Origin of the sequence: Pseudomonas sp. TWR2-1-1 (assembly GCF_049897045.1) — a bacterium.
Lineage (GTDB): Bacteria > Pseudomonadota > Gammaproteobacteria > Pseudomonadales > Pseudomonadaceae > Aquipseudomonas > Aquipseudomonas versuta.
The window spans coordinates 531,926-589,596 of record NZ_JAFCVM010000003.1; the positions used below are offsets into that span (position 1 = coordinate 531,926).

45 protein-coding genes, 1 pseudogene and 1 riboswitch (2 of these 47 running past the window's edge) are annotated in these 57,671 nt (G+C 60.0%); of the genes and pseudogenes, 23 read left to right on the forward strand and 23 right to left on the reverse strand.

The genetic code is table 11. The annotated features are described in order from the left end of the window. Nucleotides 1-2: riboswitch (cobalamin riboswitch) on the reverse strand; it reaches 196 nt to the left of the window's first position. A 184-nt stretch (nucleotides 3-186) separates the two neighbouring features. Then, complete coding sequence (locus ACP7BO_RS10575; protein WP_426210152.1) at nucleotides 187-1,479, forward strand: glycosyltransferase; 1,293 nt, start codon at nucleotides 187-189, stop codon at nucleotides 1,477-1,479. Between the two features lie 254 nt (nucleotides 1,480-1,733). Here ACP7BO_RS10575 and cobF read toward each other — a convergent pair whose 3' ends face one another. Then, on the reverse strand, nucleotides 1,734-2,492 hold the full coding sequence (cobF, locus tag ACP7BO_RS10580; RefSeq protein WP_426210154.1) for a precorrin-6A synthase (deacetylating): 759 nt from the start codon (nucleotides 2,490-2,492) through the stop codon (nucleotides 1,734-1,736). A 103-nt stretch (nucleotides 2,493-2,595) separates the two neighbouring features. Between cobF and ACP7BO_RS10585 the strand changes: the two genes are divergently transcribed. The 8 genes from ACP7BO_RS10585 to ACP7BO_RS10620 all read left to right on the forward strand — a co-directional run bounded on the left by ACP7BO_RS10585 (nucleotide 2,596) and on the right by ACP7BO_RS10620 (nucleotide 12,127). Beyond that, nucleotides 2,596-3,531 carry an AraC family transcriptional regulator gene (locus ACP7BO_RS10585; RefSeq protein WP_397456725.1) on the forward strand — a complete coding sequence of 312 codons (936 nt, stop codon included), beginning with the start codon at nucleotides 2,596-2,598 and terminating at the stop codon, nucleotides 3,529-3,531. Between the two features lie 140 nt (nucleotides 3,532-3,671). Beyond that, nucleotides 3,672-4,982, forward strand: coding sequence for an ABC transporter substrate-binding protein (locus ACP7BO_RS10590; protein WP_426210156.1), 1,311 nt, complete (start codon nucleotides 3,672-3,674; stop codon nucleotides 4,980-4,982). Nucleotides 4,983-5,113: 131 nt separating this feature from the next. Then, the gene (locus ACP7BO_RS10595) at nucleotides 5,114-6,040 is read left to right on the forward strand and encodes a carbohydrate ABC transporter permease (RefSeq protein WP_060692370.1); all 927 of its coding nucleotides are present in this window, start codon (nucleotides 5,114-5,116) and stop codon (nucleotides 6,038-6,040) included. Between the two features lie 7 nt (nucleotides 6,041-6,047). Then, a complete protein-coding gene (locus ACP7BO_RS10600; RefSeq protein ID WP_060692369.1) occupies nucleotides 6,048-6,881 on the forward strand; it encodes a carbohydrate ABC transporter permease in 834 nt (277 codons plus the stop codon). A gap of 22 nt (nucleotides 6,882-6,903) precedes the next feature. Beyond that, nucleotides 6,904-8,007 carry an ABC transporter ATP-binding protein gene (locus ACP7BO_RS10605; RefSeq protein ID WP_060692366.1) on the forward strand — a complete coding sequence of 368 codons (1,104 nt, stop codon included), beginning with the start codon at nucleotides 6,904-6,906 and terminating at the stop codon, nucleotides 8,005-8,007. Between the two features lie 20 nt (nucleotides 8,008-8,027). Further along, entirely contained in the window at nucleotides 8,028-9,503 is a 1,476-nt protein-coding gene (locus tag ACP7BO_RS10610; protein ID WP_426210160.1) for a mannitol dehydrogenase family protein, read from the forward strand. Between the two features lie 197 nt (nucleotides 9,504-9,700). Next, complete coding sequence (xylB, locus tag ACP7BO_RS10615; RefSeq protein ID WP_426210162.1) at nucleotides 9,701-11,182, forward strand: xylulokinase; 1,482 nt, start codon at nucleotides 9,701-9,703, stop codon at nucleotides 11,180-11,182. Between the two features lie 6 nt (nucleotides 11,183-11,188). Further along, on the forward strand, nucleotides 11,189-12,127 hold the full coding sequence (locus ACP7BO_RS10620; RefSeq protein ID WP_426210164.1) for a carbohydrate kinase family protein: 939 nt from the start codon (nucleotides 11,189-11,191) through the stop codon (nucleotides 12,125-12,127). 103 nt (nucleotides 12,128-12,230) lie between these two features. On the opposite strand, the gene ACP7BO_RS10625 is transcribed toward ACP7BO_RS10620, so the two are convergent. Continuing rightward, entirely contained in the window at nucleotides 12,231-13,532 is a 1,302-nt protein-coding gene (locus ACP7BO_RS10625) for an OprD family porin (protein WP_426210166.1), read from the reverse strand. Between the two features lie 242 nt (nucleotides 13,533-13,774). Here ACP7BO_RS10625 and ACP7BO_RS10630 point away from each other — a divergent pair. Further along, a pseudogene (locus ACP7BO_RS10630) lies at nucleotides 13,775-15,073 on the forward strand (ATP-binding protein); the annotation flags it as partial. A gap of 69 nt (nucleotides 15,074-15,142) precedes the next feature. Next, a complete protein-coding gene (locus tag ACP7BO_RS10635; protein WP_426210168.1) occupies nucleotides 15,143-15,418 on the forward strand; it encodes a peptidylprolyl isomerase in 276 nt (91 codons plus the stop codon). Nucleotides 15,419-15,521: 103 nt separating this feature from the next. On the opposite strand, the gene ACP7BO_RS10640 is transcribed toward ACP7BO_RS10635, so the two are convergent. The 5 genes from ACP7BO_RS10640 to ACP7BO_RS10660 all read right to left on the reverse strand — a co-directional run bounded on the left by ACP7BO_RS10640 (nucleotide 15,522) and on the right by ACP7BO_RS10660 (nucleotide 23,092). Then, nucleotides 15,522-16,733 (reverse strand): amino acid deaminase, encoded by a 1,212-nt coding sequence (locus ACP7BO_RS10640; protein WP_426210170.1) that lies wholly within the window; start codon nucleotides 16,731-16,733, stop codon nucleotides 15,522-15,524. A 50-nt stretch (nucleotides 16,734-16,783) separates the two neighbouring features. Next, nucleotides 16,784-17,173, reverse strand: coding sequence for a RidA family protein (locus ACP7BO_RS10645; RefSeq protein ID WP_060692348.1), 390 nt, complete (start codon nucleotides 17,171-17,173; stop codon nucleotides 16,784-16,786). A gap of 72 nt (nucleotides 17,174-17,245) precedes the next feature. Continuing rightward, a complete protein-coding gene (locus tag ACP7BO_RS10650; protein WP_426210172.1) occupies nucleotides 17,246-19,498 on the reverse strand; it encodes an ATP-dependent DNA helicase in 2,253 nt (750 codons plus the stop codon). After that, on the reverse strand, nucleotides 19,495-21,144 hold the full coding sequence (locus tag ACP7BO_RS10655; protein WP_426210174.1) for a VRR-NUC domain-containing protein: 1,650 nt from the start codon (nucleotides 21,142-21,144) through the stop codon (nucleotides 19,495-19,497). The genes ACP7BO_RS10650 and ACP7BO_RS10655 overlap by 4 nt, the downstream gene beginning before the upstream one ends. Nucleotides 21,145-22,069: 925 nt before the next feature. After that, the gene (locus ACP7BO_RS10660) at nucleotides 22,070-23,092 is read right to left on the reverse strand and encodes a zinc-dependent alcohol dehydrogenase family protein (RefSeq protein ID WP_426210176.1); all 1,023 of its coding nucleotides are present in this window, start codon (nucleotides 23,090-23,092) and stop codon (nucleotides 22,070-22,072) included. Nucleotides 23,093-23,334: 242 nt separating this feature from the next. Between ACP7BO_RS10660 and ACP7BO_RS10665 the strand changes: the two genes are divergently transcribed. The 3 genes from ACP7BO_RS10665 to ACP7BO_RS10675 all read left to right on the forward strand — a co-directional run bounded on the left by ACP7BO_RS10665 (nucleotide 23,335) and on the right by ACP7BO_RS10675 (nucleotide 27,281). Beyond that, nucleotides 23,335-24,249, forward strand: coding sequence for a LysR family transcriptional regulator (locus tag ACP7BO_RS10665; RefSeq protein ID WP_003445313.1), 915 nt, complete (start codon nucleotides 23,335-23,337; stop codon nucleotides 24,247-24,249). A gap of 440 nt (nucleotides 24,250-24,689) precedes the next feature. Continuing rightward, the gene (locus ACP7BO_RS10670) at nucleotides 24,690-25,628 is read left to right on the forward strand and encodes a LysR family transcriptional regulator (protein ID WP_426210179.1); all 939 of its coding nucleotides are present in this window, start codon (nucleotides 24,690-24,692) and stop codon (nucleotides 25,626-25,628) included. A gap of 459 nt (nucleotides 25,629-26,087) precedes the next feature. Next, nucleotides 26,088-27,281 carry an MFS transporter gene (locus tag ACP7BO_RS10675; protein WP_426210181.1) on the forward strand — a complete coding sequence of 398 codons (1,194 nt, stop codon included), beginning with the start codon at nucleotides 26,088-26,090 and terminating at the stop codon, nucleotides 27,279-27,281. 170 nt (nucleotides 27,282-27,451) lie between these two features. On the opposite strand, the gene ACP7BO_RS10680 is transcribed toward ACP7BO_RS10675, so the two are convergent. Continuing rightward, nucleotides 27,452-27,640, reverse strand: coding sequence for a hypothetical protein (locus ACP7BO_RS10680; protein ID WP_426210183.1), 189 nt, complete (start codon nucleotides 27,638-27,640; stop codon nucleotides 27,452-27,454). A gap of 32 nt (nucleotides 27,641-27,672) precedes the next feature. Between ACP7BO_RS10680 and ACP7BO_RS10685 the strand changes: the two genes are divergently transcribed. Beyond that, nucleotides 27,673-28,971: a TonB-dependent receptor gene (locus ACP7BO_RS10685; RefSeq protein WP_426210185.1), complete on the forward strand. Its 1,299-nt coding sequence runs from the start codon at nucleotides 27,673-27,675 to the stop codon at nucleotides 28,969-28,971. A 139-nt stretch (nucleotides 28,972-29,110) separates the two neighbouring features. Here ACP7BO_RS10685 and ACP7BO_RS10690 read toward each other — a convergent pair whose 3' ends face one another. Then, nucleotides 29,111-30,058 (reverse strand): helix-turn-helix domain-containing protein, encoded by a 948-nt coding sequence (locus ACP7BO_RS10690; RefSeq protein ID WP_426210187.1) that lies wholly within the window; start codon nucleotides 30,056-30,058, stop codon nucleotides 29,111-29,113. A 303-nt stretch (nucleotides 30,059-30,361) separates the two neighbouring features. Here ACP7BO_RS10690 and ACP7BO_RS10695 point away from each other — a divergent pair, with 303 nt between their 5' ends. Beyond that, nucleotides 30,362-31,639 (forward strand): MFS transporter, encoded by a 1,278-nt coding sequence (locus ACP7BO_RS10695; RefSeq protein WP_426210189.1) that lies wholly within the window; start codon nucleotides 30,362-30,364, stop codon nucleotides 31,637-31,639. A gap of 105 nt (nucleotides 31,640-31,744) precedes the next feature. On the opposite strand, the gene ACP7BO_RS10700 is transcribed toward ACP7BO_RS10695, so the two are convergent. From ACP7BO_RS10700 to ACP7BO_RS10755, 12 genes are all read right to left on the reverse strand, one after another. Next, nucleotides 31,745-32,959: an MFS transporter gene (locus ACP7BO_RS10700; protein WP_426210191.1), complete on the reverse strand. Its 1,215-nt coding sequence runs from the start codon at nucleotides 32,957-32,959 to the stop codon at nucleotides 31,745-31,747. Nucleotides 32,960-33,077: 118 nt separating this feature from the next. Beyond that, a complete protein-coding gene (locus tag ACP7BO_RS10705) occupies nucleotides 33,078-34,115 on the reverse strand; it encodes a methyltransferase (protein ID WP_426210193.1) in 1,038 nt (345 codons plus the stop codon). A 17-nt stretch (nucleotides 34,116-34,132) separates the two neighbouring features. Further along, on the reverse strand, nucleotides 34,133-36,142 hold the full coding sequence (locus ACP7BO_RS10710) for a TonB-dependent receptor (RefSeq protein WP_426210195.1): 2,010 nt from the start codon (nucleotides 36,140-36,142) through the stop codon (nucleotides 34,133-34,135). A 430-nt stretch (nucleotides 36,143-36,572) separates the two neighbouring features. Further along, nucleotides 36,573-37,991: an aldehyde dehydrogenase family protein gene (locus tag ACP7BO_RS10715; protein WP_426210197.1), complete on the reverse strand. Its 1,419-nt coding sequence runs from the start codon at nucleotides 37,989-37,991 to the stop codon at nucleotides 36,573-36,575. Between the two features lie 14 nt (nucleotides 37,992-38,005). Beyond that, nucleotides 38,006-39,331, reverse strand: a complete 1,326-nt coding sequence (locus tag ACP7BO_RS10720) for an aminotransferase class III-fold pyridoxal phosphate-dependent enzyme (protein ID WP_426210198.1) — start codon at nucleotides 39,329-39,331, stop codon at nucleotides 38,006-38,008. Next, a complete protein-coding gene (locus ACP7BO_RS10725; RefSeq protein ID WP_426210200.1) occupies nucleotides 39,328-40,845 on the reverse strand; it encodes a serine hydrolase domain-containing protein in 1,518 nt (505 codons plus the stop codon). The genes ACP7BO_RS10720 and ACP7BO_RS10725 overlap by 4 nt, the downstream gene beginning before the upstream one ends. 66 nt (nucleotides 40,846-40,911) lie before the next feature. After that, nucleotides 40,912-42,192 carry an OprD family porin gene (locus ACP7BO_RS10730; protein ID WP_426210202.1) on the reverse strand — a complete coding sequence of 427 codons (1,281 nt, stop codon included), beginning with the start codon at nucleotides 42,190-42,192 and terminating at the stop codon, nucleotides 40,912-40,914. Between the two features lie 130 nt (nucleotides 42,193-42,322). After that, nucleotides 42,323-43,954 (reverse strand): ABC transporter ATP-binding protein, encoded by a 1,632-nt coding sequence (locus ACP7BO_RS10735; RefSeq protein ID WP_426210204.1) that lies wholly within the window; start codon nucleotides 43,952-43,954, stop codon nucleotides 42,323-42,325. Nucleotides 43,955-43,956: 2 nt separating this feature from the next. After that, nucleotides 43,957-44,826, reverse strand: a complete 870-nt coding sequence (locus ACP7BO_RS10740; RefSeq protein WP_426210206.1) for an ABC transporter permease — start codon at nucleotides 44,824-44,826, stop codon at nucleotides 43,957-43,959. Then, the gene (locus ACP7BO_RS10745) at nucleotides 44,823-45,764 is read right to left on the reverse strand and encodes an ABC transporter permease (RefSeq protein ID WP_060692326.1); all 942 of its coding nucleotides are present in this window, start codon (nucleotides 45,762-45,764) and stop codon (nucleotides 44,823-44,825) included. The genes ACP7BO_RS10740 and ACP7BO_RS10745 overlap by 4 nt, the downstream gene beginning before the upstream one ends. An 11-nt stretch (nucleotides 45,765-45,775) precedes the next feature. Beyond that, nucleotides 45,776-47,344, reverse strand: coding sequence for an ABC transporter substrate-binding protein (locus ACP7BO_RS10750; RefSeq protein WP_426210209.1), 1,569 nt, complete (start codon nucleotides 47,342-47,344; stop codon nucleotides 45,776-45,778). A 126-nt stretch (nucleotides 47,345-47,470) separates the two neighbouring features. After that, the gene (locus tag ACP7BO_RS10755; RefSeq protein WP_397456702.1) at nucleotides 47,471-48,337 is read right to left on the reverse strand and encodes an alpha/beta hydrolase; all 867 of its coding nucleotides are present in this window, start codon (nucleotides 48,335-48,337) and stop codon (nucleotides 47,471-47,473) included. 130 nt (nucleotides 48,338-48,467) lie between these two features. On the opposite strand from ACP7BO_RS10755, the gene ACP7BO_RS10760 reads away from it, so the two are divergent. Continuing rightward, the gene (locus ACP7BO_RS10760; RefSeq protein WP_397456701.1) at nucleotides 48,468-49,346 is read left to right on the forward strand and encodes a LysR family transcriptional regulator; all 879 of its coding nucleotides are present in this window, start codon (nucleotides 48,468-48,470) and stop codon (nucleotides 49,344-49,346) included. Between the two features lie 142 nt (nucleotides 49,347-49,488). On the opposite strand, the gene ACP7BO_RS10765 is transcribed toward ACP7BO_RS10760, so the two are convergent. Both ACP7BO_RS10765 and ACP7BO_RS10770 read right to left on the reverse strand, forming a co-directional pair. Further along, entirely contained in the window at nucleotides 49,489-50,922 is a 1,434-nt protein-coding gene (locus ACP7BO_RS10765; RefSeq protein WP_426210211.1) for an amino acid permease, read from the reverse strand. Nucleotides 50,923-51,266: 344 nt separating this feature from the next. Beyond that, nucleotides 51,267-51,710 (reverse strand): Lrp/AsnC family transcriptional regulator, encoded by a 444-nt coding sequence (locus ACP7BO_RS10770; RefSeq protein ID WP_426210213.1) that lies wholly within the window; start codon nucleotides 51,708-51,710, stop codon nucleotides 51,267-51,269. A 491-nt stretch (nucleotides 51,711-52,201) separates the two neighbouring features. On the opposite strand from ACP7BO_RS10770, the gene ctlX reads away from it, so the two are divergent. The 6 genes from ctlX to ACP7BO_RS10800 all read left to right on the forward strand — a co-directional run. Beyond that, nucleotides 52,202-53,095 (forward strand): citrulline utilization hydrolase CtlX, encoded by an 894-nt coding sequence (ctlX, locus tag ACP7BO_RS10775; RefSeq protein WP_426210215.1) that lies wholly within the window; start codon nucleotides 52,202-52,204, stop codon nucleotides 53,093-53,095. A 202-nt stretch (nucleotides 53,096-53,297) separates the two neighbouring features. Next, nucleotides 53,298-54,536, forward strand: coding sequence for an alanine racemase (gene alr / locus ACP7BO_RS10780; protein ID WP_426210217.1), 1,239 nt, complete (start codon nucleotides 53,298-53,300; stop codon nucleotides 54,534-54,536). A 196-nt stretch (nucleotides 54,537-54,732) separates the two neighbouring features. After that, nucleotides 54,733-55,779: an ornithine cyclodeaminase gene (locus ACP7BO_RS10785; protein ID WP_426210219.1), complete on the forward strand. Its 1,047-nt coding sequence runs from the start codon at nucleotides 54,733-54,735 to the stop codon at nucleotides 55,777-55,779. Between the two features lie 226 nt (nucleotides 55,780-56,005). Next, nucleotides 56,006-56,785, forward strand: coding sequence for an ABC transporter substrate-binding protein (locus tag ACP7BO_RS10790; RefSeq protein ID WP_426210221.1), 780 nt, complete (start codon nucleotides 56,006-56,008; stop codon nucleotides 56,783-56,785). Nucleotides 56,786-56,857: 72 nt separating this feature from the next. Then, complete coding sequence (locus ACP7BO_RS10795) at nucleotides 56,858-57,583, forward strand: ABC transporter permease (protein WP_426210223.1); 726 nt, start codon at nucleotides 56,858-56,860, stop codon at nucleotides 57,581-57,583. Further along, a protein-coding gene (locus ACP7BO_RS10800) for an ABC transporter permease (RefSeq protein WP_426210225.1) crosses the window boundary here: on the forward strand, nucleotides 57,580-57,671 show its 5' end (the start). It continues 622 nt past the right edge of the window; the window shows 92 of its 714 coding nt (coding positions 1-92); the start codon lies at nucleotides 57,580-57,582; the stop codon falls past the right edge of the window. The genes ACP7BO_RS10795 and ACP7BO_RS10800 overlap by 4 nt, the downstream gene beginning before the upstream one ends.

Sequence of the window (57,671 nt, forward strand, 5' to 3'; positions counted from 1 at the left end):
ACGCAGTGCTTTGTAACAGGTCAATGTCATCCTGTGGGCGCTGGCATGTCAGCGCTAGATTCAACCCGGCGTGCAGGACCAATCATGGCGACCTGATCGCAGGCAAGCCCGCTCCCGCACAGGATCAACGCAGTGCAGTGTTGTGTTCTAATTGCCGCCTTTTTTCAGCCTCAGACGGAACCGTCCATGTCGTCCCCTCGCCCAACCCACGTCCTGATCATTGGCTACGTGTGGCCCGAGCCTCGCTCTTCTGCGGCAGGCGGGCACATGATGCAGATCATCGAGAGTTTTTTGCAGCAAGGCTGGCAGATCACCTTCAGCAGCCCGGCCGGGGTTGGCGAGCACAAGGCCGACCTGGCGGTGCTGGGCATCAATGAAGTCGCGATAGAACTCAATAACAGCAGCTTCGACACCTTCATCAGTGAGCTGGCCCCGGACATCGTGCTGTTCGACCGCTTCATGATGGAGGAACAGTTCGGCTGGCGTGTCGAGAAACATTGCCCGAATGCCTTGCGCGTCCTGGAAACCTCCGATTTGCAAAGCCTGCGTGACGCCCGTCATCTGCAACTGAAGGCACGGCTCAAGCAAGACCCGGAGCAGGATGACTTCAGCAGTCTGTTCGCCCCGGCGCAGCGTGCCACCTTTGAGCACATGGCCGATGCCGATCTGGCCCAACGGGAAATCGCCGCGATCTATCGCAGCGACCTGAACCTGATGATTTCCGAGTACGAAATCGATCTGCTGGTGGAGCAGTTCCACGTTCCCGAGTCGCTGCTGCACTGGTGCCCGCTGATGGTTGACAGCGTCCCTGAGCAATGGGTGCCTTATGAGCAGCGCCAGCACTTTTTAAGCATCGGCAACTTCCGCCATGCTCCGAACTGGGATGCCGTGCTATGGATGAAGACCCATATCTGGCCCTTGATCCGCCAGCAACTGCCGGCTGCCCAGTTGCATGTTTACGGTGCTTACACACCGCCCAAGGCCACGGCACTGCATAACCCGGCCCAGGGTTTTCATGTACTCAACTGGGCCGAGGATGCCCTGGCCGTGATGAGCAGCGCACGCATCTGCCTGGCGCCTTTACGCTTTGGCGCCGGAATCAAAGGCAAGATCGCCGATGCCATGCTCTGCGGCACGCCCAACGTCACCACGCCGGTGGGTGCTGAAGGCATGCACGGCGACTTGCCGTGGGCCGGTGCCGTAGAACAGAGTGCCAGCGCCATTGCGCAGGCGGCCGTCGAGCTGTACCGCAACCCCCAGGCGTGGCAGCAAGCGCAACAGAACGGCCGGGCACTGGTGCAGGCGCGGTACCTGAAAAGCAGCCATGGCCCGGCACTGGTGCAACGCATCGAAGCCTGCCGCGCGGAGCTTGAACAGCACCGGCGCAACAACTTCACCGGAGCAATGTTGCGTCATCACCAGCACAAAAGTACCCAGTACATGTCGCAGTGGATCGAAGCAAAGAACCGCACACACTAACTGCCGCCCCGCCCCCTGTAGGAGCGAGCTTGCCTCGCGATGGCTGCAACCTGACTAACCCGGTCGCCTGCATCGCTGGCAAGCCAGCTCCCACAGATCACCCGGCCTCCACCTCGCCCCCCTGTAGGAGCGAGCTTGCTCGCGATGGCTGCAACCTGACTAACCCGCTCGCCTGCATCGCTGGCAAGCCAGCTCCCACAGATCACCCGGCCTCCACCCGCCCCCCTGTAGGAGCGAGCTTGCTCGCGATGGCATCAGTGCGGTTTCGCTGACCGGCGCAGCAAATACGTATCCATGATCCAGCCCTTGCGCAACCTGGCGGCTTCACGGGTGTGCCTGATCTGTTCGCAGACATCCGCCAGCTTGCCGGCAATCAGGATCTCGTCCGCAGTACCGATATAGGCGCCCCAGTAAATATCCAGGTCCTCATGGACAAACGCCTGGAACGCGCAATGGGCATCGAGCATCACCACTACATTGTCCAGGTCCTCGGCCACCAGTCGCCGCCCCGTTGTGATACGGATCGGCTGACCAATGTCATTGAGCGCCACTCGATGGCGGGCCACCAGCGCCTGCACGCTGCTGATACCGGGAATCACCTCATAGTCGAACGCGGTGCAGCCATTGGCCCGCACCCGGTCCAGAATGCGCAAGGTGCTGTCATACAAAGCCGGCTCGCCCCACAGCAGAAATGCCCCGCACTCACCCTGCGCCAGCTCGTCTTCGATCAGTCGCGCAAACACCTCGGCCCGCTGCTCATGCCAGTCTTCAACGCCTTGGGTATAGGGTGCAGTGGCACTGTCGCGCTTAGGGTCAGTGACCTGAACCACCCGATAACCCGGCTCACGGATATAACGCTCGCAAATCTCAAGGCGCAGCCGCACCAGGTCGTCAGTGGTTTTACCCTTGTCCAGCACAAAGAACACCGAGGTTCGGTTCAGGGCCTGAATCGCCTGTACGGTGATCTGCTGCGGATCACCGGAGCCCATGCCGATCAATAACAGTGTTTTCATCGTGTCTTATCCTTGAACAGGCAGGAAATAGAGCCGCGGCTGGCAGGAATATTCAAAAGGCAGCATGATCAGCCCCATAACAAGACTACCAGCGGCCAAACCCATGACACGTCCCGCCAGAGCCACAGACCCTTCATACGAATTGATGGACGACCACAATGGCCTGTCGATTATCTACCGCCAGCATGGTTTCCCCTGCCCGCTGGTGCGCTGGCATTTCCACAAGGAGTACGAACTGCACCTGATTGTGGCCAGCAGCGGCAAAGTATTTGTAGGCGACTATATCGGCAACTTCTACCCCGAGACGCTGTTCCTCACCGGCCCCAACCTGCCCCACAACTGGATCAGCCAGGTGGCCGAAGATGAAGTGGTGCCGACCCGCGACATGCTGGTCAACTTTACCGATGAGCTGCTGGGCAGCGCCGCCTCAGTCTTTACCGAGCTCAAGGGCCTCACGCCGATGCTGGAGCGGGCACAGTACGGCATTGAATTTCACTGCAAAGCCACCATCCGCACCGCCATGGCGCTGATGCAGACCATCGCCAACGCCACCGGCGTGACCCGCCTCGGGCATTTTTTGATTCTGATGCAGCTGCTGGCGGACTGTGACGACTATCAACTGTTGTCCGGCGTCACCTCAGGCAATCTGGCCGACGAACACACCATTGACCGTACCAACCGCGCCGTGGATTACATCTTCAGCCACTATGCCCGGGAGCTGACCCTTGAAGAAGTCGCTGACTACATGGGCATGAAACCCACCTACTTTTCCCGGGTATTCAAGCAAGCCACGGGGCGCTGTTTTATCGAGTTCGTCAATCGCCTGCGTATCAGCAAGTCCTGCGAACTACTGGCCGATGGGCGAAAAGCGGTGACTGACGTGTGTTTTGAGTCCGGTTTCAGCAATATTTCCAACTTCAACCGTCGCTTTCAGCAACTTAAAGGCATGACCCCGTCACACTACCGCCGCCTGGCCGTGCAGCGTTTAACCGAGCAAAACCTGCCGGTGCTGAGCGAACGCCTGCGCAGTGCAAAATAGTATCGGTACGAGTGCTACCAGTGATTTGTCACGCCGGTGATTGAGGGCTGTAATCCGCCCTATGCGCTCGCTTGAGCGGGCAGCCATAAAAACAATAACCGTCCTTCACGGCCGCCTTGGCCGATGAAGTGGAGTGCTCAATGAATATTCCTGTCAAAGCGTTATGTGTGGCCATGTGCATGACCCTCAGCGGTATCAGCCTGGGCGCGCAAACCCTGACCATTGCAACGGTCAACAACAGCGACATGATCCGCATGCAAAAGCTGTCGAAAGCCTTCGAGAGCGAACACCCGGATATCAAGCTCAACTGGGTGGTGCTGGAAGAAAACGTGCTGCGCCAACGCCTCACCACAGACATCGCCACCCAGGGCGGCCAGTTCGATGTGCTGACCATCGGCATGTACGAAGCCGCACTCTGGGGTGCCAAGGGCTGGCTGGAGCCGATGAACGATCTGCCAGCGTCCTACGCCATTGAAGATGTATTTCCCTCAGTACGCGATGGCCTGTCAGTCAAGGGCACGCTCTACGCCCTGCCGTTTTATGCCGAAAGCTCGATGACCTACTACCGCACCGACCTGTTCAAGGAAGCCGGGCTGACCATGCCCGAGCACCCGACCTGGGAACAGATTGCAGAATTCGCCAAAACCCTGAACAAACCCGAAAAAGAGCAATACGGTATTTGCCTGCGTGGCAAAGCGGGCTGGGGTGAAAACATGGCGCTGATCAGCACCATCGCCAATGCCTACGGCGCGCGCTGGTTCGATGAGAAGTGGCAGCCCGAGTTCACTGGCCCGGAGTGGAAGAACGCCCTCAACTTTTACGTCAACACCATGAAAGCCGCAGGCCCCCCGGGCGCCACCAGCAACGGCTTCAACGAGAACCTGGCCCTGTTCAACAGCGGCAAATGTGCGATCTGGGTCGACGCCAGCGTTGCCGGTTCATTCGTCACCGACCCGACCCAAAGCAAGGTGGCCGACCATGTCGGCTTTACCTTCGCCCCCCATGCAGTGACCGACAAAGGCAGCGCCTGGCTGTACTCCTGGGCGCTGGCCATCCCCACCACCTCCAAAGCCAAGGACGCCGCCAGGACCTTCAGCACCTGGGCCACATCCAAAGAGTACGGGGCCCTGGTGGCCGAGAAAGACGGCATTGCCAATGTGCCGCCGGGCACTCGTGCCTCGACCTACAGCGACGCCTATCTCAAGGCTGCACCCTTTGCCAAAGTGACCCTGGAATCGCTCAAGGCCGCCAAGCCCAATGACCCTACGCTCAAGCCTGTGCCTTACGTGGGCATACAACTGGTCACCATTCCGGAGTTCCAGGCCGTGGGCACCCAGGTCGGCAAGTTGTTCTCTGCCGCGCTGATTGGCCAGATGACGGTTGATCAGGCCCTGGCCGCGGCACAACAGACCACCGAGCGCGAAATGAAACGCGCGGGTTACCCAAAATAAAAACGGGATAGCCTCCCCAATTTGTGGGAGCTGGCTTGCCAGCGATGCTAACAACCCGATCTGACTTTCAGATTGAGTAGATGCCATCGCAGGCAAGCCAGCTCCTACAGAATTTCCAGGTGCCATTCACCATGACGACTTCGACTGTTACGACAGCGATTGACGCCCCGTTACCGGTGCGTAAATCACGGCTGTTCAACCCCGGCTGGTTTCTGGTCACGCCTTCAGTGGCGTTATTGCTGCTGTGGATGATCGTGCCTCTGGGCATGACCCTGTACTTCTCGCTGATTCGCTACAACCTGCTGTATCCCGGTGAAAACCAGTTTGTGGGGCTGGAAAACTTCACCTACTTCCTGACCGACTCGGGGTTCTTGCCCGGGGCGACCAATACCCTGCTGCTGGTGGGCAGTGTATTGCTAATCAGTGTGGTGCTCGGGGTGTTGATCAGTGCCCTGCTGGAGGCCAGTGAATTCATGGGCCGCGGCATTGTGCGGGTGCTGCTGATTTCACCGTTTTTCATCATGCCCACCGTAGGTGCGCTGATCTGGAAAAACCTGATTTTCCATCCGGTGTCCGGGGTGCTCGCCGCGGTCTGGAAACTGTTTGGCGCCCAGCCGATTGACTGGCTGGCGCACTACCCGCTGTTGTCGATCATCATCATTGTGTCGTGGCAATGGCTGCCTTTCGCGATCCTGATCCTGATGACCGCCATGCAGTCCCTCGACCAGGACCAGAAAGAAGCCGCACGCCTGGATGGCGCCGGCCCCATCGCGATTTTCTGGCACCTGACGCTGCCGCACCTGGCGCGCCCGATCGCCGTGGTGGTGATGATCGAAACCATCTTCCTGCTCTCGGTATTTGCCGAAATCTTCACCACCACCAATGGCGGCCCGGGCTACGCGTCGACCAACCTGGCCTACCTGATCTACAACCAGGCGCTGGTGCAGTTCGATGTGGGCATGGCCTCGGCCGGCGGGCTGATTGCCGTCGTGATCGCCAATATCGCAGCCATCATCCTGGTGCGCATGCTGGGCAAAAACCTGACTGACAAGCCGTGAGGGCCAAGTGATGACACTCCAACAATCGCGGCGCCTGCAAAGCCTGTTGCTCGGCACCCTGGCCTGGGCCATCGCCATCCTGATTTTCTTCCCGATCTTCTGGATGGTGCTGACCAGCTTCAAAACCGAGCTCGACGCGTTTGCCACGCCGCCGCAGTTCATTTTCACCCCGACCCTGGAAAACTACCTGCACATTGAAGAGCGCAGCGGGTATTTCCACTTTGCCTGGAACTCGGTGGTGATCTCGTTCACCGCAACCGCCCTGTGCATGCTGATCGCCATCCCGGCCGCGTACTCCATGGCCTTTTACGAGACCAAACGCACCAAGGGCACGCTGTTGTGGATGCTCTCCACCAAGATGCTGCCGCCGGTGGGGGTGCTGATGCCGATTTACCTGCTGGCCAAATCCTTTGGCCTGCTGGACACCCGTACCGCGCTGATCATCATCTACACCCTGATCAACCTGCCGATCGTGGTCTGGATGATTTACACCTACTTCAAGGACATCCCCAAGGACATCCTTGAAGCCGCCCGCCTGGACGGGGCCACCCTATGGCAGGAGATGGTTCGCGTGCTGCTGCCCATCAGCAAGGGCGGGCTGGCCTCGACCCTGTTGCTGTCGCTGATTCTGTGCTGGAACGAGGCCTTCTGGTCGCTGAACCTGACCTCATCCAGCGCAGCACCACTGACCGCACTGATCGCTTCGTACTCCAGCCCCGAAGGTTTGTTCTGGGCCAAATTGTCTGCCGTCTCGACCCTGGCCTGTGCCCCGATCCTGATTTTTGGCTGGATCAGCCAGAAACAGCTGGTACGCGGCTTGTCCTTCGGCGCAGTTAAATAAAAATCACGATTGGAGGCCCGTCATGGCCAACCTGAAAATCAAGAATTTGCAAAAAGGCTTTGAAGGTTTCTCGATCATCAAGGGCATTGATCTTGAAGTGAACGACCGTGAATTCGTGGTCTTTGTCGGCCCGTCGGGGTGCGGCAAGTCCACCTTGTTGCGCCTGATTGCCGGGCTCGAAGAAGTGACTGACGGCACCATCGAGCTGGACGGCCGCGACATCACCGAAGTCAGCCCGGCCAAGCGCGACCTGGCCATGGTGTTCCAGACCTACGCCCTGTACCCGCACATGACCGTGCGCAAGAACATGTCATTTGCCCTCGACCTGGCAGGCGTGCCCAAAGCCGAGGTCGAGAAAAAGGTCAACGAAGCGGCGCGCATTCTCGAGCTTGCGCCGTTGCTCGAACGCAAGCCCAAGCACTTGTCCGGCGGGCAACGCCAGCGCGTGGCGATTGGCCGGGCAATCGTGCGCAACCCGAAGATATTCCTGTTTGACGAGCCCCTGTCCAACCTCGATGCGGCCCTGCGGGTACAAATGCGTCTGGAACTGGCGCGCCTGCATCAGGAGCTGCAAGCAACCATGATTTACGTGACCCACGACCAGGTCGAAGCCATGACCCTGGCCGACAAGGTGGTGGTACTCAATGCCGGGAAAGTCGAGCAGGTCGGCTCACCGCTGGATTTGTATCACCAGCCGGTCAACCTGTTCGTCGCCGGTTTTCTGGGCACCCCGAAAATGGGCTTCCTCAAAGGCAAGGTCAGCCGGGTTGAGGCCCAAAGTTGCGAAGTTGAACTGGACGCCGGCACCCGCATCCAATTGCCACTGAGCGGCGCATCACTGAGCGTGGGCGGTGAGGTCACACTGGGGATCCGCCCGGAACACCTGAATCTGGCCAAGCCCGGCGACTGCACCCTGACCGTTACCGCCGATGTCGGCGAGCGACTGGGCAGCGACACCTATTGCCATGTGATTACCGCCTGCGGCGAGCCCCTGACCATGCGCATTCGCGGAGACATGGCGAGCCAGTATGGCGAGCAGCTGCACTTGCACCTGGACAGTGAACACTGCCACCTCTTCGACGCACAGGGGCTGGCCATCACCCGCCCGCTGCGCGCTGCTGCCTAACGTTTTTTGAGATCGCATCCATGAAACTCAATCGCCGAAACCTCGATAACCTGACCCATAAAGTTGAAAAGCCGACCTATCTTGCGAGCGACACACGGCACGGCATAGCCCATATCGGGGTCGGTGGATTTCACCGCGCACACCAGGCCTTTTATACCGATGCGCTGATGAACCAGGGTCGCGACCTGGACTGGGGCATTTGCGGCATCGGCCTGCGGGCAGAGGACCGCAAAATGCGCGATGACCTGGCCGGTCAGGACTATCTCTACACCCTGTTCGAACTGGGCGACAGCGACGATACCCAAAGTCGCATCATCGGCTCGATCAGTGACATGCTGCTGGCCCAGGACAGTATCGAGGCGGTACTCGACAAGCTCGCCAGCCCGGATATCCGCATCGTCTCGCTGACCATCACCGAAGGCGGTTATTGCATCGACGACAGCAGCGGCGAGTTCATGGCCACCCTGCCCCAGATCCAGCAGGATCTGGCTCACCCGAAAAAACCGCGGACCGTATTCGGCGTGTTGTTTGCCGCCCTCGCCCGGCGCCGGGCAGCGGGCACCGCGGCCTTTACCGTGATGTCCTGCGATAACCTGCCGCACAACGGTGGTGTGGCGCGCAAAGCCCTGCTGGCCTATGCCGCCCTGAGCGATGCCGACCTGCATGACTGGATCGCCACCCATGTCAGCTTTCCCAACGCCATGGTTGACCGCATTACCCCCATGACCAGCAACGCCCATCGTCTGCAACTGCATGATCAATTGGGTATCGACGATGACTGGCCGGTAGTTTGCGAGCCGTTCATCCAGTGGGTGCTGGAAGACAAGTTCAGCGACGGCCGCCCGGCCTGGGAAACCGTCGGCGTGCAAATGACCGATGACGTCACGCCCTACGAAGAGATGAAAATCAAGCTGCTTAACGGCAGTCACCTGGCGCTGACCTACCTGGGGTTTCTCAAGGGCTATCGTTTCGTCCACGAGACCATGAATGACCCGCTGTTCGTGGCCTACATGCGCGCCTACATGGACCTGGACGTGACCCCGCAACTGGCACCGGTGTCCGGCATTGACCTCACGGCGTACAAAGACACCCTGGTCGAGCGGTTCTCCAATCAGGCCATCGCCGACCAACTGGAGCGCGTGTGCTCCGATGGCTCGTCAAAATTCCCCAAGTTCACGGTACCGACCATCAACCGCTTGATTGCCGATGGCCGCGAGCTGAAACGTGCGGCGCTGGTCGTAGCGGCATGGGCGCTGTATCTCAAGGGCGTTGACGAGAATGGCCAGACCTATGCAATACCGGACCCCAGGGCTGAATTTTGCCAGGCGCTGGTCAAAGATGACGCACTGATCGTGCAGCGGTTGCTGGGTGTGGAGGAGATATTTGGCGGTGCCATTGCCCAGTCTGCCGAGTTTGTTGCGGCATTTGAGTGGTGCCTCAACAGTTTGCGTGACGTCGGGGTAACCGCCACCCTGGAACACCTGGTACAGCACTGAACTGTTCTGCCGCAATCCCGTTCTGCCCTCCTGTAGGAGCGAGCTTGTCTCGCGATGATTGTTATCGATAACGCGTTTTTACAAGTTGAACACGACGCTCTCGAGGCCATCGCGAGACAAGCTCGCTCCTACAATTGAGATAGCAGTGGTTTTAGGGGTTGCGGCCTTCTTCCGGATTCTGATTAGGTTAACGCCCCATGAATCACTTATTTCTCGGCATCGATTGCGGCACCCAGGGGACCAAGGCGCTGATCCTCGACAGCCAGTCCGGCCAGGTACTGGGCCAGGGTTCGGCACCGCACACGCTGATTCAGGGTGAGCACGGTCGCCGCGAGCAGGACGCCGCCCAATGGTTGCAGGCCCTGACGACCGCCACACAACAGGCGCTGGCCGCAGCCGGAGTCAGCGGTCAGCAAATCTGCGGGATCGGGGTCAGCGGCCAGCAACACGGGCTGGTACTGCTGGATGCCCAGGGTCAAGTACTGCGCCCGGCCAAACTCTGGTGCGACACTGAGTCTGCCCCCGAAAACCGCCAACTGCTGGAATGGATGGGCGGTGAAACCGGTTCACTGCAACGCCTGGGGCTGGTCATCGTTCCGGGTTATACGGTGTCCAAGCTACTCTGGACCCGCCATCACCATCGCCAGGTCTTTGAACGCATCGCGCATATCCTGCTGCCCCATGACTATCTCAACTACTGGCTCACGGGCCGATTGTGCAGTGAATATGGCGATGCCTCCGGTACCGGCTATTTCAACGTGCGAACCCGCCAGTGGGACCTCGAAATACTGCGTTATATCGACCCCGAGGGGCGGCTGGAACGCGCGTTGCCCGAACTGATCGACTCCCGCGCGCCCGCAGGCAAGCTGCGGCCTGAAATTGCCCGGTTGCTGGGCCTCAATCCCGAGGCGGTGGTCTCCAGCGGCGGCGGTGACAATATGCTCGGCGCCATTGGCACCGGCAATATCGAACCCGGCATCATCACCATGAGCCTCGGTTCTTCTGGCACCGTCTATGCCTTTGACCCGCAGCCACAGGCCCGCCCGGACGCTGCGGTTGCCAACTTTTGTTCGTCCAGCGGCGGCTGGCTGCCGTTGATTTGCACCCTCAACCTGACCAATGTCACCGGCGCCATACGCGAGCTGCTGGGTCTGTCCCTGGATGATTTCAATCAATTAGCCCGCCAGGCGCCGATTGGCGCTGAAGGCATCAGCATGCTGCCGTTTCTCAACGGCGAACGGGTGCCCGCCCTGCCCGGCGCCACCGGCAGTATTCAAGGCCTGACCCTGACCAATTTTAACCAGGCCAACCTGTGCCGGGCGGCCATTGAAGGCACCACCTTCGGTTTGCGTTATGGTCTGGACCTGCTGCGCCGCGACGGCCTGCAAAGCCACACCATCCTATTGGTGGGGGGAGGCTCAAAAAGTTCGCTGTGGCGCCAGATCGTGGCCGATATCATGGACACCAGGGTCATCTGCGCCGAACAAAGCGAGGCCGCTGCACTGGGCGCGGCCATTCAGGCAGCATGGTGTACAGGTGCAGGTACCCTTGAGCAACTGTGTCAACGTTGCGTGCGCCTTGATCACGCCAGCGAAACCCGGCCCGATGCCAACAACGTTGCGGCCTACGAACAATCCTATGTGCGCTACCGTCTACAGGTCGCGGCCTTATCCGAGTAAATGTTTATGTATCTGGTGTGTGGTGAAGCGTTATTTGATTTTTTTGCCCGGTCGGACAGCGGTGAGCAGGCAGGCAAAGTGGACTTCAAGGCGATTGCCGGAGGGTCACCGTTCAACGTTGCCGTAGGCCTGCGTCGCCTGGGCATCGAAGCCGGCATGTTTGCCGGGATTTCGACCGATTATCTGGGGCGACGGTTAAAACAGGTCTTGACCGAAGAAGGCGTCAGCCATGAGTTTATACTGGATATGGACGCTCCCACCACGCTGGCCATGGTCGCACTGGACGCCAATGGATCGCCCGCCTACAGCTTTCGCGGCGAAGGCTGTGCCGACCGGCAACTGCATCTCCACCACCTGCCGCAATTGGGACCGCAGGTACGCGGTGTCCATGTCGGGTCGTTTTCCCTGGTGGTACAACCGATTGCCGACACCCTGCTGGCCCTGGTAAAGCGTGAAAGCGGACGACGCCTGATCAGCCTCGACCCGAATGTGCGGCTCAATCCTGAGCCGGATATTGAAGTGTGGCGCCAACGGATCAAGCAACTGATCCCCTATGCCGACCTGATCAAAGTCAGCGATGAAGATCTTGAACTGCTGTACCCGGGGCAAGACCCGCAACACATTGCCCAATCATGGCTGGGGCAACGCTGCCAGCTGGTGTTTTTGACCCGCGGGGCCGAAGGCGCCAGCGTGTTCAGTCGCGAGCACGGTCAACACAGCGTCACTGCCAGTACGGTAAAAGTTGCCGACACCGTGGGTGCCGGCGATACCTTTCAGGCGGCGGTGATTGCCTGGCTGACCGAACATGAACTGGACTCGATCGAAGGCTTGCAACAACTGAGCAAACCCCAGATCGGCGCCCTGCTCGACTTCGCCAGCCGCGCGGCGGCGCTAACCTGCAGCAAAACCGGACCGGACCTGCCCTACCGCCACCAGCTGGATTGATCACCCCCCCGCCCTCTGTAGGAGCGAGCTTGCTCGCGAGCTGTAAGCGATCTGCTGGAAGAGCTCGCGAGCAAGCTCGCTCCTACAGGTCAGGGATGGGGTATCACCAGATCGACACGTTATAGCTGACGATCAGGCGGGTCTCATCCACATCACGGGCGAACTGCGCGTAGTTGGTGCGATAGGTGGCGTTGCGCAAGCGCAAGCTCACATCCTTGAACGTACCGCCTTGCACGATGTACTTGAGTTCGCTGTCGCGTTCCCACTCTTTACCTTCTTCGCTGCGACCCACCACTTTGATGTGGTCGCCATTGACATAACGGGTCAGGAACGACAAACCGTTAATGCCCACCGCCTTGAAGTCATAGTCATAACGCAGCTGCCACGAACGCTCCTGGGCGTTGGCGAAGTCGTTGACCTGCAAATAGTTGACCAGATACGGGTTGCTGCCATCCAGGTACGGCATCGAGGTGTCGCCGTTCATGCGCTGCCAGCCGGCGCTGATTTTATGGCCGGCCACTGCGTAGCCGAACATGGCGCCAAGCGCCCGGTTATCGATGGTCGAGGCCTTGGCCGAGCCTGCGTCATCACTCTTGATCAAGCGCACATCTGCCGACAGCACGCCCGGGCCGACAGGCTGACTGGCCAGCACACCGACAAACTGCTGACGGTAAATGTCTTCCAGTTCGCCATAGTGGTATTGCGCTGTCAGCCGCTCGTTAACCTTGTAGTCCAGGCCATACATATTGAAATGGTCGGCGGTGACATTGCAGGTAAAACGCTTGTTCTTGCAGTTCAGGCGCAGGTCCTGAGCGTCGGTGGAATCGCGCGCGGTGTAGCGGTCAAGCCGCGAAGCCATGAACTTCAGGTCCTTGAATTCCTCAGAGACCAGCATCGCGCCATTGAACATGTTTGGCAGCAAACGGCCGTCGTTGTATTTGAGTAAAGGCAGGTCGGGCAACAGCGCGCCGTACTTGAGAACGCTGTGTGAGACACGCATTTTGGCGGTCAGGCCGAATTTGGCGTACTGATCCTTGGAACGACGGGGATCACTTCCGGTCGAAGGTAGCAATCCACTGTTGCTGTCAGCGGGGCTGGAGTTGATTTTCAGCCCCAACATGCCCAAGGCATCGAGCCCGAAGCCCACCGTGCCTTCGGTGTAGCCCGATTGCAGATTGAGAATAAAGCCTTGAGCCGTCTCATCGCGCTTGGAGGCGCCCTGGGGGTTTGAAGTGCTGCCATCACGGAAGTCGCGGTTGAAATACACCGTTCGCGCTTCCAGCCTGGCGCTGCTGTCTTCAATGAACCCGCCAGCCTGGGCCTGTGTTGCAAGACCGGTACACACCGCCAGTGCGCCGACACGTGCAACCCGGCAATGCGTCAACAATGAAAAAGGGACAACCATGGACAAGCTCCAGCAGCGAATAACGCGCAAAACAGAAACAATCGAAGACGCGCTCGGGGTTAACCACCCAAACGGGATTCTTCGATCAAAAAAGAGGGCGCAATTGTACGAAAGGCTAAGCCTGAGCCTCACTCGACCTTAGTCGTACTGTCAAAGCCGGGCTTCTCAGCACCAATGATAGCCTTTAGCCTTCATTCAGCCTCTAATGGGCACATTTTCAGATTCAACCTCGGGACTTATCCATGAGCGCCGTATTTACTGTCAGCCAACATGGGGCATTAGCCCGCAGCCCCTTGGGTGAAGTCGCAAACTGGCCTCAGAGCTTGCGCACCAGCGCGCAGCTTGTACTCAATTCCCCGCTGCCGATGTTGCTGCTTTGGGGCGAGCAACTGACCCAGATTTACAACGACAGTTTTGCAGCGCTGGCGGGCAACAAGCACCCGGGCGCCTTTGGCCAGCCCATGCAGCGCTGCTGGCCGGAGTTCCGTGAATACAGCCAGCCGATCATCGACGCCGTACTGGCCGGTGAAAACCGTTCGTATACAGACCAGTACTACGTGCTCCCGGACCAGCATCTGGCAACCGAGCTGTGGCTCGACCTGACCTTCAGTCCCGTTTTCGATGAAGCGGACAAGGTGGCCGGTATTTTGATGATTGCGGTCCAGACATCCCGGCGCCGAACGGCAATCAAGCGCACCGCACAGGCCTTGCGTGAACTTAATGACACCCTTGAAGAGCGTGTCACGGAGCGTACCCAGGCCCTGGCCGAAGCCAACGATCAACTGCAGCGCGAGATGATCGAACGCGAAAGGATTGAAGACACCCTCCGGCATGCGCAAAAAATGGAGGCGGTTGGCCAGTTGACCGGCGGTATCGCCCACGACTTCAACAACATGCTGACCGGCATCATTGCCAGCCTGGACCTGGCCAAGCGCTATATCGCGGCCGGACGCAGTGACGAGATAGGTCGTTTTACCGATGCCGCCGTCGCTTCAGCGCAACGGGCAGCCGCCCTGACCCATCGCCTGCTGGCGTTTTCACGCCGCCAGGCTCTGGACCGTAAACCTCTGGACCCTAATGCTCTGGTGATTTCACTGCAGGAGCTGTTCAGCCGTACCAAGGGTTCACACATCGACCTGAAGGTTGAACTGGGCAAAGACATCTGGGCGGTCAACACCGATACCGGCCAGCTTGAAAGCGCCCTGCTGAACCTGATTATCAATGCCTGCGATGCCATGCCCGAGGGTGGGACACTGGTGGTCAAAACCGCTAACAGCTACCTGGATGCCAGTCATCTGAGCACCCTCGAAGCGGTCAAGTCCGGCGAGTATGTGTTGCTTGAGGTCTGCGATAACGGCAGCGGTATGTCGCCGGACATCCTGGCCAAGGCATTTGACCCCTTTTTCACCACCAAGCCTGTGGGTCAAGGTACCGGTCTGGGGCTATCCATGATTTACGGCTTTGCCCGCCAGTCTGGCGGTCATGTGACGATCAGCAGCGAAATCGACAACGGCACCTGCGTGCGCCTGTACCTGCCGCGCTACGACAGCAAAACTCAGGCATAATCCGCGGCCGCGCAATTTGCCCCACAGTTTCAAGGTATACGCCCCATGAAAGCTCAAGCCCGCCATATCCTGGTGAAAACCGCCGAAGAAGCCGAGTCGCTCAAGCAACGCATCGCCAAGGGCGAAGCCTTTGACGTTTTGGCGAAAAAATTCTCCACCTGCCCGTCGGGCAAGCGTGGGGGTGACTTGGGGGTGGTTCGGCCGGGGCAGATGGTGGGCGTTATCGACCAGATCATCTTCAAAAAGCCATTGCGGGTGGTGCACGGACCGATCAAAAGCAAGTTCGGCTATCACCTGGTGCAAGTGTTCTACCGCGACTGAAACACTGCAAGCCCCCCTGTAGGAGCGAGCTTGCTCGCGAGCTTTTCTGCCGCTAACAGCTCGCGAGACAAGCTCGCTCCTACAGAAGCCTGCTGCGCTGGTTTCAGAACACTATTTCTAGGCTCTCAACGACATTCAGTTGCTCATCCACCAGGCAGCCCGTACGCCATTTGTCGAACGTCAGGCAAGGATGCGAGGTACCAAAACTGATGATGTCGCCTACCTTCAGTTCAGTGCCCGCAGCAATGGTCATGAAAGCGTGCTGATCCATCACCGCCGTGACCGTGCAGGCACTGACATCATCACCGACCGCCGGCAGTACACCTTCGCGGTAACGTTTTAACGGCATTGGCAAGCCCGCATCGTAGGCCACATCGCGTTTGCCCAGCGCTATCACGGCAAAGCCCGGTTCCGGCAACGACTGGACATGGGCCCAGACTTCCAGCGCCGGGCGCAGGCCTTCATGCAAGTCGCTGCGTCGATCCAGTACGCAGCACTGGGCGTCCTTGTAGATCCCGTGGTCGTGCACCACATAACTGCCGGGGCGCAGGATGCTCAGGAAACGCCCGCTGGCCGCTTCGGCTTCAAAACCTTCGGCGATCAGGTCATACCAGGCCGAACCCGACGCCGTGATGATCGGCTTGTCCAGCGCAAACGCGCCATCCTGTTGCAGCTCAAGGGCCAGGCGTACCAGGGACGCGGCAAACGCACGAATGCCGCTGACCGCCTGTTCGCCGTGAATCACCCCCTCGTAACCTTCGATCCCGGTCAGGGCCAGCGCCGGTTGTGCCTTGATCGCAGCGGCCAGGTCGAGTACCTGTTGCTCGGTGCGACAGCCACAACGTCCGCCGACCACGCCGTATTCGATCATGACGTTCAGGCGCTGACCACGCTCGGCAAAAAATGCGCCCAGCGCTTGCACGTTATCCGGATGGTCGACCATGCAGTGAAATTCGAAGGTCACGTCTTCCTGCAAATCGGCGATCAGCGCCATATTGGCGCGGCCGACCAATTGGTTAGCCATCAGCACCCGGCGCACGCCCCCGGCATAGGCCGTGCAGGTCTGCACCGCACTGGCCAGGGTCATGCCCCAGGCGCCCTGCTCCAGCTGGCGGCGAAACAACGCCGGGCACATGCTGGTTTTGCCATGGGGGGCCAGTTGCGCGCCGCTGCGGGAGACGAAGTCCTGCATCCAGCGAATGTTGTGCTCCAGGGGATCACGGTGAATCACCAGCGCCGGCAAACTGACATCACGGACTAGATGGTCGGCGGGGTCGGCAGCGCCTTTGAGTACCAGGGCTTTGTTCAACTTCATCGACACACTCAATTCCTCACGTTTTGTTTTTATTGCGAGCTGCTTTGCGCTTAGCGCTTGGCCTTGTAGGCGACGCAGTCGATTTCGACCCGGCAATCCACCATCATCATCGCCTGTACACAGGCGCGGGCCGGGGCATGTTCGCTTTTGAAGTACGAGGCAAACACCTTGTTGAAACTCCAGAAGTCACGCGGATCCTGCAACCACACGCCTGCACGCACCACGTCTTCAAGGCCATAACCGGCTTCTTCAAGAATCGCGATCAGGTTTTGCATGGTCTTGTGGGTTTGCTCAACAATCCCGCCGTTGATGATTTCACCGTTTTCCATGGCCACCTGGCCAGATACATGCAGCCAGCCATCGGCTTCAACAGCACGGGCGAAAGGTAAAGGCTGACCACCTGCGCCTACTGCGCCGGTACCGAAACGTTTGATGCTCATCGAAAAAACTCCACTGCTTGAACAAGGCGCCTCATGCACCCTGGCGCAGCAGTGTGCCATAAGGTTGTGCTCTCAACCCAACTGCCACCAACGCGGGAACAGCTGTTGCACCTTGGCCTCGGCAAAACGGTCGTCAATCAGAAACAGCGTGCCTTGATCGTCCTGGGTGCGAATCACCCGCCCGGCAGCCTGTACCACTTTTTGCAGCCCCGGATACAGGTAGGTGTAGTCATAGCCGGCGCCAAACAGCGCGGCCATGCGCTGTTTGATCTGCTCATTGACCGGATTGAGCTGTGCCAGCCCCAGGGTCGCGACAAAGGCGCCGATCAGCCGTGCTCCGGGCAAGTCGATACCTTCACCAAACGCCCCGCCCAGCACCGCAAAACCTATGCCCTGGCCCGTGAGCGTGAATTGATCGAGAAACCCCTGGCGCGCCGCTTCATCCATACGCCGCGACTGCACCCACTGCGGTAGGTGCGGGTAGCGTTCGGCAAGCAGCCCGGCCACCTGTTGCAGGTAATCAAAGCTGCTGAAAAAGGCCAGATAGTTGCCGGGGCGCTGCGCAAACTGTGTGGCGATCAGCTCCACTATGGGTTCCAGCGAGGCCTGGCGATGCACAAACCGGGTGGATATCCGGCTCACCACATGCACCGCCAGTTGCCGGGCATGGAACGGTGACTCGACATCGATCCACACAGCATCGGTGGGCAACCCCAGCAAGTGGGTGTAATACGTGCGCGGGCTCAGGGTGGCGGAAAACAGCACATTGCTTTGCGCGCTGGCCAGTCGTGGCCCGATAAAAGGGGCCGGCACAATATTGCGCAGGTTGAGTTGTGACAGGCGTTTTTTGCCGCTTTGAGTGAGGCTGACGTCGAACAGAAAGTGCGGATCGAACAACTCCGCCACGCGGTTGAATTGCAGGGCGTCAAAGTAGAAGCCTTGCAGATTGCCGGCCAGACCCTGGGGGTGGTCGTTGAGGTAGTCGCCAATGGCGGTGATACAGCCCGCCAAGGCATTGAGCCATTTGGCCGGCAATTGCCCGTGTACCTGATAAGGCCCGACCTGCTCCTTGTGCAGGGCATTCCATTCCCGATTGAGGCGCTTGAACACCTTGTCCAGCGCGGCCGGGGCGTCCTGACGCACGCTGTTGAGGGTTTGCTGGTCAAGGCTGGCGCTGTACATCTGGCGGGCGCGCTCCACCAGGTTGTGCGCTTCATCCACCAGCGTCGCGACCCGCCACTGATTGGCCTGGGCCAGGCCATACAGCAAGGCGGTGAAATCGAAGTAATAGTTGTAATCGGCAATGACCAGGTCTGCCCAGCGCGCCATCTCCTGGCTCAGGTAGTAAGGGCAGACCTGATGCGCCAGTGCGACATCGCGCAACGTCTGCTGGTCCAGTGGCGAATGTGCGACCGCCGCCAGCCGCGCGGCGGGCAGGCGATCATAAAAGCCCTTGGCCAGCGGGCAGGAGTCGCCATTGCAGGCGTTCTGCGGGTATTCGCAGGCTTTGTCCCGGGCCACCAGTTCCAGAACCCGCAGAGGTGTGTTGGCTGCTTGCGGATAGAGCACTCGGGCGGCATCCAGAGCCAACTTGCGCCCGGGGGTTTTGGCCGTCAAAAACAGCAATTTATCGAGTTGCCGGGCAGGCATGGCCTTGAGCAAGGGGAACAGGGTGCCGATGGTTTTACCAATCCCGGTGGGCGCCTGGGCCATCAGGCAGCGACCGCCGCTGGCCGTCTTGTACACCGCTTCGGCCAGAGCCCTTTGCCCGGTACGGAACTGCGCGTGGGGGAACGCCAGGGTACGGGCAGCCGCATCCCGCGCCTGACGATGGGCCATTTCCTGATCGGCCCAGGTCAAAAACAACGTGCATTGCTGATTGAAGAACGCCTGCAGCCGGGCAGCGCTCCAGGTTTCCTGCAGCCGGGTTTCCTGCTCGCTGACGATATCGAAATACACCAGCGCCAGGTTGACCTCGGGCAATTGCAGGCTTTGACACAACAGCCAGCCGTAGACCCGGGCCTGAGCCCAATGCAAGTGGCGGTGATTGGCCGGTATCGCCGTGAAATCGCCGCGATAGGTTTTGACTTCCTCCAGAACATTGGCCGCCGGGTCATAGCCGTCCGCCCTGCCCCGCACGGTCAAGGCACCGAACTCACCTTCCAGGCTCAACTCGGCCTGATACACGGCACTGCGCCGGGAAGCTACGGTGCGGTGCCCGGCAATACCCTGCTGAGCCGTAGGCGACGGGGTGAAGCGCAAATCCAGGTCGCCGGCCTTGGCCGTGAACTCGCACAAGGCACGGACTGCAACGCGATAGCTCAAGTGCCCGGTTCCTGCCATTGCACGTAACAAACGGTTACCGGCATTTGATGTTGCTCGCAAAGGTCCAGCCAGCGCAGCTGGTTGTCCTGCAAGCGGTCACCCGGGCCTTTGACCTCGATCATGCAGTAGGTTTTTTGCGCCGGGCAAAACTGGATCAAGTCCGGCATGCCCGAGCGGTTGGCCTTGATGTCCTGCAACAGGCGCAGGAACCATACCTTCAAATGCGCGGGCGGCAGGCACGTCAGTGCGTCTTCCAGCAGCGCCTTGCTTAGATAGTTCCAGGCCACAAAGGGTGATTGCACGCCGAACTTGGCGCCATACACATCGCGGACAGTCTTCAGGTACTGGCCGTTATCGAGCTGCGCCAGACAGGCTTCGAACAAGGCGGCGCGGCGCAGGTAGAAGTCTTGTTCCAGCAAATCGGCCGGGCCGCTTTGGTACGGGTGGAAAAATGCCCCGGGCAGCGGTGCAAAAATGGCCGGCCAGCACAGCAACCCGAACAACCCGTTGATCAAGGTGTTTTCAACGTAATGCACTGGCTCGTGCGGCGTGTGCAGATGTGCCACCACCCTGAACTCGACCGAGGTTGCCTCAATGCGCTCCAGGCTCAGGTCCAACCGTTCAGGGGGCCTGGGTTTGGTTCGCACCAGCGCCGGCATGCCGAGCTTGCGTCGCAGCCGCGGCAGCATGCGCTGCAATTGCTGATGCTCGGCGTCGTTGAACGGCGCACCTTGCGCAGCGTCTGCCAGGGTCATGGCCTGCGGGTATTGCTCCAGCAATTCAAGTACCCGGATCATGCGCAGGCGCGCCTCGGGGTGCCCGCAGTGCTGGTAAACCTCCAGTGCCCGGGCCAGCTCCCCTGCCCGTTCGTGGTGCTGTCCGAACTGGAACAGCAAGCGGGCCCGGCGCCGTTGCAGCCAGGGATTGTCTGCCACGTAGTCCAGCACCGCTGGCAGCACGGCATTCACATCGCCAGCACTTTCAAACTGTTCGCGACAGGCATAGAGATGCAGATAACCGTCAATATCGGCCCGGCAGCGCAAGGCCCGTGACTCGGGGCTGATATCAACCTTTTCGTAAGTGAACAGCCCCAGATCGGCCAACACCAGATCTGACCAGCCCTGGCTGAGGTTGCCAAAGAACATCAGCCGCAAGCGATCGCCCAGCGCCCGGTTACCAAGGCTGTAAAGCGGTTCTTGCAGCGTGGGGTGCCATGCGCACAGGCTCTGCATGTGCGGGAAGTCGCCGGCCAGGTCCTCCAGCCAATCGGTTTTTTTACCCTTGGGCCGGGTGAGATGGGCGCCGAACCGTGCGTGAATTTCCGGCTTGGTCAGCACGTCAAACAGATCTGTCAGGGCCAGAGGCGCCTGATCATCCACCCAGCCCAGCGCGATCAGGGGGGCTGCCGCCTGGCAGGGATCGCCGATTTCCGGATAGGAGAGTTTGCTTGCGCGAAAATGTTGCCCCTTGCGCATGACCATGCGCACCCACAGCGCCCGGGAAGCGTTGGGCAACAAGGCAAAGCCGGCAATGAACTGCTGCTCCTCGGTACTTAATACATCGCTGTACCGGCTTGCGATCCAGTCGAGCACGTGCTGGAAGTTTTTAAGGTAATAGAGCGGGTCTTCAAGAGGGTCGGAAATCACGGGCAGAACAAACCACTGATGTTGAGTACTGGATATGCGTACAGATAGCAGTTTGCCCGGTGCTCTGGCAAATCCTATTGGATGAGTGGTTCGGGTTGTGAATGCAAAATAGGGGGGGCGTTGGCGCAATGACCTGTGGGAGCCTGGCTTGCCAGCGATACTGACGCCGCGGTGTGACTGCCAGACCCGGCAGATCCCTGCATCGCGGGCAAGCCCGCTCCTACAGAGTCAACCCGGTCAACACTCCCCGTGGGAGCCTGGCTTGCCAGCGATACTGACGCCGCGGTGTGACTGCCAGACCCGGCAGATCTCTGCATCGCGGGCAAGCCCGCTCCTACAGAGTCAACCCAGTCAACACTCCCAGTGGGAGCCTGGCTTGCCAGCGATGCTGACGCCGCGGTGTGACTGCCAGACCCGGCAGATCTCTGCATCGCGGGCAAGCCCGCTCCTACAGAGTCAACCCAGTCAACACTCCCCGTGGGAGCCTGGCTTGCCAGCGATACTGACGCCGCGGTGTGACTGCCAGACCCGGCAGATCCCTGCATCGCGGGCAAGCCCGCTCCTACAGAGTCAACCCAGTCAACACTCCCCGTGGGAGCCTGGCTTGCCAGCGATACTGACGCCGCGGTGTGACTGCCAGACCCGGCAGATGCCTGCATCGCGGGCAAGCCCGCTCCTACAGAGTCAACCCAGTCAACACTCCCCGTGGGAGCCTGGCTTGTCAGCGATACTGACGCCGCGGTGTGACTGCCAGACCCGGCAGATCCCTGCATCGCGGGCAAGCCCGCTCCTACAGAGTCAACCCAGTCAACACTCCCCGTGGGAGCCTGGCTTGCCAGCGATGCAGGCCACGCGGTGTTACATCAGGCACTGCATCGCGGGCAAGTTAGAGCCCCTGAGCCTTGCACTCAGGGGCGTTGCTGTTTCAATCGTTGGTCAGTTGTAATGCTACCCGCCCGCGGCATGGGCAATCGTCCATGTAGCGATGCGCCTCGACGAAGTCTTCAAACGGGAAGACCCGCACGTCCAGTGGCAACAGCACCCGGTCGGCGGTCAACTGGTTAATTTCACGCAGGGCCCGTTGCATGGCCTCTTCGTCCTGGGCAATACCCAGCTCTGGCTTGCCGGTGAAGTTACCGATGCAGTGCACAAAGAACTGGATGTTTTTCTGGAACGCCGCACACGCCGGGAACGGTGTGTTGTTGCCACCTTGCAGGCCATACAGCACCAGACTGCCACGGGGCGCCAGCACGTCACCGAGCACCGACATTTGCGGGCCACCCAGGCCATCGAGAACAACGTCGACACCCTTGTTGTCGGTGATCTTGTTGATTTGCATCAACAAGTCCTGCTCCTCGGTGACGATGACCTTGTCGGCACCCAGCCCCAGCAGGTATTCGCGCTCTTCGCCGTCGCGGGTCGCCGCAATGACCTTGACCCCCAACGCCTTGCCCAGCTGCACAAACGAAGGGCCGGCGCAGTGGCTGGCATCGGTGATCAGCACGGTCTGTCCGGGCTTGACTCGCGCCAGATCGACATAGGCAAAGTAGGCAATCAGCAAAGGCGTGTAATGCACACTGGCCTCAACCGGGGTCAGCACATCCGGATAGCGCGTGAGGACCGAACGCGGCATCACGATCAGTTCGCCATAGGTTGGATAGTCGTTGGGACTCTGGCCAGGAAAGCTCGCGACCTTGTCACCCACCGACAAATCCGTAACACCGGGGCCGACCGCAGTCACCACTCCGGCCATTTCATGGCCGATACCCGCAGGCAAACGGGCGTGGCTCGGGGCCAGGTTCTGCCGCCAGAGCACGTCATACCAGCTGATACCAATGGCCTGGACACGGACCTGCACTTCGCCAGCCGCAGGCGCAGCGACCTCGTGCTCTTCGCACGTGAGTACCTCGGCCGGGCCAAACTTGTGAAAACGGATCGTGCGCGACATTACAAACCTCGCCTAATTAATCGCTAATGCCACGGACTTTATCCGGGCTTTGTGCGCAAGACTAACAGACAGCATTAATAGTCGACATGCCTGACATTGATCCGCAGGCATTTTGTCCGCTCGCAAACAGCACTGCGGCCAGTAAAAACGCAGAAAGCCAATCTACCGTGTGTCGATTTACGAGTTTTGCCAGTAAGATCCGTTACCTACCTCACCGTTGAACCGCCTGTGAAGCCTGCCAGATGAACCGTAACGACTTGCGTCGCGTCGATCTGAATTTGCTGATCGTCTTCGAAACCCTCATGCATGAGCGCAGTGTGACCCGCGCCGCCGAGAAACTGTTTCTGGGGCAACCGGCAATCAGTGCGGCACTTTCACGCCTGCGCAACCTGTTCGACGACCCTTTGTTTGTGCGCACCGGGCGCAGCATGGAGCCTACGGCCCGGGCGATCGAGATTTTTGCCCTGCTGTCTCCGGCCCTGGACTCAATTTCCACCGCCGTGAGCCGCGCCTCGGAATTCAACCCGGCCACCAGCACCTCGGTATTCCGGATTGGCCTGTCAGATGATGTGGAATTTGCGCTGCTGCCCATGTTGCTCAAGCGCTTGCGCGCAGAAGCGCCCGGCATCGTACTGGTAGTACGCCGGGTCAATTACATCCTGATGCCGCCGCTGCTGGCTTCCGGCGAAATTTCAGTGGGCGTCAGCTATACCAGCGACCTGCCGGCCAACGCCAAGCGCAAGGTATTGCGCCGCAGCAAACCCAAGCTGTTGCGCGCAGACACCGTGCCCGGCCCGTTAAGCCTGGACGACTTCTGCGCCCGCCCCCATGCCCTGGTGTCCTTTGCCGGCGACCTGAGCGGCTTCATGGACACCGAGCTAGAAAAAATGGGCCGCAAGCGCCACGTGGTGCTGGCAGTGCCGCAGTTCAATGGCCTGAGCACCCTGCTCGCCGGGACCGACATCATCGCCACCGTGCCCGACTACACCGCCGAAGCCTTGACCGCGGCAGGTGGCGTTCGCGCTGAAGACCCGCCGCTGGACACCCCGGCCTTTGAACTGCACATGGCATGGCGCGGCGCCCAGGACAACGACCCCGGGGAGCGCTGGTTGCGCTCGCGGATTCAGATGTTCTTTGGTGACCCGGAGAGTCTGTAGGTGTCGTCGGGAAGGCTGTTTAGCTGATCATTTCTGCCTTTCCACAAACCATAGAGTTCCATTCACTTCCAGTTGTTGCGTCGGCCTCTTCAATTGCTTGATAACCGACCCGACCGGCGTTGTTAATCAAGATATCGGTTTGCTCTTGAGTGCCGCCTCAGCCTGACAATGTATATGCACGTTGTTTAATACTAACGGCGACGCAAGTTGATACATGCTTCATATCAAGCTGATGTTCAATCCAAATGATCCCCTGACGATTATTTATCGCAAGGCCCATCCGCAAACGTCCCCGCGGCATTCAGGCCTGCTCGACAGCGCTTGCAAGTTTTTGGATCAAACGTACAACTTGGCGATGTTTATGCCTTAGTCGAGCGCCTGTTTACCGCTACCATTGCCGCACCCAGCCCACAGATCAGTTCAATGAAGGAACAGAAGAAATGATCGAAACCCGCCTGCTACGCCAATTCATCGCCGTGGCTGAAGAGCTGAATTTCAACAAGGCGGCCATTCGCCTGCATATGGCTCAGCCTCCGTTGAGCCAGGCCATCAACCGGCTGGAAGACAAACTGGGGTTCAGTCTGTTCACGCGCAATAAACGCGGTGTCAAGCTGACCCCGGCTGGCGATGCATTCCTGAACACTGCCTACAGCACGTTGAAGGAGCTGGAGCTTGGCATCGAGCACGCCCTCCAGGTGTCCCAGGGCATTGCCGGCAAACTCACGGTGACCGCGTTGTCGATCGCCTACTACGAGTCACTGCTCAGTACCTTGCGCCAGTTCCGCGAGTCCTACCCCAAAGTCCAGTTGATCATCAAGGAGATGCCCTCTTCCAGCCAGGCCAGGGCCATTCTGTCGGGAGAAGCGGATATTGCCTTCATGCGCAAGTTGCCGATCTCGGCGCAAAACGTCGAGTCACGCCTGCTGCTGGACGAAGAGATCGTGATTGCGCTGCCCGCCGATCACCCGAAGGCGAAGGAAGGTCGGATCGACTTGAGGGATTTCGCCGGGGAAGACTTCGTATTCACCCCCCAAGCCCTGGGCATCGGCTATCACAGTCAGTTGATCGCCTTGTGTGAAGCCGCCGGTTTTTACCCCAGGGTGGCGCAGGAGGCTGCGCAGATCCAGACCTTGATCGGCTTGGTGGCCTGCGGTTTCGGCGTTGCCCTGGTGCCTGAGTCGATTGCCGGCTCAATCATGCGCGACAAGGTCCTGTTCCGCCGGATCAACCCCGTGACCGCCTCCCCCAACCCGGCCATCGGCCTGTATATGAGCTGGAACACCGACAACCAATCACCGTTGATGGACAGCTTCATTTCCATGCTCGACTTCAACGCCGATCCCCGGGTCGAGGGGATGCTGGCCGCCCAGGTCAGTTAGAGTGCCAGCAGGCTGTTCAAGCTCGCGACGCCAGTGCGCGGGATCAATAACCTGGCGGCCCGGCCGTCATCAACGGTGCAGATAATGGTTATGAACTGAGATTCACTTGCCCCCGTTAAAAAGCTCCAGCAAACATTGGCGAGCCTACCGATAAAGCAAACTACTTTCACGTCTATTGGCAAGCGCCTGCAGCTGTCAGCGAGAAAAACCGATACTTGAGTAATCGACCTGTTATTTATTCAGGATCGTGCCGCCCCGTGATACGCCAACCTGCCAAACATCACAATTAAACCAGCCATTCACCGCGGATCAATACTCGCGCCATCAAAAAGCAACTAAGGCCCGCCAATAGTATTAAACAGAGACTTTTAAAGTATTTCTCATCTCACTCTTGGCGCCGCACTATCCCCTCCACCTTTGCAATAACGGGTTCCGCCCCTCCCCCACAACCGAGTCTTTATGCCAGCCGTCATCTACATTTTTTCGCTCTGTACTTTTACCTTCGGCCTGTCCGAATTCGTTGTTGCCGGCCTGGTGTCGGCAATCTCGATGGACTTGCATGAGTCCATCTCGCAAGTTGGCTCAGCCATCGCCGCCTATGCCTTGGGCGCCGCCATCGGCGCCCCGATCATCACCGCCCTGTTGGCCAACTGGCGCGACAAAACCGTCTTGTTGCTGACCCTCGGCGTGCTTGCCGCCGGCAGCGTTGCCATCAGTCTGGCGCCCGATGTACTGACCTTGCATGGCGTACGTTTCATCATCGGCCTCGCGCATGGGGTATTCATGGCCGTGGCCTCCAACGCGGCGGTCAAACTGGTCGACCCGGTGCGCGCAGGGCGAGCGCTATCGCTGGTATGGATGGGCCTGACCCTTTCAATCGCCTTTGGCGTGCCTCTGGGCACCTTCTTCGGCAGCTACTGGTCATGGCGCATGGTGTTCCTGGCCATCGGCGGCCTGGGCCTGATCAGCACCCTGGGCCTGGTGCTGCTGATGCGCCAGCAACCCCGTTCCTCGAGTCACCGCGCCACAGACCTGAAACAAAGCATAGCGGCCCTGTGGCACCGTGAACTGTTGGGGGCTGCCACGATCGCGATGCTGGTGAGCGTGGCGACTTTTTCATTCTTTACCTTCGTATCGCCGTTCCTGCTGAACATCACCCGTGTCCCGCCGCAGGTTCTGAGCCTGGCGATGCTGGTGTTCGGTATCTGCTCCATTCTCGGCAATTTGCTGGGAGGCTATCTTGTGGATGCCTTCGACGCCGATCGATGTTTGCTCGGCGGGTTGACGGCATTGATGCTTAATCTGTCGGGGTTGCACCTCTGGGGCGATTCGATGATCGCCACGTTAACGCTGGTGGGGCTATTGGGAGTGGTGTTCTTTGCCATAGTGACCCTGTCGACCCTGCGCATGCTGCGCCTGGCACACTACTACACTCCGCAGTCCAGTGCAGTGGCTTCAGGGCTTAATATTGCGTCGTTCAACCTCGGAACGGCGTTGGGAGGCATAGGTGCAGGCTGGGTGATTACCCATTTCGGGCTCGCCTATATCCCCATTGCGGGCGCCGCTGCAGCAGGTGTGGCCATTAGCACACTTGCCCTGCAAATGAAAAGCAGGCCTCCCACTGCCGATGGACACACGGATCGATGCCCCTAGGGTCTGTACGAAATGTTTTCGAGCGAAGGTCAGGCAAGGCGAAAACAGGCGGCAAGCGGAGTTCACGGGTTGTGAATGAGCATCCCGAGCCTGTTTTCAATGCCGCATAACCGAGCGTAGATACGACAGCATTTGACACCCCCTGCGCCCCTCCTTAAAGCCGCGTGCACTCAACCGGGTGCTGGCGCAGGGACTTTAGACCGGGCATGCCGAATCAAAAATGGTACCGGCAGTATCACCAGGCTCAACACGCCCATTAACCAGTACACATCCAGGTAACTCATCATCCGTGCCTGGGCGTAAACCACTTTCTCGACGCTGGTCAATGTGTGACCCAGCAAGTCGGTGCTGACCGTCACATGTTCCGAAAGGCGTCCAAAATGTTGCCAGCGTGGTCGCAGTGACAAGCCTGTCGAAAAACAAGGTGGACTACACCGGCTCGTTTTTCCCCAACGGCTATTTCAACGAACTCAATGCCGACTACGAGGCTGCAGGCCTGGCGGGTTACCAGAACCGCGCCAACAACCCCTACAGCAGCACGTTCAAACAGGCCTTCCAGGAAATTCGCTACGTGTCGGCTCCGGATGCGCCGATCAAATGGCTGGCCGGGGCCTATGGCGAATACAGCGACAGCCAGCGCGCGTACACCGCAACCAGCACCTTTGACCCCGCGATGGGCATTGGCGACGGTGTGACCCAGACCTCCCGCGGGCAGACCAAAACCACCTCGTTTGCAGTGTTCAGCGATGCCTCGTTTGCGGCCACCGACAAACTGGAAATCTTTGGTGGACTGCGTATTGGCCATGACAAAAAGAAATTCGACTACGACTTCAGCGTCGACAACCCGGCCTGGACAGCACTGGGCATGGATGCCGGATTTGTCACTGCCCAGCATGAGACCTTATCCACCACTTACGCGGTACCGCGCATCGGTGTGCGCTATCAATTGACCGACGACACGCAGACTTACGCGAGCGTTAGCCGGGGCTTCAAGTCCGGCGGGTTCAACATCGGGTTCGTGCAAAAAGGCGATGAGCGCCCGTACAAAAACGAAAGCCTGGTGAGCTATGAAATCGGCCTCAAAAGCGAGCTGATCAAAAATGTCCTGAGCCTGGACACCGCGCTGTTCTACATCGACCGCAAAAACCAGCAGGTGCAAACCTACAACGCCCTGACCCAGACCACCCCGGTGGCCAACGCCCCGAAAAGCCGTTCTTTGGGCGGGGAAGTGACCCTCAAGGCGCAGCTCGACGAACACTGGAGCGGCTACGCAGGCCTGGGCTACACCGACACGACCTACGTCAAATTCGAAAACGCTCCGGCCACCGGCACCACAGGCGTGGTAGATGCCAGCGGCAAGCAGCAGCAATTTGTGTCCAGGTACACCGGCAAACTGGGGGCTGCATACGCCTGGGACATAGGCGCGTACAACCTCAAGGGCCGCGGCGACTGGGGTTACCAATACCGTTCGAGCTTCTACTTCGACCAGTCCAATACCCAGAAACAGGGTGGTTATGGCTTGGTCAACGCGCGTTTAAGCGTGGGCAACAACGAGTATGAAGGCTACGTGTGGGGTGAAAACCTTAGCAACGAACGGTATCGCACCTCGGCCGCTGACTTTGGCTACGGGCGACTGGTAACTGTGGGCAACCCACGTACGTTCGGGGTGGGCGTCAGTAAAACGTTCTGAGTTGAACCGGTAAACGCCTTGCCCGCGCCGCTTAAGGCTTTGATGCCATGACATCGCATGTGGGGCGTTGCTCGTTCAGGGCCGGTGTTCCGGTTCCTTGCACTAAGAGAAGCCGGCCCAACGATAGCTCGCCATGCAATCAGAGGGCCCGGTTACCCCGCACCGACTTCGGCGTGTGCCCGAAGTACCGGGTAAACGCCGCCGTCAGGTTGTTCGGGTGCTGGTAACCGATCTTGTATGCCACCTCGGAAACCCTGTAACCGGCGGCCAGCATCTCCCGTGCACGGGTCATCCGCAGCTCCAGCAGATAACGCCCCGGACTGACACCGTGGACCTGGCGGAAGTACTCCTTGAGCCGGTACTCGCTGACGCCCATCGCCGTACACAGGAAGCCGTTGTTCAACGGCTGGTCGAGATTGGACTTCATGAACAGGTCTATTCGGTCCAGGGTGTCCAGGTCCCGGGCCGTCAACCTGGCCTGGCGCGCCGGTGCGACTTCGAGGGCCTGGAGTTGTTCAGAGAGCAGGCTCAACACGTGAATGCGCTGGGTCAGGCCGTCCTGCCGTTGGATGCCCGGGCTTTTCAGACGGCGCAGGTGCTCGCTGGGGTTGATGTCATAACACGCCAGTCGGCGAAAACTTTCATGCTGGCCCAAGGCACTGCCGAGCAACCCCTGGCAGCGCTCAGGGCCAATGAAACGCGCCAGGGCCGACTCCGTGACCACCAGGCGTAATTGCTGGATCGGCGCGTCGGCGGCATACACCCGCTGGCCCTTGCCCTCGCGAAAAACAGAAACCGTCGCCTGGTTCGGCTGGAACTTCAATTCCCGGCCCTTAGGGCAATGAAACGCCGACTGACCGGACAAGGCGAAGGCAATCACCAGCATGCGCTCTGTCCCCTCGTGCAGGCACAGTTCGGCGCAAACTTTATGGGCGGTCATCTGCGACTTGATCACCGCGACCCCCGCTTCACAGTCCAGCCGCTCGACCTGATGGTTGCCCGCCCCGGCAACCCCCTCGAGCCGGGTCCAGGCAGAAGACACCGACAAATCCTGGCTTACCCGGCCCGGGCTCAATAACTCTCGCATATCCATCCCCCTCAAAGCGTGTCTTGTGGTGCCGTGGCAAAGCCGGCACCGCTCTCGTTGCAGCGGATCAGACTACGGCGCCAGGCAGACGGCCAGTCGTATGCCGTATCCCATAGATTATTCACCGCCACTCATATTCAATGCTAATCATTCTCATCCGCGATTGCACTAACATCCATTGCTGGCCGGTCATACCCGCCGGCACCACTGCGCCCTGGGTGACCAGGGCGCCCCCCTGTCAACGCCTGTCGCCCGCTCCGGAAGGCGGGCCTGCGCCTGATCGGGCGCCATAAGGAACTTCTCATGCTGACCCCTGCTCCACGCACCGCATGGTGGCCCCAACAGCTGCTGCTGGGCTGGCTCAACCTGGCGCTCACCGCGCCGCTGATTTATCTGTATATCGGCCTGCCTCTGGTCATGCGCCAGAACGGCTGGAGTGGCACCCAGATCGGCCTGATGCAACTGGCCGGCTTGCCCGCCATGCTCAAGTTCCTTCTGGCTACCCCCGTGGAGCGCTATCGGCTGGGACAGGCCAGCTACCGCAACTGGACACTGCTGCTGATACTTTGCTACGCCGGCACCCTGGGCCTGCTCGCGGCTCATGACCTGAGCACCACAGAGCCAAGCCTGATGTTTCTCCTGGCGATGCTGGTCAGCGTGCTCGGCACATGGGCCGATGTACCGCTGAACGCCTTGGCGATCCAGATCCTCCCGGAGTCGGAACGGGTACGCGCCGGTGCCATCCGCTCGGCAGCCATGTCCCTGGGCGCAATTGTCGGCGGTGGCGTGATGTTGCTGCTGTACACCCGCGCTGGCTGGGCCTGGCCCTTCTACCTACTGGGTCTGGGCCTGCTGTCGGGGGCATTGCTGCTGCCCTGGCTCAAGCCCAAGGCCGGGCAATCGCAGACGCCCTCCCTGAACCGCTCCGCGCCGCTTCCCGTGCAGGCTGGCTGGCGTCAATGGCCGGGGTACTTTGCCATTGCCGAACAGCGCATCTGGGCCCTGCTGGTGCTGCTGTATTACCCGTTCCTCGGCGCGGTGTGGCTTTACCTCAAGCCACTGATGCTCGACCAGGGCTTTGCGGCGGATCGTATTGCCCTGATCGTCGGGATAGCCGGCGGCCTGACCGGCGCCATCGCCAGCATGCTGGCCGGGCGCCTGACCCGCCTGATCGGTAGCAGCATCTGCCTGCCGCTATTGGCCCTGGGCAATCTGTTGGCCATTGGTTGCCTGACGCTGGTGGTGACGGTCGGCCTGGGCGACAACGCCATGATCGCAGCCGCCATGCTTGTGGCCCTGGCGATGGGCGCCTCGGCCGGCCTGATGTTTGGCTTGATGATGTACCACACCCGCCCCGGGCTCACGGCCATGGACTATGGCCTGCAATCGAGTCTGTTTGTCGCATCGCGCACCCTGGTACCGATACTCGCCGGAGTACTGCTCGATCGCCTCGGCTACAGCGGCATGCTCGCCTGCCTGCTGGCGGGCCAGATGCTGGTGCTCCTGCTTGCGTGGTATAGCCGCAAGCGGATCTTCAGCCTCAATCACTGCACTCGCCAGGCAGCGCCTGAGCCCGCGTGAACCCGGATGACTGCGCCGCGGCCTGATTGCGCCGCGGCTTGCTCCAGGCGTGTATTGATCCGCTGACTCACGGGCACTTCATAGGGTATGCCTGCTCCTTTGTGTTCAATCGGCCAGGGTGCCGGGTTTGCCGGCACGCAACGAAACACAAAGCTCGAACACCAGGATGGCGATCAAGGCTTGCACCGGCAGGTCCCAGCCGCCGAAGTACTGATGCAGCAGGCCCATGCCCAGCGGGCCGAGCACTGCAATCATGAAACCAAAGCCCTGGGCCATGCCCGACAACTGAGTGGTGATCTGTTGGTCGGGGCTGCGCAGCACAAACAGCAAGGCACTGAGGGCCGGTCCCGCGCCCTGGCCGACTCCCAGTATGAGCATCGCCACCCAGGCCATGGGCAAAGGGGCATACAAAAGACCCAGGCAACCTGCCAGGCAACAGCCCACAGTGGCTGCAATGTAGCCCCTCTGGTCCTTGACCCGGGCCGCCAGCACCGGCGCGAAGTAGCCGCCCAGTACCAGACCCGCCTGGGACACCGCCAGGTACAGTGCCGCCTGGGCGACGGTGGCACCCCGCTCGATGTAAATGCCCGGCAACCACACCAGCAAGCCGTAGAGGTTCAAGGCCTGCAAGCCGAAGAACAGGGTAATCGACCAGGCCGTACGGTTTTTCAGCACCCGGGGCCGGACTGCGCTCAACGTTGGGGCCGTAGCGGCAACCGGCTGGCCATGGATCAGTTGGGGTGCCCAGAACACCAGAGCGATCAACGCCGGAATCGCCCAGGCACCCAAGGTCAGGTAGGCGGCGTCGACATTGCCCCCCAGGCCCTGATAAATCGGCACGGTCAAGCCGGCGGTCAAGACTGCGCCACCCCCGAGCATCAATGAAAACAGGCCCATAATGTGGCCGATCCGGGTCGGCTGGAACCGCTTGCGCACCAGGGCCGGCACCACCACATTCATTACCGCGATACCGACGCCGGCGAGCAGGGTTCCGGCAAACAGACCACTCACACCAAGGGCTCGCATCCCACAGCCCACGGCCAGCACTGACAAAGCCGCAAATAAGGTGCGCTCTTCACCAAAACGCTGGCGCAGGCGAACCCCCACCAGGGCGAACAGGCTCAGGCAAATGGGCGGCAGAGAAGCGATCAGGGTCGCTTGGGTCGTGCTCAGGCGCAGCTCGCCGAGGATCGGCCCGAGCCCGGCAAAAGCGATCCGCAAGTTCAGTGTCACCACAATAAAGCCTGCCAACAGCCACAGTTCGCCGCCCGCCAAAGCGCCCTGCCCGGGCCCGGTGGCGGCGGATTGTTCAATGCTCATAAGAAACTCCAGACAATAGAAAACCCGGCGCATGGCAGAGCCATACGCGGGTGGACAGCAAGAAATGAAGATCAGGCCACAGGACTGGCCATCGGACACAAGAACGGCAGGCCGCGGATCATTGCTCGCCTTTGCGTGCCAGCCACACGGTCAACGGGGCCATGGGGAAATCGCATTCACCGCCAAGCTCTACGCTGGCGAACCCCGCCTGCACCAGCAGCCCGGCCAATTCCCCGGCACGCGGGACAAAACGTCCGGCCATCAGCATTGACAGGTAATACGGCATGACCCGCACATTCATTCCAGGTTGCCCGGAGCGTTCGGCGTGGGCGCTGATAAACAGCCCGCCCGGGCGCAATGCGTCATGCACGCGGCGCAGCAGGTCGAGGCAATCAGGCACGAAATGCAACACCGAGGAACACCAGATCACGTCATAGCCTTCGCCAAATGTGTCCTGGCTCAGGTCGCCGCCAAGAATCGCGATGCGCTCCTGCAAGCCGGCATCGGCCGCCAGTTGCCCGGCCACCGCAGCAGTGGGTGGCCAGTCGAAGACTGTCGCGTGCAGGCCGGGGTATTGCCGCACGAGGGCCTGGGCCACCAGACCCGGCCCGCCACCGAGGTCGAGCACCCGCTCGGCGCGCTGCACCTCGGGCAGTATCTGCAGCAATGCAAGCACGGCCGGCACACTGATGGCCCGTTGCTCCTGAGCAATGTGGCTGGCCGCTGCCGCGGCCCAGTCCTGCCCACTGCCCGCAGGTTTTGCTGGCGCCATAGCAGGTTCGCCAACCACCCGCTGACGCAGGCTGGCACCTGACTGGCGCAAGGCCTTGACCCGGAAATGCCAGGCGTCGACACAACCGTTTGGCCCGGGCAACCAGTAGCGCCGTGAGATTTCGCTCAAGCCATAGCGGCTGCCGTGCGGCCCGTCTATGCGCTGCAACAGCGCCATGCTCCAGAGTAATTCGAGCCAGTGGCCTGTGTTGTCCGGCGCCAGTTGCAGGCGTGCGGCCAGGGTTGGCACGTCGAGCGGCTGCTCCAGGGCACTGAACAGATCCAGTTCCAGCGCCAGGGTCAGGGCTTCGGCCTGAACCGCTGCGCCGGCCAGTTGCCAATAGGCTTGCAGCGGGTGGCTGTAGTTGAAATCAATAATATTCACGCTCTGTACTCCCTTATTTACAAGTCGAACGTCAGACGCAATCCCAACTCCCGAGGGGGGCTGTAGACGTCCACGAAACCATTCTGGTAGCCCACTGCGTCGTAGCGTTTGTTGGCCAGGTTGTTGACGTAAGCACTGATTTCGAAGCGCTCGAAACTGCGCCCGACATCCAGGTCCACCAGGCCGTAACCAGCCCGGCTGTTGCTGTTGGCCGCGTCCAGGTAGGTGCGGCTGACGGCGCTCAGATTGAGCTGGGTGTACCAGCGGTTTTCGGCGTCGTAGCGCAGCCCCAGGTTGCCGGTCAGGTCCGGGGCGAACGGGTTGTGATTGCCGGAGTAGTCATTGGCACCGTCGGCGAAACTGTCGAAACGGGTACGGTTGGCCGCCAGTGCGCCCTGGATCGTCCAGCCGTCACCCAGCAGGTAGTCCGCCTGCAATTCCAGGCCACTGGAACGCGCAGACGCAGCATTGGCGATGTACACCACTCCCGGGATGAGCATCTGCTGCACCTGCATGTCGTCGATACTCATGGTGTACAGGGCCACCGAGTACAGCAGGCGGCGGTCGAGGGCGCCGCCCTTGAGCCCGATCTCCCAGGAGCGGACTTTTTCCGGGGCATAGGCCGGATAGTTGGCGGCCGGGCTGAAGGTATTGAAGCTGCCGGCGCGGAAGCCGTCAGCGACGCTGGCATAGAGGAAGGCGTCATCCATCCATTCGTATTGCAGCGCAACCTTGGGCGAGAAACGCTTCCATGAGGCATCGCGCGAATCGCCGCCTTGCGGGGTGAAGCGTACAAAGTCGCGTTCGGCGCGTCCGCCCAGGGTCAGGGTCCAGCGTTCGGCCAGCGGGATCATCCAGTGGCTGAACAGTGCCGCGCTGTGCCCTTGCAGTTTGGCGCTGTAGGGCAACAGGTGCATCGGGGTCTTTTGCTCGCCGCCCAGGTCGTGGCGGTCGCGGTCAAAATACATCCCGGTGACCCATTGACTGTCGCCCAGCGTGCCCTCCAGGGTGAACTGTTGGGACAGGGTATTGAAGTGGTTGTCGCGGCCGATATGCAGCGCGTCGGCAGGCCGGAAATCAGTGTCCTGCAAGACCCGGTCATAAAAGTCGCTGTTGCCGGTTACCGAGCGAAACTTTAAACCCGAAGCCAGTTCGGTGCTCAGGTCCAGGGACACGCTGCGTGCACTCGAATGATCCCAGCCCCGCACGCCGGAACTGACCCGCGTGCGACGGGTGCCGGATGCGCCCCACTGGGCCGCACCATCGTCATAGTCCTGACGCGAGTAGCGCAGGATGGCCTCGCTCGTGTCGTCCGGCGTCCAGCGCAATGCCATGCGCCCGCCGTGTTTTTTGCGATCGTCGGCCTGGCCGCCATGGTAGAGGTCGTCAATGAAGCCATCCTGTTCGCTCCAGTTGCCGGTGACCCCGAGGAACAACCGGTCCTCTACCAGCGGCCCGCTGAGGTCGGCGCGGGCCACGCGCCTGTCACGGCTGCCCAGTTCGGTGGACAGGCGCGCGCGCGGGGTATTGTCCGGGGCGCGGGTATAGATATTCACTACCCCGGCTTCAGCGTTGCGCCCATACAGGGCCGACTGCGGCCCGCGCAGCACCTCGACCCGCTCGATGCCCAGCATATCGTGATCAAAACCCTGGGCCATAAAGGTCGGGACCCCGTCGACCATCATCAGTGCCGAGGAGGAATAAGAGGCAAAGTTGGAACTGATACCGCGCACCACCGGCGGCTGGATCGCCGACTGGCCGAAGGGCTGGAAGCCGAAGCCCGGAACCCGCCGCAACAAGGCCGGCAGGTCCTGTACATGCTCGCGCTCCAGGGTCTGGCCGTCGAACACACTCATCGCCGCCGGTACCGATTCTGCACTCTGGGACAAGGTATTGGCGGTCACCGTGATCGCTGGCAGCTCTTCCAGCGCTTCGGCCGGCGAAGCAGCGGCAACCAGCAAGGCGGCCCATAGCGATGTGCTTTTTCCCCAGGCGCAACGACTGGCCCCAGGCAGATTGACATTCATTTGATGCGCTCCCAGACATGCTCATTGGTTCAATGGCAGAAAGGTTATCAGCGACAAAGAATGATAATCATTGTTGTTTGTATGCCATCCAACGAATTACATCTGGATTCCGGCGCGCACTATTTTGTATGACGCAATCACCTGGGGGTGCACCCGTAATACTTTTCAAAAGCGCTACTGCAGCTCGAAAAGTGTTGAAACCGCCACCGTAGACACATAGATGCCTGACTCCAGAAGCTCACGGGCCTTTGCCATGCAGATATCCGTATTACTTGATTGTCCCGACAGCGCAATTGCTACCGTCAGGGCACGCCCGTGCGGGCCACCTCAAGAGCCTGGTGCTGGTGGAACTGCAAGCGTGAGGGACATCTCGGCCGGGCGTAACCTCAAGGTGTGAGCCTGCAGTCTGCAACGGCGTCAGGGCTAACCGCTAATACCCGAACAGCGACTTGCTCTCCAGGTATTCGTCAAACCCCGACTCACCCCACTCACGGCCGTTACCCGACTGTTTGTAGCCGCCAAACGGCGCGGCCTGGTCGGCCCGTGCACCATTGAGGTGGACCATCCCGGTGCGCAGTTGGCGGGCAACCTTGCAACTGCGCTCCAGGCTTGCCGAGGTGACGTACCCCGACAAGCCGTAAGGGCTGTCGTTGGCAATGGCGATGGCCTCGGCTTCGCTGTCGTACGGCATGATCGCCAGCACCGGGCCGAAGATTTCTTCTCGCGCCACCAGCATGTCCGGCGTGACGTCGGCAAATATCGTCGGTTGCACGTAGTAGCCACGCTCAATCCCACGGGGTCGTCCCGGCCCTCCGGCGACCAACCGCGACCCCTCGGCAATGGCCTGCGCGATCATGGCCTGTACCCGTTCAAACTGCATTGCGTTAGCCACCGGGCCTATGGCTGAGGTCGGCTCACTGTCGTCGAAGCACACCTGGTTCAGCACTTGCCGGGCGATATCAATCACCGCCTGTTGCTGCACACGAGGCACCAGCAAGCGCGTCGGTGCATTGCACGACTGGCCGCTGTTGCGAATACAGCCCAGCACGCCGTGGCGCACCGCACTCGGCAGGTCGGCATCGTCGAGCAGGATATTCGCGGATTTGCCGCCCAGCTCCTGGGATACACGCTTGACCGTATCGGCGGCCATTTTGGCCACAGCGATACCGGCGCGGGTCGAACCGGTAAAAGACACCATGTCCACATCAACATGGCGGGCCAGTGCGGCTCCCACCCCAGGGCCGTCGCCGTGGACCAGGTTGAATACCCCTTTGGGCACGCCGGCTTCATGCAATATCTGAGCGAGGATATGCGCCGACAAAGGCGCACGCTCACTCGGCTTGAGTACCAGGGTGCAGCCCACCGCCAGGGCGGGCGCGAGCTTGCAGGTGAGCTGGTTGAGCGGCCAGTTCCACGGGGTGATCAGGGCACTCACGCCAATGGGCTCACGCACCACCAGCGTATTGCCCAGGCGACGTTCGAAACGGTACTCGCGCAACACCTCCAGCGCCTGCACCAGGTGGCCAAGGCCCGCCGGTACATGGGCGCTGCGAGCCAGGGACAGCGGCGCGCCCATCTCCAGGTGCACCGCTTCGATTAACGCTTCGCTGTAGCCTTTGTAGACCTCGATGATGCTGTGCAGCAGGTCAATGCGTGCCTCAAGTGAACTGGCGGCGTACGCCGGGAAAGCCTGGCGGGCCGCGCTGACTGCACGGTCCGCATCCTGCGCGTCACCCAGGATGATGCGCGCGACCACCTGTTCGGTGGACGGGTTCACCACCGTTTCGACGGTTTCGCCGTGGGGTTTGACCCAGGCGCCGTCAATATAGAACTCAAACAGATCGGACATGCCGTCGACTCCCCTCAGGCCACCTGATTCAAAGCACCCGCCAAGGTGTCAAACACCTGGGCAATCTCCTGCGGGCTGATCACCAGCGGCGGCGAGATCACGATGGTGTCGCCCGAGCCGCGTACCAGCACGCCATGTTCAAAGCACCACTGCGCAACTTCGCTGCCACGGGCGCCGCCAGCACCGGGGCGCGGCTCAAGTTCGACGGCGCAGAGCAAGCCGATGGCGCGTACATCCAGCACCGGCCCAACGCCCTGCAGTGCCAGCGCGGCAGACTGCCAGAGGCCGCTGACCGCGTTAACGTGCTCATTGATGCCCAGTTCGCGGTGCACCTCGATGGTCGCCAGCCCGGCCGCGCACGCCAGCGGGTGCGCTGAATAGGTATAACCGTGCATGAGCTCGATGACGTTCGGCGGCCCGGCCATGAACGCTTCGTACACCGCGCCGCTGACCAGCACGCCCCCCATCGGCACGGCGCCGTTGGTCAGGCCTTTGGCTGTGGTGATCAGGTCCGGCGTCACGCCGAAAGCCTGGGCGGCGAAACTGGCGCCAACGCGGCCAAAGCCGGTAATTACTTCATCGAATATCAGCAGCACGCCGTGGCGGGTGCAGATCTCGCGCAAGCGTTGCAAATACCCCAGAGGCGGCGGATACACCCCACCCGAGCCCGTCACCGGCTCGACGATGACGGCGGCCACGGTGCCGGGGTCCTGGATGTCCAGCAGTTGCGTCAACGCATCGGCATAACTCTCGCCCTGCTGCGGCTGCCCCGCGCTGAAACGCATGCCCGCGTCGTACGGCAGCGGCAGGTGTGAGACCTCCCCCAGCAGCGGACCAAAGTCACGCTTCTGGCGGCCGATACCCGACACCGACAGGCCACCGAAACCCATGCCGTGGTAGCCCTTGGCACGCCCGATAAACTTGGTGCGGCGGCTGTCGCCCCGGGCCTGGTGATACGCCCGGGCGATCTTCAGGGCGGTGTCCACCGCTTCGGAACCCGAATTGGTGAAGAACACTTGCTCCATACCCGCCGGGCTGATTTCGATCAGGCGCTCGGCCATCTCCAGGGCCTGGGGGTGACTCATCTTGAATGACGAAACAAAGTCCAGGCGCCCCGCGGCCTCGCGAATGGCTTCGACAATTTTTGCCTGGCCATGCCCGGCGTTGACACACCACAACCCGGCCATCGCATCCAGCACGCGCCGGCCATCGCTGGTGGTGTAGTACATGCCGTCGGCGCTGGTGAACATCATCGGTTGTTGCTGGAACTGGCGCATCGGGGTAAACGGCGCCCAAAACGCGCTGCTCGCGGTACCTGCCGGGTGGGAAAGATCGTTCATGGTAACTCCTGAAAAGCTGTTGCGGGATGTCCGCTCAGCGTCGGGCGCTGCAACGGACCTGCGTTAACGTTGACGCTGCGGTCCACAGACAAGGTGCCGTGCTCAAGCCGGCAGATGACGCGGTCACAAAAGGCCGTTTCGACAAATTGCCAGCTCATGCTCAGCGCCCCGTCTTCGGTCCAGACCGCTTGCGCCACTACCGGGGTCATGTCCGGCTGGTATTGGTGATGCAGATAGTGGCCGGTCATGCTGGTCCGGCTTTCGATGGCGTCGGCGAACCCGGCGCGGATGCAGTGGGTGCCACGCGGGTCGGTGAGGTAGAAGTCGCAGTAGCCGGCACCAAACACCAGGCGCACCTGGCTGACCTGATCTTCATTGGCCCGCATCACGAACGTGCCGCTGAACCCGGCCTGGCGCGATGAGGTCGATGCGCCAGACAGAGACGGCCGCTGCTGGCGGGCCAACAGCGCCGCCAGCCCCGGGTCTGCCGCGCTGTCGGCCGGCCCGTCCAGCGCAGGCAACAGGTGTTCCCACAGCAGGCTGTGCAAGCGCCGTTCGCCCAATGGCAGCCCGGCAGTAAAGGCAATCACCGCGTTCTGCTCCGGCAGCACAATGCACTGCTGGCCAAACACCCCGGAGGCGTAATAGCCGCCGTGCAGGGTCATCCACCACTGGTAGCCGTAGCCCTCGCGGCGGGTGATACCGGCGTCGCCGGACTCGTCGCGGCCCAGGTAGCGCTTGCCATCGAAGGCGCCCATCCACACATCCTCGACATGCCCGCGCGTGGCCTCGGCCACCCACTCACTGGACAGCAGTTGCTGCCCTTGCCAGTTGCCTTGCTGCAAGTGCAGCACGCCGAACTTGAGCAAATCTTCGGTGCTGCAACTCAAGCCGTTACCGCCGGTGTTGTAGCCGCCAGGCGCCAGGTCCCAGTCAATGCGGCCCATGCCCATGGGCTGGAAGATACGTGCGTTGCACAGTTCAAAGGCGGTCTGGCCGCTGACCACACTGACAATCGCCGAGAGCATGAAACTCGACGCGCTGCTGTAAATGAAGCGCTGTCCTGGCGGGTCTTCGACCGGCTCGTTGAGGAACAATCTGACCCAGCTTTCACTGCGCCCACGCCAGGCCCCGCCAGAAATCCCCTGGCGATGGCCGGTGCGCATGGTCAGCAAATCGCGCACGGTCATGGCCGCCAGGTGCTCGCTGATGTGTGCCGGGCAGTCGGCGGCAAAAAAGCCGACAACCCTGGCGTCCAGCGACAGCAAGCCGTCATCCACCAGCAGCCCGATGGCCATCGATACCCAGCTCTTGGTGGCCGAGTGCTGAACGTGCAGCCGGTCGGCACGGTAAGGTGCCCAAAACGCTTCGGCCACCACCGCGCCGTCGCGATACAGCATGAAGCTGTGCAATTCCAGGCCCGCAGCGTTCACCCCATCGATGAAATCACTCACGCCACGCGCCGATACGCGTTGTTGACTGGGCGATGCCCGCCGCAACGGCAAACTCGTCATCTGATCTATCCCCTCATTCCACTGCATGGGCGTGCCACAGGCTCACCCTGTCGCACGCCGTTACCACTACCAGAGCGCCAGGCTGTAACCCAGGATCACTCGATTCTCATTGGTGTCGCGGGCAAAGTTGCTGGTGGCGCTGGCGTTCTGCCAACGCAGCGACACGTTCTTGAAGGTGCCGCTCTGCACCACATAGCCCAGGCTTAAATCACGCTCCCATTCGCGCCCTTCCCCGTTGAAGCCGATGACCTTGGCGTTATCGCCCTTGGCATAACGCGTCGAAAACAGCAGGCCCGGCACGCCCAGTACGGCAAAGTCATAGTCATAGCGGGCATGCCACACCCGTTCGTTGGTCTGGGAGAAGTTGGCCAGTTGGTACTCGGTGAACAGGTAGGTGTTGGTGCCGTCGACATAGGTGAACGGTGTCGCGCCGTACTGTTGCTGGTATCCGCCGCTCAAGTTGTGGCCATTGAGGCCGTAGCCCACCCGGGTACTCAACGCACGGTTATCCACTTTGCCGGCAAGCGCCGCGCCGTCTTCGCTGGCACTGAAGTAACGGATGTCGGTCTTGAACGTACCGGGGCCCCACTTGAAGCTGTTTTTCAACCCCAGATAATGCTGTTGGTACAGGCTCTCCAGTTGCGCGAACTGGTAGGTGACCACGGTGGTCGGCGTCAGCTTGTAATCGCCGCCGGCGTAGCGGAATTCATCGCTCTTGGCGCTGCTTTTGTAGGCGCCGTACTGGCTGGTAAGCCCCATGTCCTCGTAGTGAGTCGAGTCACGCTGCTTGACCTGGTCCAGTTGGCCCACGCTCAACGTCAGGTTGTCGATGTCTTTGGAGGTCAGCGCCGTACCACTGAAACTCTGTGGGAACAGACGGCTGAGGTTCGGTTGCAGGGTCGGCAGGTCGGGCACCATGTAACCCACCCGCAGCTCGCTTTGGGCCAGGCGCGCCTTGCCGGTGATACCGAGCTTGGAGTAGTTGTCATGGGCGCGGCGGGCATAGCTGGGGGCACCCGGCTCGGCCACGCTTGAGCGCGCCAGCAGCCCGGTGCCTGAGTTGTCGGGGCTGGAATCGAGCTTTAGACCCAGCATGCCGACCACGTCGAGACCAAAACCGACAGTCCCCTCGGTGAAGCCCGACTCAACGTTGAGGATAAAGCCCTGTGCCCACTCCTCGCGCTTGTTCTGCCCGCTGGATTCGCGGTAGTCGCGGTTGAAGTAATAGTTCTTCAATTCAAGTGCAGCTTTGCTGTCGGAGACGAAGTCGGCCTGGGCAAACACGGGCATGAAACTGGCGCCCATGACTGCGGTACTGGTGACGACTTTGTTGATGCGGTTGTTCATGTGTACGTTCCTGGCAGACAGGTTGAGTAGGGTTATTTTTGTTTTCTTCGGCCATGGCTTCGCCCGCTTCGCCAATCACCGATTTGCGAAGGGTGGGGTTTGAACGCCATGGCCTGGGGTGCAGCAGTCGCTAAATCACGCTGGCACGGAGCCGGTAACTGCCATCCGCACGTTTCTCCAAGGGGCTGGCCGCCGCGAGTAGCCGACGGGTATAGGGGTGTTGCGGGGTGTCGAAAATACTGTCGCGCGAGCCAATTTCAACCACCTCGCCCTGGTTCATCACCGCCACACGATGGGCGATGCGCTCCACCGCCGAGAGGTCGTGGGAAATAAACAGGCAGGCAAACCCGTACTGGCGTTGCAAGCGCTCGAACAGTTCGAGGATCTGCTTCTGGATGGTCATGTCCAGCGCCGAAATCGGCTCGTCGGCGATCACCAGCTTGGGCCGCCTGACCAGCGCCCGGCCAATTGCCACGCGCTGGCGTTGACCGCCGGAGAGTTGATGGGCAAAGCGCTCGCGAAACTGCTCGGGCAAGCCCACGTCCAGCAGCGTGTCGGTAACCCGCTGACGTTTTTGCTCAGGCGTCAGCCCCGGTTCGTGGCGCAACGGTTCGGCGATGATCTGGCCGACGGTCATGCGCGGGTCCAGGGATGAATACGGGTCCTGGAAAATCATCTGGCATTGCAGGCGGTGCGCACGGTTGGCGGCCTTGAGGATGTCCACCCCTTGAAACACGATCGCCCCGGCGCATGGCGTGACCAGCCCGACCACCGCACGTCCCAGGGTGGTTTTGCCCGAACCGCTGCCACCGACCAGGGCCAGGGTCTCTCCCGGGGCGATGCTCAGGTTCACCGAATGCACGACGCGCTTTGGCACGCTGCGCCCCCAGAAACTGCGGGGGCCGGGATGTTCGATACACACATCCTTAACCTGCAACAACGCGTTGTCGCAGGCCGGCAGTGGCACCAGTTCGCCGCGGCGTGGCAGTGCTTCGAGCAGCTGGCGGGTGTATTCGGCCTTTGGCGCCAACAGGATATCTTCGATACGGCCCTGCTCCACGGCCTTGCCCGAGCGCATCACCACGACCTTGTGGGCATAACGCGCCACCAGAGACAGGTCGTGGCTGATAAACAGGATCGCGGTGCCCTGCTCGCGGGTCAGTTCCAGCATCAACTCGATCACGTCCAGCTGTGCCAGGCAATCGAGCGCTGTGGTCGGCTCGTCGGCGATCAGCAGTGCCGGGCGCAGCAACATCACCGAGGCGAGCATGATGCGTTGGCGCATGCCGCCGGAGAACTGGTGCGGGTAGGACGCCAGGCATTTCTCGGCGTCCTTGATGCCAATGCGCTGCAGCATTGCGATACAACGCTCGCGGATCGTTGCGGCGTCCAGAGTGGTGTGCAGCTTGAGCGCCTCACTCATCTGCCGACCAATCGTCAGGGCCGGGTTGAGCGACACCATCGGCTCCTGGAATACCATGCCGATCCGCGCCCCCCGCACCTCGCGCATGCCCTTGGTATCAGCGGTATTGAGCGGTTCGCCTTGAAAGGTGATGCGACCGCCGCACACCTGCATCGGCGTGGGCAGCAAGCCAATGACAGCGCGGGCGGCCATGGTCTTGCCGCTGCCCGACTCGCCCACCAGCGCAACGATCTCGCCGGGGGCCATATTGAAACTGAAGTCATCGACAGCCAGCGGACCGTCTGCACCGACCCGAATCTGTAGATTTTCAACAGCCAGTAACGTAACTGGAGCGCTCATGCTCATGTCCTCATGCGCGGGTCGAGACGATCACGCAAGGCATCGCCGAACAGATTGATAGCCAACAACGTCAGGCTGATAAAGATGCCCGGGAAGATCCCCAGCCACGGCGCATTGGATATATAGGTACGGCTTGCCGACAGCATGCTGCCCCAGGTGGCCGCGGGGGGTGGCACCCCGAGGCCCAGGAAGCTCAGCGCACTCTCCGAGAGCAAGGCCCAGCCGAACATGCTGGTGGCCAGCACACACAACGGCGCCAGACAGTTGGGGGTGATGTGCCGGAACATGGTGTACAGCTCCGAGTTGCCAATCACCCGCGACGCCTCGATAAACTCCAGTTCGCGCAACGACAGCACGCTGCCACGCACCACCCGCACCACAGACGGGGTGTAGGCGATGCCCAGCGCAAGCACGATGCCGTACTGGCTGGCACCGATGATCGCCATGATGCCCAGGGCCATGAGAATCCCGGGGAACGCCAGCAACGCATCGTTGAGCATCATCAGTACCCGGTCGGTCCAACCCCGCAGGTAACCGGCGAGCATGCCGATCAGCGTGCCGCAGATCACCGCTACAGCGACCGACAGCAAGCTGATCCACAGGCTGGTACGCGCACCAATGATCAAGCGGCTGAACACATCACGGCCGAATTCGTCGGTGCCCAGCCAATGCGCTGCGCTCGGCGGCTGCAGGCGCGACAACAGATCCAGCTTCAGCGGGTCGTACGGGGTCCACACCACGCCCAGCAGCGCCAGCGAAATCAGTGCCGCGAGCAAGGTGCCGCCAATCAATGCATTGAGTGGCGGGTAACGCCAGGGCCGCCGGGGCTGACAAGCCGGCCCGGCCGGCAAGGAAAGAGTCTTGAGGTTCATAGCTTCACCCTTGGATCAAACAACGGATACAGCAGATCCACCAACAGGTTGACCAACACGTAGATGCAGGTGATCAGCAGCAGGCAGCCCTGCAGCACCGGGTAGTCGCGGGAGAAGATCGCATCCACCATCAGCCGCCCGATACCCGGCAAGGTGAACACGGTCTCCAGTACCGCAATGCCGCCGAGCAAATTGCCGAGGATCAGACCGATCAGCGTCCAGGTCGGCGCAAATGCGTTGCGCAAGGCGTGCCTCCACAACACCGCACTCTCGGACAAACCCTTGGCCCGTGCATGGGCGATGTACTCCAGGCGGAGCACTTCAATGGTGCTGGCCCGGGCCATCCGCGCAATGGCGCCGAACTCCACCAGGGTCAGGGTGATGATCGGCAGCACCACATAGGTCACGGCCTTCAGCGGGTCGCTGGCGAAGCCGACGTAGCCAATCACCGGCAACCAGCCCAACTGAATGCCGAAGACATACAGCAGCAACAATCCCAGCCAGAAACTGGGCACCGACAACAGCAAGGTCGCCGTTGCCACCAGGCCCAGGTCCATCGCGCTGTTTTGCTTCCAGGCCGCGAGCAGGCCCACCGGCACTGCGAGCAGGGTCGCCAGTAACACTGAAACCAGCACCACCGTGGCGCTGACGCTGAAGCGTTCGACTAGCAACTCCAGTACTGGCTGGCGACTGCTGATGGACACCCCCAGGTCGCCACTGAGCACCGACTTGATCCAGATCAGGTACTGGCTCACCACCGAGTGATCCAGCCCCAGGCTGCTGCGCATGTCGGCCAGGCTTTGCGGGTCGGCCATGTCACCGAGCATCAGCAACGCCGGGTCGCCAGGTATCAGGCGGATCAAGGCAAATACAATCACCGAGATCAGCAGCAGGGTCGGCACCGCCATGCCGAGCCTGTGCAATATGAATCGAAACATAGCTGTACGCCTTACTTGGAAGTGTCGGCCAGCTTCACGCCCCACAGGCGCGGCTTGGCAACGGGCCAGGAGCGGTAACCTTCAACGCGCTGGCCCATGGCGCCGATGGCTGTACCGTTGTAGATGACCACCATCGGCACATCCGTGAGCATCAGGGTGTGCAGCTTGTCGAACAGTGGCTGGCGTTTGGCGGGGTCTACCTCACGCTGGGCGTCGCGCAATATCGCCAGGGCCTGGGGGTTATCCCAGACTTTGCGCGGCTCCTTTTGCTTGTCGCCGATGACAGACTCATAGCTTTGCGCCGCATCAAAGCGCCCCGAATATGAAAACGACATCATCTGGTAACTGCCGGTCTGGTAGCGCTCCAGTTGCGTGCCCCACTCCAGCGTCTCCATCTCGATATTCAGCCCCGCCGCCTGGGCCATGGCCTGGCTGAGCAAGCCCATATCGAACATCTGCGGGTAGCGTTTGTTGACCAGCATGCGAATTTTTTCGCCGCTATAACCCGCCTCTTTCAACAGGCGTCGGGCCTCGTCGAGGTTGTAGGTGTAGCCCTGGTGGGCGGTGGCGTCGTAATAGGGACTGGCAGTAGGAATCACCGAGTTGTTGACCACCGACAAGCCATCGGACAACGCCGCAACCATCTGCGCGTAATCCAGGGACAGCGCCACCGCACGACGAATACGCACGTCCTTGAGCAGCGGGTCAGTGGTCTGGAACAGCAGGCCGCTGATGGTCATGATCGGGCTGACCTGTATCTGCAGGTTCTTGACCTGCTTGAGCTGTGCAGCATCCATTGCCGTCACGTCCGGCAGCAGGTCCACGCCACCTGACAGTAACGCGGCCTTGGCCGACGCCGAATCGGGGATCACCTCGAACCGCACCTTGTCGATAAACGCCTGCTTGTTGCCGGTGTAACCGTCCGCCTCGGCCTCGGCACGCGGGGTGTAGTCCTTGAAGCGATCCAGCTCGACGTACTGGCCTTTCTGCCATTTGCCCAGGCTGAACGGCCCGGTGCCAATCGGTGCGCGCCAACTGCCATCGGCGGCCAGGGAGTCCGGGTGCACTATGCCGCTGCCGGCGCAATCCGGTCGGGCCATTGCAGCCAGAAACAAGCCGTTGGCCTGGTCTAGCTGGAACACCACGGTTTTCGGGTCGGGAGTGGTCACATCGACAATTTTCGCCGCCCCGCGGCCATCGAACTCCGCCAGACAGCGCCACTGGGTCTTGGGGTCCAGGTAACGTTGCCAGGTCCATTGCACATCCCTGGCCGTCAATGACTGACCATTTTGAAAGCGCACCCCGTCACGCAGGGTAAAGGTGTAGCGCAGGCCGTCCGGCGATATGTCGACCGCACTGGCAAGCAGTGGCGCGATGCTGGTGTCTTCGCGATACGCCACCAGCCCTTCGACGATATGCATCATCACCGCGTCGGTATTGTCGTCGCGGTTGACGCCCGGGTCGGTGCTGCGGATGTCACCATTGAGGCCAACTCTGATGACCTTGTCTTGCGCGACTGCCATCGACACTGTGCACGCCGACATTGCGACGGCCAGCGCCGTCTTTACGTAACTGTTCACGGGAGAAAGACTCCTTGAAGAAATATTCCGGTCGGTGGCGAGAGCCAAGGCAGGACCGGCATCAGAATGAGTGAATCCTTGGTTATTGTTATACGGTCTGTTCTGAGTGCAGCTACCAGCGTTGTATCAGCCAAGGCTGCGTTTATGGCGCAAGACCCTGGCGAAAAAATCCTGAGCAGCCGGCATGGCCTTGATGCCCTGGTGCGCCACATTGGGGAGCAGGTCGAAGTGCACCTGCACGCCAGCGGCTTCAAAACTTGCCTTCAAGGCTGCCAGGCGTTCCGGGCGTGTGCGTCCGGCGGCGTTGGCGCCGGCCATGTAGTGCTTGCCGCCTTCACGGTGGGTGATTTCCCAGGTTTCGAGATCGGCATCACCCACCACCATGTGCACCGGCAGTTGCTGCAAGGCTTGCAGGTTCAGCGGTTTACCGAAGCGCGCGGAGAAGTCCCGCACCCCGACCCACCAGTTCTGATCGGCATCCAGCAAGGTGACAGAACCCGGCGCACCGATGGATGCTGCCCAGAGCTTTTCGGGGTGCAGATAGCAGAAACGATGGGTGAATTGCCCGCCGCCGGAATAGCCGAACAGCGCGAAGGTATCAAAGCGGCGACCGTAGCGTTTGCCGACGCTTGCGATCATGTCGAGCAGGACCTTGTCGTAGCGAATATCGCCTTCGACCATTTGCTTGTAACCGTCCCCGTTATCGTCACCCAGTACGCCGACAGGGAACAGCGGAGACAAAATAACGCAATCGTTCCAGCGGCCAAATTCCGCGAAGCCATTGCGATAAATCTCCATCGAACGGGTAGAGCCGTGCAGCGAGACCACCAGGTCAACTGGCCGGCTACTGTCTTCGATGGCCTCTGGCACAAACAGGGTGTAGGCAAAACGGCTGTCCTGCTGGTGCGAGTAAACCGTGGTCGCACCGAGGTGATAGATGTTTTTGGCAGCTCGCAAGGCCGCTTCAGGGGTGTTGTTATCAAGATTGCTCATGGGGAAAGTTCGCCGAATCAGTTCGGACTTGAGTATTGTTCGGCGGCTATAAAAAGAAAAACTAATTTAACTTTATCAATAGTAAACATTATCTTTACTATCACACCCTGCCCTCGCTACAGGTCTGCCCATGAGCAACATGCGTTTTTTCAAGACGTTTATCGCCGTCGCCGAGTACGGCAGCTTTGCTGCCGCCGCCGACCGTGTGGCACTCACCAACGCCGCCGTTGGCCAGCAAATGCGTGCCCTCGAAGAAGAGATGCGCCGGCCGTTGTTCGACCGCAGCCAGAGACAGATCAAGTTGAGCCGCGATGGCGTGTTGCTGCTGCCCAAAGCCAAGCGCTTGCTGGAGGACTACGAGCAAATGATCGCCGAAGCCCCCGACGGCGTGGCCATGGAAGGCGAAGTGTCCATTGGCGGCATCACCTCCGGCATGGGCCTGCTCGCCAATTGCCTGGTGCAACTTAAAAAGCTGCACCCCAGGATATCGGTCAACCTGATGACCGCCCGCTCCGATGAAGTGGTCAACCTGGTGCATGCCGCCAAGCTCGACGCCGCCTTGCTGATCGAGACTGCACGGCAAAATTTCGATGGCTTGAGCTGGACCCTGCTCTACAACGAACCCATCGTCATGCTTGCCAACGCCACACAAACCGCCGGTATCAACGACGCCGTGGAACTGCTCAGAACCCAGCCGTTCATTCGCTACGACAGGTCTACGGCAGTGGGCCGCAAAGTGCAGTCGATCATCAAGAGCGAATCGATCGAGCCGTTGGAGATTCTGGAACTCAACTCGATCATTGGCATCGCTGACCTGGTACGCCAGCAAGTCGGTGTGGCAATCGTGCCGTTGCTGAAGAACTTTGACTGGGACAAAGACCCTTGCCTGCGGGTGCTGCCGTTGCCGGGCGACCTGGCGGTACGCCGGGTGGGGATATTGGAGCAAGGCACCAAAAGTGCGATTACCGGGGAGATTCGCAAGTTGCTGATGTTGGCGGTGGCGAAGTGATCTTTTTGGCAGCCTTGCCTGGCGCCACTGCAGCGTTGTGAGATGCCCCCTGCCCGCCCGCTTGTTCACTGCGGGCCGGCGGGGGGGATCAGGGTAAAGCCTGAACATGGACGTTACATACAGCGCCATTCAAACAAAGCGTTTAACTGGAAAAGCCGGTACTTGTTTTAACCAGCCGACTTGCACTGCTTGTTTTGCGACGGTAAACCACATACAGCCCCAGGTACCAGAACGGCATCACGTACACCGCGGACCGGGTAGCCGGCTCAAGTGTGAGCAGCCCCAAAACGAACAACAAAAATAGCTGGCTGGCAATCGCCGTGACTTGCCCGCCAGGCAACTTGAATTTCGACTGTTTGTGAAGTTCCGGGTGCTGCTTGCGATAGGCCAGATAGGACAACAAAATCAGCGACCAGGTAATAATTATCATGACCGCCGAAACGGTCGATAACAGGATGAACACCGTCATCACTTCGGGAATGATGAACAGCAATAACAGTGCCGCCAGCATGCAGCAGCCGGAAAACAGCAGTGCACTGACCGGGGCACCGCTGCGGGTCAGTTTACTCAAGCTTTGCGGGGCCTGGCGTTGTTGCGAAAGACCGAACAGCATCCGCCCTCCGGAGTAGATACCACTGTTGGCAGAGGACGCCGCAGAGGTCAGAACAACGAAGTTGATAATACCGGCCGCGGCCGGTAATCCGGCCAGAACAAACAGTTCTACAAACGGGCTGCGATTGTCGGGAACTTGCGCCCAGGAGACGACGCTGATGATGCAAATCAACGCGGTGATGTAAAACAACAGAATTCGAACCGGGATGGTGTTGATCGCCTTGGGCAATACACGCTCTGGATTTTTGGCTTCTGCCGCCGTAGTCCCGATTAGCTCGGTCCCGACGAAGGAAAATATGGCTAACTGGAAGCCTGCAAAAAAACCGGTCAGGCCATGAGGCATCATCACGCCTTTATCCACGAGATGGCTAAAAGACGCCGTAACACCATTGGGGGATGTGTAGCCGCTGGCAACCATTACCAGGGCCGTGATGATCAGCAACACGATCGCGATGATTTTAATCAGCCCAAACCAGAACTCCACTTCGCCAAACACTTTCACCGCGAGCATATTGAGCCCCAGCAGCACAAACAGGGTGACCAGTGCCGGTAGCCAGACCGGCGCGTCCGGGTACCAGTACTGGAAGAACCCGGCCACCACCACCACGTCCCCGACAGCCGCCACGCACCAGCTCAGCCAGTACGACCAGCTCAGCACAAACCCTGCCTGCGGGCCCAGATAGGCATGTACAAAGTCTGCAAATGAATGGAACTTTGAATTGGCCAGCAGCATTTCACCCATCGCACGCATGATGAAAAATACAAAGACCCCGATAATTGCATAGACCAAAACAATAGAGGTGCCGGACAGCGCAATCACTTTACCCGAGCCCATAAAGAGTCCGGTGCCTATGGCTCCGCTAATAGAGATAAGTTGAATATGCCGATTGTCCAAGTGCCGCTGCAACTTGACATTAGCGCCGTCGGCTGACGCGCCGGCGCTTGAATTACACTGTTCATCCATACCCACCTCTTATTATTTTCTTCATTGAGAATTGGCCTTCGGTGTTTGGCACACAAAAGGTTAAATCTCTTCTTTCATATCCATCGGGCACTAGAGGCGGCAATGGGTGGCGCGCAAGAGAACGCTCAGAGTCAATGCTGCCCGTTGCGGCATAAGAGGGTTCAGACTTTGGAATACGGGCCTTTGCTTAACGCTGTAGCCGTCAACGGGTGTACGTCCCTGTAGAGCGTCCAGATGAATATTCTGACACTCGCACCTGCCAATCGGAACGCGACACAATGGTTAGTCCGCCTTGCGGATCGAACATATTGCCAGGCAGATTTGGCAATATGTTCATTGGCAGGTCACCCGACCGCGGCAACACTGCCCATTTTGTAGGTCGAAAGCAGGATGCTGGTTTCGGTGTTCTCAATGTGTGGGATGGAACGAATACTGTTCAAGGCCCGGTCAAATGCCTCAAGGGTATCTGCGCGCAACTCGGCCATCAGATCCCAACGCCCGTTGGTGGTGTGTATGGCAACCACGCTGGGATGGCCGCGCAGCACACGTTTTACTTCCGCTGCGTGGTGCCCCCTGATACCTATGCTGGTAAAGGCCCTGATGCCTTGATCGTGTGCATCTGATTGCAGCCTCACGGTGTAGCCCAGGATCACACCCTGCTCTTCAAGCTTCGAGATACGGTTCTGCACGGTTGCACGAGCCACCTTCAACTTCTTGGCGATGGTCATGATGGGGGTTCGCGCGTTGTCACGCAGCAGGGAGATCAACTCCCGGTCGATGCTATCCATGGTGGTATCTCTCGATGAACATATTGCTACGGACGGATAGCATATTGTTCAGCCAGGCTCTCAAATTAGCAAGATGCTAGCTTCTTTCTGGCCAAGCCTTAACCGAGAATGTGTCGCGGCAAACATAACCGCATCCATTAGCTCCACTGATGCCAAAGGCTATTAAGGCGAGCGCACGACCGAGGTGGCGAGCATATGGCTCACTATATTGATGTCCCCAGCCGGCCTGATTTAGTCCATGAAACTGGCGTTGCTCATTGCATAGGGCAACGGGCCGTTGCAGTTGGCAGAAACTTACAAAGTTACAAGTGTTTGATAAGTCGGCGCGTATCAACAACCACTGCGAAGTCAGGGTTACTGAACCATCGCCAATAACAGCCGTGCCAAACGTCGTATACGCCAAGTGGCGTAACTGAATACAACTTCACTGACTGGTCCTAATAAAAATGTCATTCCCAGCACGATCAATCCAGGCGCCTTCCTCGGTGGTCATGATTCGACCACACGCCTTTACGCCCAACCCGGAAACTGCCGCAGACAACTCCTTCCAGAGCAGCGCCGAAAAACATACCGCACAAGTCATTGCGCAATCCGCTTACGACGAGGTGACCCAGGCCGCCGCCACCCTGGAGACCCACGGGATCCGCGTACACCTGTTTGATGATACCGGCGACAAAAACACCCCGGACTCGGTCTTCCCCAATAATTGGTTTTCCACCCATCCAGGCGGTCATGTCGCGATCTACTCCATGTACTCGCAGAACCGGCGGCGCGAGCGCCGAATCGATGTAATTGAAATGCTCAAGCGTGATTACCGGGTTCAGGATGTCATTGATTATTCGGGCCTCGAGGCCGACGGTCTTTATCTGGAAGGTACCGGTGCGATGGTGTTTGATCACCTCTCCCGAGTGGCCTACACCGCCCGTTCAAACCGTGCAAATCCGATCGCACTGGAGCGCTTCAGTACCCACTTCAACTTCGAACCCATGGTCTTCGATACCGTAGGGGCTGACGGCAACCCGATCTATCACACCAATGTGCTGATGTGCGTGGCAACCGAGTTTGCGCTGGTCGGCTTCGACACCTTCACGGACAGCGCAAGAGCCATGGAAGTGCGGGCCCGCCTGAGCGAGTCGGGTAAAGAGGTGATTGAGATCAGCAGCCTTCAAGTCCAGGAGTTCGCCGGCAACGCCATTGAGCTGTCGGGTAAAGACGGTCGGGTACTGGCCCTGTCGCAACGGGCTTACGACTGTCTGACACCGGCGCAACGCACGCTCATCGAGCGCTCCGCCCGGTTGGTGCCGTTGAAAGTACCGACTGTTGAAATGGCGGGCGGCTCGGTCCGCTGCATGATTGCGGGCATTCATCTTTCCCCGCGGCATTGACCTCACGCCGGATAAAAGTACTGCGCCCTCAGCCGTGGGGGCGCTTGCTTTCAACTCACCGTTGAAATCCGCTTTGTGCAGTCACGCACAAGACCAAAACCTGCCGTCAAACCCGCCTCGAAGCACATATTTTTCCGGGCTGGATGCCGAAAACTATCCGCACTGCACGAGCAGCAATCTCCCAACAGAAGGATGAACGGATATGCCTGTTTTCACGTTGAAATCGTTGAGTCTGGCGTTGATTCTGGCCGGCATGAGCCAGTGCGCCCTGGCTGCACCCTTGCTGAGTGTCGTCACCCCGGCCGCACCCGGATATGAGCAACCGCAACCGAGCAATAGCTGGCTGGAAATCGACCGGCAAGCCTTCGAAAACAACATCGCCCGCCTGCAACAGCAACTGGCCGGAAAAACTCAGCTGTGCGCCGTGATGAAAGCGGATGCCTACGGCAGCGGTATTGCACTGCTGATCCCGTCGGCAATCAAAATGGGGGTTGGCTGCATTGGTGTCACCAGCAACGAAGAAGCTCGCATAGCACGCGCCGAAGGCTTCAAGGGACGGCTGATGCGCCTGCGGACCGCCACGCTGCCAGAGATTGAGTACGCCCTTCCCTACGATATGGATGAGCTGGTTGGAAACCTTCAAGTGGCCCGCAAAATAGACTTGCTGGCCGCCAGCACCGGCAAAAAAATCAGGGTTCACCTGGCGCTTAACTCTTCCGGAATGAGCCGTAACGGCATTGAAATGAGCACCCCGCAGGGCAAGGCCCAGGCAGTAGAGATCACCCGATTACCGCACCTGAACCTGGTCGGCATCATGACCCACTTCCCTGTGGAAGAGCGCGAAGACGTGCTCAAGGGGCTAAGCGTGTTCAAGGATCAATCTGCCTGGCTGATCAACGAGGCCAAACTGGATCGCAGCAAGCTGCTCCTGCATTGCGCCAACACGTTCACCACCTTGCAAGTACCTGAAGGCTGGCTCGACATGGTCCGCCCGGGCGCAGCCCTCTACGGTTACCCGGTTGGCGGGCATGAAGAGTTCGAGCGGGTCATGCAGTTCAAATCCAGGGTAGCTGCCGTCCAGGCGTATCCGGCGGGTAACACCATCAGCTACGACCGCACCTATACCCTGACCCGGGACTCCCTGATCGCCAACATTCCAGTGGGGTATTCGGACGGCTATCGACGTGCGTTTTCCAACAAGACCTCCGTGCTTATCAATGGGCAAAGGGCACCGGTCGTAGGGAAGATCACCATGAACACGCTGATGGTCGATGTGACAGGGATCGAGGGCGTCAAGGCAGATGATGAAGTCGTGCTCTACGGCAAACAGGGCAAGGACGAGATCACCCAGGCAGAACTCGAGAGCATCAACGGGGCCTTGCTGGCAGACCTGTATACGGTCTGGGGCAACTCCAATCCAAAGATCGCCAAAGCCAGATAAATGGAGCCCGGCACACATCTCCAGGCAGCAGCCGATTGCGCTGTACAAGGCACTCTTTCAGCCGTTTCGGCTGATGACCACGCAATGTTCAGCCGGGATTACCCCGGCATCCACCTGAAAATAACGCCATGGCTGACGGCAGGCACAGGCTTGTACCCGTTCACGAATGAGCCCTTTACAACAACAAGGATTTCCCATGACCCGTTACATCGACGTCCATGATTTGAGCCAACTGGTAATACGCAAAGGCTTGGCCACCTGCCTCAGCGAAATGGCCGAATACATTCGCCAGGACTATCTGCGCTGGGATGATTTCGAAAAGTGCGCACGCCTGGCCAATCACTCTGCAGACGGCGTGATTGAGCTGATGCCGGCTTCCGATGCCTCGCTGTATGCCTTCAAATACGTCAACGGTCACCCCAAGAATACCCAGGCCGGAATGCTCACGGTGATGGCATTCGGTGCCTTGGGCGATGTGGATACCGGCAAGCCGGTGCTGTTGAGTGAAATGACCCTCACTACCGCGATCCGTACAGCCGCGACGTCGGCGCTCGTGGCCCGCTACCTGGCACGTGATGACGCAAGCAGCATGGCGTTGATTGGCAATGGTTCGCAGAGTGAGTTTCAGGCCCTGGCATTCCATACCCTGCTCAATATCAACGAAATCCGCCTGTTCGACATCGACTCGGCGGCTACCGAAAAGCTGGTGCAAAACCTGTCCGCTTACCCGGACCTGAAGCTCGTTGTTGCCACCAGCGTGGCTGATGCGGTGCGCGGCGCTGACATTGTTACCACCGTCACTGCCGACAAAACCTGCGCGACCATCCTGACCCCGGACATGATCGAACCCGGCATGCACCTCAATGCGGTGGGTGGCGACTGCCCCGGTAAAACTGAACTGCACCGCGACATCGTCGAACGTGCCCGGGTGATCGTCGAGTACGAGCCGCAAAGTCGCATCGAAGGCGAAATTCAGCAGATGCCGGCGGACTCGCCCGTGACCGAGTTCTGGCAGGTCGTCAACGGTCAGGTCCCTGGTCGGGAGGATGCCGGGCAGGTCACCCTGTTTGACTCGGTAGGCTTTGCCATCGAGGACTACTCGGCGTTGCGCTATGTGCTCGACGTGGCACTGGAGCTTGCAATCGGCAGCGACATTGCACTGGTTCCCGATCTGGCCAACCCCAAGGATCTGTTCGCGTTGCTGCGCCAACCAGCCACGCCAGCCTTGAAGAAAACCGCGTAGGTAAGGCGCGCAGGCAGTCACATGCCCTTGAAAACGAAACCGCAGTCTTTGCGCTTTCCTCGTCTGCCCAAGGCGTTCCGGGCAGACGGGGTTAGATAAAACAACACCCATAAGAGTGCCCGATATCAGCTTCTGATCACTGGCTATTGCACCCAAACAAGAACGATAACACCGCGACTTTTTACTGCCCTTGAACTTAAACAAATAAAAACACAGGGACTTTCCTATGACTTTGTTGCGAAAACTATTCAGCGTGCTGGCTTTGCCATTGTGTATCGGTTCGGTCCAGGCCCAGGAGTGGAAAGAGATCCGCTTTGGGGTGTTCCCCGAATACCCGCCCTTCGAATCCGTGGCTGCCGACGGCAGCCTGCAGGGTTTCGATATAGATCTGGGCAATGCCATTTGCGCCAGGCTTGAAGTCAAATGCGTGTGGGTACGCAATGAATTCGACGGCATGATCCCGGCACTGCGTGCCCGCAAGTTCGACGCCATCATGTCGTCCATGGCAGTGACCCCGGCCCGGCAGAAACAGATCGATTTCTCTGATCGCCTGTACCTGAGCCCGACGTCAGTGGTGGTGCCCAAGGATTCAAGCCTGGGTGACACCCCGCAATCATTCAAGGACAAGAGGATCGGCGTGCTCCAGGGCTCCCTGCAGGAAGCCTATGCCCGCGCCAAGCTGGAGAAACTGGGAGCCCAGGTAAAGGCCTACCAGGCTCAGGATCAGAACTATGCGGATCTGGTCAACGGACGCCTGGACGCCACCCTGACCGACAAGCTGGAAGCGGAACTGAACTTCCTGTCAAAGCCTGAGGGGGCAAACTTCAAAAGCGGCCCAGCGATCAAGGACCCGACACTGCCTCTGGATATCGCCATGGGGCTGCGCAAGAACGACACCGAATTGATCGCCCTGATCAATAAGGGCATCGCCGCCGTGCATGCCGACGGTACGTTCGATGCCATCCAGAAAAAGTATGTCGGCACGCTGGACATCTACAACGAGTAAATCGCTGCCCCGGACTTGCCTGACAGCAGGTCCGGGGAGCTGTTCGCCACGCGCTCTTGCGAGACTTCCCCCATGAATGACTTTCTTACCTCTTCAGGTCTGCAGGCCTTGAGCTTGCAAGGCTTTGGCCCCCTTTTGGCGCAAGGGACCTGGATGACGATCAAGCTGGCCTTGCTGTCACTGGCGTTAAGCCTGTTGCTGGGCCTGATCGGTGCCAGCGCCAAGCTTTCACCGCTGCGTCTGCTGCGTATCCCGGCCACCCTTTACACCACGCTGATCCGTAGCGTGCCGGACCTGGTGCTGATCTTGCTGATTTTCTATACGTTGCAATTGTGGCTCAACGACCTGACCGAAGTGCTCGGCTGGGATTACTTTGAAATTGACCCGTTCGCTGCCGGAGTCGTAACACTGGGGTTTATCTACGGCGCCTACTTCACCGAGAATTTTCGCGGCGCGATACTCAGTGTCCCCGTTGGCCAGCTGGAGGCCGCTACCGCTTATGGCCTGAGCCGCGCCCAGCGGTTTCGGCTGGTGCTGTTTCCGCAACTGATGCGCTTCGCTTTGCCAGGGCTGGGCAACAACTGGCTGGTGCTGCTCAAGTCCACGGCCCTGGTTTCGATCATTGGTTTGGCAGACCTGGTCAAGGCGGCCCAGAACGCAGGCAAGACTACCAATAACACCCTCTACTTCCTGATCATTGCCGGGCTTGTGTATTTGCTGATCACAACCTTCTCCAATCGATTGTTCAAACGCCTGGAGCGGCGCTACAACACCGGCATCAAGGGGCTGGCCCAATGATCGAACTCATTCAAGAGTACGGCCCTGCCTTTCTCTATCACGACGGTGCCGGCCTGTCCGGTGTGGCCATGACCCTGTGGCTGTTTGT

Excerpts from the sequence above, each read along its gene's own strand:
- ACP7BO_RS10575 (WP_426210152.1), top strand. The coding sequence starts at position 187 with ATGTCGTCCCCTCGCCCAACCCACGTCCTGATCATTGGCTACGTGTGG.
- cobF (WP_426210154.1), bottom strand. The coding sequence starts at position 2,492 with ATGAAAACACTGTTATTGATCGGCATGGGCTCCGGTGATCCGCAGCAG.
- ACP7BO_RS10585 (WP_397456725.1), top strand. The coding sequence starts at position 2,596 with ATGACACGTCCCGCCAGAGCCACAGACCCTTCATACGAATTGATGGAC.
- ACP7BO_RS10590 (WP_426210156.1), top strand. The coding sequence starts at position 3,672 with ATGAATATTCCTGTCAAAGCGTTATGTGTGGCCATGTGCATGACCCTC.
- ACP7BO_RS10595 (WP_060692370.1), top strand. The coding sequence starts at position 5,114 with ATGACGACTTCGACTGTTACGACAGCGATTGACGCCCCGTTACCGGTG.
- ACP7BO_RS10605 (WP_060692366.1), top strand. The coding sequence starts at position 6,904 with ATGGCCAACCTGAAAATCAAGAATTTGCAAAAAGGCTTTGAAGGTTTC.
- ACP7BO_RS10610 (WP_426210160.1), top strand. The coding sequence starts at position 8,028 with ATGAAACTCAATCGCCGAAACCTCGATAACCTGACCCATAAAGTTGAA.
- xylB (WP_426210162.1), top strand. The coding sequence starts at position 9,701 with ATGAATCACTTATTTCTCGGCATCGATTGCGGCACCCAGGGGACCAAG.
- ACP7BO_RS10620 (WP_426210164.1), top strand. The coding sequence starts at position 11,189 with ATGTATCTGGTGTGTGGTGAAGCGTTATTTGATTTTTTTGCCCGGTCG.
- ACP7BO_RS10625 (WP_426210166.1), bottom strand. The coding sequence starts at position 13,532 with ATGGTTGTCCCTTTTTCATTGTTGACGCATTGCCGGGTTGCACGTGTC.
- ACP7BO_RS10635 (WP_426210168.1), top strand. The coding sequence starts at position 15,143 with ATGAAAGCTCAAGCCCGCCATATCCTGGTGAAAACCGCCGAAGAAGCC.
- ACP7BO_RS10640 (WP_426210170.1), bottom strand. The coding sequence starts at position 16,733 with ATGAAGTTGAACAAAGCCCTGGTACTCAAAGGCGCTGCCGACCCCGCC.
- ACP7BO_RS10645 (WP_060692348.1), bottom strand. The coding sequence starts at position 17,173 with ATGAGCATCAAACGTTTCGGTACCGGCGCAGTAGGCGCAGGTGGTCAG.
- ACP7BO_RS10660 (WP_426210176.1), bottom strand. The coding sequence starts at position 23,092 with ATGTCGCGCACGATCCGTTTTCACAAGTTTGGCCCGGCCGAGGTACTC.
- ACP7BO_RS10665 (WP_003445313.1), top strand. The coding sequence starts at position 23,335 with ATGAACCGTAACGACTTGCGTCGCGTCGATCTGAATTTGCTGATCGTC.
- ACP7BO_RS10670 (WP_426210179.1), top strand. The coding sequence starts at position 24,690 with ATGATCGAAACCCGCCTGCTACGCCAATTCATCGCCGTGGCTGAAGAG.
- ACP7BO_RS10675 (WP_426210181.1), top strand. The coding sequence starts at position 26,088 with ATGCCAGCCGTCATCTACATTTTTTCGCTCTGTACTTTTACCTTCGGC.
- ACP7BO_RS10690 (WP_426210187.1), bottom strand. The coding sequence starts at position 30,058 with ATGCGAGAGTTATTGAGCCCGGGCCGGGTAAGCCAGGATTTGTCGGTG.
- ACP7BO_RS10695 (WP_426210189.1), top strand. The coding sequence starts at position 30,362 with ATGCTGACCCCTGCTCCACGCACCGCATGGTGGCCCCAACAGCTGCTG.
- ACP7BO_RS10700 (WP_426210191.1), bottom strand. The coding sequence starts at position 32,959 with ATGAGCATTGAACAATCCGCCGCCACCGGGCCCGGGCAGGGCGCTTTG.
- ACP7BO_RS10710 (WP_426210195.1), bottom strand. The coding sequence starts at position 36,142 with ATGAATGTCAATCTGCCTGGGGCCAGTCGTTGCGCCTGGGGAAAAAGC.
- ACP7BO_RS10715 (WP_426210197.1), bottom strand. The coding sequence starts at position 37,991 with ATGTCCGATCTGTTTGAGTTCTATATTGACGGCGCCTGGGTCAAACCC.
- ACP7BO_RS10720 (WP_426210198.1), bottom strand. The coding sequence starts at position 39,331 with ATGAACGATCTTTCCCACCCGGCAGGTACCGCGAGCAGCGCGTTTTGG.
- ACP7BO_RS10725 (WP_426210200.1), bottom strand. The coding sequence starts at position 40,845 with ATGACGAGTTTGCCGTTGCGGCGGGCATCGCCCAGTCAACAACGCGTA.
- ACP7BO_RS10730 (WP_426210202.1), bottom strand. The coding sequence starts at position 42,192 with ATGAACAACCGCATCAACAAAGTCGTCACCAGTACCGCAGTCATGGGC.
- ACP7BO_RS10735 (WP_426210204.1), bottom strand. The coding sequence starts at position 43,954 with ATGAGCGCTCCAGTTACGTTACTGGCTGTTGAAAATCTACAGATTCGG.
- ACP7BO_RS10740 (WP_426210206.1), bottom strand. The coding sequence starts at position 44,826 with ATGAACCTCAAGACTCTTTCCTTGCCGGCCGGGCCGGCTTGTCAGCCC.
- ACP7BO_RS10745 (WP_060692326.1), bottom strand. The coding sequence starts at position 45,764 with ATGTTTCGATTCATATTGCACAGGCTCGGCATGGCGGTGCCGACCCTG.
- ACP7BO_RS10755 (WP_397456702.1), bottom strand. The coding sequence starts at position 48,337 with ATGAGCAATCTTGATAACAACACCCCTGAAGCGGCCTTGCGAGCTGCC.
- ACP7BO_RS10760 (WP_397456701.1), top strand. The coding sequence starts at position 48,468 with ATGAGCAACATGCGTTTTTTCAAGACGTTTATCGCCGTCGCCGAGTAC.
- ACP7BO_RS10765 (WP_426210211.1), bottom strand. The coding sequence starts at position 50,922 with ATGGATGAACAGTGTAATTCAAGCGCCGGCGCGTCAGCCGACGGCGCT.
- ACP7BO_RS10770 (WP_426210213.1), bottom strand. The coding sequence starts at position 51,710 with ATGGATAGCATCGACCGGGAGTTGATCTCCCTGCTGCGTGACAACGCG.
- ctlX (WP_426210215.1), top strand. The coding sequence starts at position 52,202 with ATGATTCGACCACACGCCTTTACGCCCAACCCGGAAACTGCCGCAGAC.
- alr (WP_426210217.1), top strand. The coding sequence starts at position 53,298 with ATGCCTGTTTTCACGTTGAAATCGTTGAGTCTGGCGTTGATTCTGGCC.
- ACP7BO_RS10785 (WP_426210219.1), top strand. The coding sequence starts at position 54,733 with ATGACCCGTTACATCGACGTCCATGATTTGAGCCAACTGGTAATACGC.
- ACP7BO_RS10790 (WP_426210221.1), top strand. The coding sequence starts at position 56,006 with ATGACTTTGTTGCGAAAACTATTCAGCGTGCTGGCTTTGCCATTGTGT.
- ACP7BO_RS10795 (WP_426210223.1), top strand. The coding sequence starts at position 56,858 with ATGAATGACTTTCTTACCTCTTCAGGTCTGCAGGCCTTGAGCTTGCAA.